This window comes from Microcoleus sp. B3-A4 (assembly GCF_036705385.1).
GTDB lineage: Bacteria > Cyanobacteriota > Cyanobacteriia > Cyanobacteriales > Microcoleaceae > Microcoleus.
In genome coordinates this window covers 1-56,676 of record NZ_JAUBUI010000034.1, presented here as the reverse complement: position 1 = coordinate 56,676, position 56,676 = coordinate 1, and the positions used below count along the sequence as shown (strand labels likewise).

The window sequence follows — 56,676 nt, the reverse complement described above, 5'->3', positions numbered from 1 at the left end:
TGATAGTCAATAAAATTTAACAGCCAGTTAAACTTAGATTAAAATAATATTTTGTGTTATCATAATGCGCCCAAAATGCAGCATTTAGCGGGAAATTTTCGCAAAAATACAACTTGTATGGGCGGGTTTAACCCGAAATCTGTTTAGGTATCAAAGGATATCGATAAACCCGCCCCGCCTGGCTCTTCCCTTTTCCGTCTTCCTTTTCCTTTAAATCCGTTAAATCCGTTACACAATCCGTTGCCGAACTTCCCTCTTCCTTCTTTATGAAATCAACAAAATGTGCGATCGCCCTCGGTAGCAACTTAGGCGACTCCCTCGCCACACTCTCTAGCGCGATCGCAACCCTCAACAACACCCCAGGAATAGCCGTAAAATCTCATTCAAGCTGGTATCAAACTGCCCCCGTTGGCCCGCCGCAACCCGATTACATCAACGCCTGCGCCATCCTAGAAGTTGCACTACAACCAGAACAATTGCTAGCAAAATTATTAGAAATCGAGAGAAAGTTTAATCGAATTCGCCGAGAAAAATGGGGGCCGAGAACCCTCGACCTAGATTTGCTGCTGTACGACAATTTAATCCTAGAAACTCCGACACTGACTTTGCCTCATCCCCGGATGACCGAAAGAGCTTTTGTATTAGTACCTTTAGCAGAAATTGCCCCGGATTGGGTGCATCCGGTGACGAAAAGTGCGATCGTCCAACTCCTGCAAACCGCAGACTGTTCCGGAGTGCAAAAATTGCCCTTGTAAAAATGGAGCAAAATTCACGCATCGTACCAGTAAAAAAAAATGCAACCGTAGGTAAGGTCCAAACTGTGATAGTTATCGGTCATTCCCAACCTAAAATCTCAAATCTCAAATCTAAAATCGTATGAGATCGCCTATGATGTCTTAAATCGGTGCACTCAAACATTATTCGCTTCTCCCTTATGTCGCTCGGTCAAGAACTACCCCAACTCCTCAAACAACGCCTATTTTACCAAGGGCGCAAATTTAACTTTGACGTAGCCACCCTCCGTCTTCCCAACGGTTCCGAAGGCGAGTGGGAATGTATTCGCCACCCGGGCGGAGCACTTGCAGTTCCCGTCACACCCGAAGGTAAACTCGTCTTGGTACGCCAATACCGCTTTGCCACCAAAGGGCGAATTTTAGAATTTCCCGCAGGTACAGTCGAAATCAATGAAAGCCCCGCCGAAACAATCAAACGCGAAATTGAAGAAGAAACCGGATATCGGGCCGGAAAATGGCAGAAATTAGGGCAATTTTTTCTTGCCCCCGGTTATTCCGACGAAATCATTTATGCTTTTTTAGCCCAAGATTTGGAAAAACTGGAAAAGCCACCCGCACAAGACGATGATGAAGACCTTGAAACAGTTTTATTCACCCCTGAAGAATTAGAAAAAGCTATTTTAGCTGGGGAACCAATTGACGCGAAATCAATTTCTAGCTTTTTCTTAGCCCGTCCATTTTTGACTTAAATAGGACTGACTAAAAAAACCCGGTTTCTTATAAAGATCGTGCATCAAAGCGATAAATCTTAACTTAGGAACCGGGTTTTTTACCCCGCGTGTGTCCAGGACTGGAAAATCTAAAATCTAAAATCTAAAATCGAATGTCCGATCTAATTTTATTTTGGCACCGCCGCGACTTGCGTATTTCTGACAATATCGGACTGGCCGCAGCGCGCCAGCAAAGCGCGAAAGTAGTCGGGATTTTTTGTCTCGATCGCAATATCCTCAATCGGGATGACGTAGCCCCAGCAAGAGTCACATACATGATCGGCTGCTTGCAAAAACTCTCCTCGCGTTACAGGGAAGTAGGCAGCCAATTGCTGATAATTCAAGATGACCCGAGTCTAGGAATACCGAAACTAGCAATAGCGATAAATGCCAAAGCAGTATTTTGGAACTGGGATGTAGAACCCTACGCGAAACAGCGCGATCTGTCTGTATCAAACGCCCTCCAACAAGCAGGAATTAAAGTTCAAAATTTTTGGGATCAAGTCCTGCACGCCCCAGATGAAATTCGCAGCGGTACAAAGACTCCCTACACAATTTATACACCATTTTGGAAAAAATGGAACAGTAAACCCAAAGCCCAACCAGTAGAGACACTGCCGATAACTTATCTGGAATTAATGACTGGATTAACGGCAGAAGAACAAGAGCTGGCAAACGAAGCAGGTGCAGTGGAAACAGTGCCAACTGCTTCTAGTTTGGGGTTTATTTGGGAAAATCCATTAGTAATAGAACCCGGAGAAGATGCAGCGCAACAAAAATTAGAAGAATTTTGCGATCGGGCAATTTACCAATATCAAGAACAGCGCAATTCCCCCGCAACTAACGGTACATCCCAACTCAGCGCAGCCCTCAAATTTGGTGCAATTGGCATCCGCACGGTTTGGCAAGCTACCCAGATAGTAATGGACACTTGCCACAGCGAAGAAGCGTACACAAGCATCCGCACTTGGCAACAGGAAATAGCGTGGCGGGAATTTTACCAACACGCCATGTATAACTTCCCAGAATTAGCAGACGGCCCCTACCGTCAAGCATTCAAAGACTTTCCTTGGGAGAACGATGAAAAGCTTTTTCAAGCTTGGTGTCGAGGCAAAACTGGCTATCCTATTATTGATGCGGCAATGCGGCAGTTAAATCAGACAGGTTGGATGCACAATCGCTGCCGCATGATAGTCGCCAGCTTCCTCACCAAAGATTTAATTATTAACTGGCAGTGGGGTGAAAAATACTTCATGCAAAAATTGATAGACGGCGATCTTTGTGCTAATAACGGCGGCTGGCAGTGGAGCGCATCGAGCGGTATGGACCCCAAACCTTTGCGAATATTCAATCCGGCGACTCAAGCTCAAAAATTCGACCCGGAAGGGGAATATATTCGGCACTGGGTTCCAGAATTGCGGCGCGTTGATACTAAATTTTTGCTAACAGGAAATATTTCTTCTTTAGAACGCCGACTTCTTCATTATCCCTCTCCGATCGTAGATCACAACGAGCAGCAGCGCAAATTTAGGGAACTTTACACGCAGCAAAAAATTAAAACATCAGACTCAGAACCCCCCCTTGTTTCAGAACTCGGGGTTATAGCTGACATTATTACACCTACCTAATTAATATGTGATATCATGTTCTGTTAATTCCTATTAAAAATTTGTTTGTAGTAAGGAATTGAGTTTTTATTGACTCTATTCGAGGACTAAAGTCCTCACTACGAACTATTGATGGCTATATGAACGGAGATTTTTCCATGATTCAAACCATAATCAAATCGATAACATTTGAAGAGTTTTTAGAATGGTATTCAGATGGAAAAGGACGTTTTGAGCTACGCAATGGAGTAATAGTTGAGATGAAGCCAAATGGCGACCATGAGGAAGTTACAGATTTTCTGGCGCGTAAAATTAATGTAGAAATTGACAGTTTAAATCTTCCTTATGTAACACCTTCAACTTATTTTGTCAGACCTCCCGAAACGACCACGGGCTACCAGCCTGATATCATAGTCTTAGACAAAACAGCCTTAATTTCAGAGCCAGTCTGGAAAAAATCATCAGTTATTTCTCAAGGTAGCTCTGTCAAGCTTGTTGTCGAAGTAGTTAGCACTAACTGGCAAGATGATTACCTGGTAAAAGTGGCTGAGTATGAAAGATTGGGTATCCCGGAATACTGGGTTGTTGACTATGCTGCTTTGGGTGGCCGGCGGTTCATCGGTAATCCCAAACAGCCTACTGTCTCGATTTACCAGGTGGTTGATGGGGAGTACCAGGTTAGCCAGTTCCGAGAGGGCGATACGATTATTTCGTCTGCCTTCGGAGAACTTAATCTGACTGTGGAGAAGGTTTTTAGCTCTATAACTTAAATAAATCGGAGGTTGAAATGGTAACGCTGCAATTAAGGCAAATCAGTGTACCCCCAGGACATAGAGTGCTGTTCCATGATGTCAACTGGCAGGAATTTGAAGCAATTTTAGAAGAGTTGGGAGAACACCGTGGCTCTAGAATAGCTTACAGTCAAGGAACTTTGGAGATTAGGATGCCACTACCAGAACATGAGAAAGCTAAAATCATTATTGGCTATTTAGTGAAAATTCTGTTTGAGGAACTAGAAATCGACTTTGAACCATTTGGTTCGACGACTTTCAGGCGAAAAAGTATGTTACAAGGAATTGAGCCTGATGAATGTTTTTACATTCAGAATTATGCTCTAATGATTGGGAAAAAGCGGATAGACTTAACTGTCGATCCGCCGCCTGACTTAGCAATTGAAGTCGATATAACTTCCAAAAGTCAACTCGATGCTTACGAAGCTTTGGGAGTCCCTGAAATCTGGCGCTATGAAAATAACAAGCTGATGATTAATTTGCTTGAAGATGGGAAATATGTTGAATCTGCAATTAGTCCAACATTTCCCAATTTGCCAATTATTGAAGCTATTTCCCAATATTGCGAACAAAGTCAAACGGCGGGTACAAGTCAAACTCTCAGATTGTTTCGTAAGTGGGTTAGAGAACAAATCAGGCTTTGAGGACTGAAGTCCTCACTACAAAGTTGACCGCTGTGGCTGAGGAGGTGTGCAGCATTTGAGGTGGTTAATTAAATCAGAAATTGGGCTCTGTTCGGGGTGTGCCTCTACGCTGCTGCCCGAATTAATGAGATTTACTCTCAGGCATCCGGGTAAATAAAATCTCTTTCACAGTCGGTTCTAGGGGAAAGCTAAGGCTAGCAATATTGCCTTTGGTATCAGTTAAGAAAGATATAAGTTCTGGTCGATCGCACAACTCAGATTCAACAAAAATGTCATAGTGGTAATGTTCTAATTTATAAATAATTGAATTATGAGTTGCTGTCAAACGCTCGTCATTAATTTCAATTGATAAGATTCCGTATGCTGGATGCTCAAAATAACCTGTGTAATCTTCTAGAGGATGAGAAGGCTGGGTTCCTGTTTTACGAGAGTCAACGGCTATTTGCTCTTTGGCTTTTGCAGTAGATTCTTTGCTTTGAGCATATTTTTCCTTCATTCGTTGATTCCAAGGAGCTTCGTCTAGACCGAGCCAGCGATCGCATATATAATAAGTCACAGTATCTGGTACTGAGTTTAGAGCCATATTAGTCAGAACTACTATACCAATATTGTCTTGAGGCAGCAAAGTTGTCAGTGCAGAAAATCCATCAATATTACCGCCATGCTGAATTAAATTATGACCTCGGTAAGAGGTAATACCCCATCCCAAACCATAAAAATAATAAAAAAGTTCATTATATTCCAGCGGTTGACCGATCGCGATTTGTGGAGCGTGCATCTCGCTCAGATTACTTGGCGAGATAATTTGTTTCTCGCCATACTTACCCCGATCGAGATGGAGTAAAAGCCACTTAGCCATATCAGCAACGTTGGAATTTATCGAACCGGCTGGGCCGCTAACATCGACATTACAAAAGGGTAATCTCTCAACTTTGTCGGATTTTTCTTGATAAGGAAGTGCAAAATCATCAGCTTGTTGGGATGTCTCTACAGAGAAATTACTATCTCTCATTTCTAAAGGATTAAAAATTTCCTGTTGCACAAATTCTTCCCAGCTACTCTCTGCAATTTCACCAACCAAGTAGCCAGCGGTCATGTACATCAAACTTTGATACTGAAAAACAGTACGCAATTCGTGAGTGGGTTCGAGATATTGTAAGCGATCGAATATTTCTTTACGGGTGAAGGGACTTTTATACCACATAGCATCGTGACGGGGTAAGCCAGACCGATGAGTCACGAGGTCGCGGGGTGTCATACGTTCGGTTGCATAGAAGTCATAAAGTTTAAAAGTGGGCAGATAATTTCTGACAGGTCGATCCCAGTCTAATTTGCCGCGGTCTGCCAAAATACCCATCGCCATTGTGGTAAAAGGTTTCGTACAAGAACCGATCGCAAAGAGAGTTTGCGGTGTAACAATTAAATTTTGTTCTACATCTCGCTTTCCAAAGCCTTCACAAAAAATTATTTGGCTATCTTTAACGATTGCGATCGCCAGCCCGGGTATTTTCCACTCTTGCATCGCCTTGTTGATAAATTCACTCAGACCTTGCATGACTTTTCAGTATTGGTATAACTTTAGTTTCGCTTCTGAGAAATAGACAGAGAGTAAGGGTGTTGAGCTTGAGATCGATCGCCCACAAAAATAACATAAGTCCCCTTGTCCCCATAACCAGAAAATTCTACATTCCCCGCAGCAGCATTCGCCGGCAGCACACAGAAACGCCCCCTCGGCCCCTGAATCATCAAACTCGGAGCTCCAGCGGTTTGTACTGCAATCCGCCAGTAAGGCAAATCCTGCGTTACTTCGATGACGTGGTTCGGCCCTTGGGAGACAAAACCGCAGTCGCCGCTATTGTTCGGGCCGCCGGAAACTCCAGAAACTCCCAGCGGTTCGGGAAATCCCGGAGCAATTTGTAGCGGTTGGCTCCGAAGGGCACCGGCATCCGCTAAAATCATTGCCAAGGCTACGGTCACGATCGGGCTAAACCACAGTTTGCCGCGATCGCCCGGATAATTGATCTTCATGTTTCCTCACACAATGACATTTGGTTCTAGTTCTTTGACGGTAGGGGATAACGGCTGTTCCAAACACATTAATCTAAAATAACTTCGGAATTTTTTTATGAATCCTCAAAATAACTTCAATTGGCAGCAAGCGATCGGAGAACTAAAAGCTAAACTAGAACGATCGCCGCTCATCACACAAAATCCAGGCAGCTATCAGGCCGTCGGAACCTTATACAATCAATTACTGGACAAGTTTCAAAGACTCCCTAAACCGGGACAGGTAGCAGCCTTTGCCGTCGGAGCGATAATTATCCTGACAGTCTTCAATAGCATCGTACAGCTAATTTCGGCGCTGATGACTCTTGCCGTTCTGGGAGTGCTAATCTACATAGCGTATAAATTGGCAATTTCCCCCCAGTCCTCAAATACTAACGACAAATAATAGGAATTTCTAAATATGGCTAACCCCACCGCGCCCAGCGGGCTCAATCAACCCGATCCGTCTTGGCAAACACAATCCAAGCAAATGCCACTGCTGGTTCGCAGGTGCGGCGCTTGGGCAGTGGAAATTTCGTTAATTGCGGCCAGCGCCCTCGTTCCCTTCAGTATCGGGGCATTGGTCAACAGGGAATCTCAAACCGTGCCGCTCAATTCCTCAGTAGCAGCAGCATCCGAAACCGTCGCCCGTACCTTGGGCATACCCGTGCGCGATCGCAGCCCCAGAGTCGCACCCCTAACTAATCTATTCTGGTCAGGGGCGCTGCTGGCACCGGCAGTTTTAGCGGGGTGGCAACTGTTTTTGCTCGCCAGAACCGGTCAAACTATGCCCAAACGCTGGTTCGGGGTCAAAGTTGTCACAGCGTCGGGTACTCCTCCGGGTTTTGGGCCGGTGCTAATTCGCGAAAGTTTGGGGCGCTGGGGAGTGCCTCTGGGCGTCGCTTACGGCATTTGGCGCTTGAGCGGTGCGTTTCCAGATTTGCTGATTTTAGGGGGGCTGGGCGGCTTGGCAGTGCTCGCAGACGGGGCTTTTGCATGGCGCTACAAACGGCAAGCGGGACACGATCGCCTCGCGAATACTTTGGTGGTCAATGCTCGATCGAATCAACTGTCTGCCGATCCTGTCAAGAGTCCAGATTGGACTGAGGAAGACGCGCAGATTGCGGCTTTGGTTGTGACTCCACAAAGCGGCCTGAAAACAAATGCCAGTTTGTGGAATTGGATGCGCCAACACCCAGGCACAACTTTAGTGATAGTTACCGTCGGCAGCGCGGGATTGATTTTAACTTTGTTTGTCGGCACTCTCATCTACACTCAAAGTCAAGCAAATATGCGGGATTCCCGGCAGCGGAACGACGAATTATTTGTAGCTTTAGTTAGCAAATTGTCTCCCACATCGGCTAGCGGGGCATCCGGCAGGCGATCGGCTATTTTGGCTTTGGGGGCGGTGGAAGACTCCCGCGCCGTACCCCTGCTAGCGGATTTGCTAGCTCAAGAAGACAACCGCGCCATGTTGGACGCGATCCAGCAAGCTTTAGTCAGTAGCGGGCCGAAAGCTTTGCCTGAGTTGCAGCGGTTGAATCAAGCCCTCAGCAACGACCTCGATTCCCTGCGCTTTGGCGGCAAGGCCCCGGAACGCGAGTTAGCGGCCGCCCGCCAGCGAACAGTACAAAGGGCGATCGGCAAAATTCTCACAGTGTATAGCAGCCAACTCAACGGCGCGGATCTGAGCCGCACGGATTTAGCTCAAAGTCCTGCCGGCCCATCTCAGTTTACTTTAGTTTTAAACAAAGTTGACTTGTCGGGAATTAAGCTTAAAAATGCCAATTTAACCAATGCCAGCTTGCAGGGCGCTCGCTTTTACGGCACCGGCGAAGACAGGCGTCCGAGTACATTTGACGATTGGATTTCTGACTTGAGCGGCGCTAATTTGGAAGGAGTAAATTTGACCGGGGCGTCTTTGAACAGTGCTGTAATGAACCGCACTACTTTTGTGCGCGCTGTCATGAACAAAGCTAATTTGTCAAACGGCAATTTGAATGGAGCTAATTTCAGCAGTGCTATTTTAATTGGAGCAAATTTACAGGAAGCACTGTTAAAAAATGCAAGTTTTACCGGAGCAGATATAGGAAGCGCGAATTTGTCAGGAGCAGATTTGTCAGGTGCACGTTTGGCCAAAGTGAAGGCTCAAGGCGCTCAGTTGTCCTTGACAAATTTGTCTAAATCGGAATGGCAAGGTGCTGATTTGTCCGGTGCTGATTTGGGCGGCGCGAACTTACAAAATGCCGATTTGAGTTCGACTAAACTCGCCAACGTGAATTTAAAAGATGCTCGGTTGGAAAATGCGAATTTTCGGAATGCGGAGGTGAGTTCGGTTGATTTTAGGGGCGCGAATTTAGCGGGAGCGAATTTTAAAGGCGCTGTGTTTCTGGGGAAAACCGCTTCGGATCAATTTATTCAAAATCCGACTGGTAGTAAATCCGGTCGATTCCTAGGAGTTGATTTTGCGGAGGCTAAGAATTTAGATAAAAGTCAAATTGCTTACATTTGTTTGCAGGGAGGCCTTCATCCGAACTGCCCGAAGAAGAAGTAAGGATGGGTTGTTAGCGAGTAGGCTAATACAGTTGATGACGAAGAGGTAGGGTAATTATGAGCGTTAAGCGAATCATTTATCTCATCCTAGCAATTCTGGGTCTTGTGCTGCCTTGGTACTATAACTTGCAGTTTTTTAGCAATGCTGGCTTGCTCGACTTTATAAACGATAGTTCGGCTAATCTTGCTGCGAAATCGGTAAGTTTAGATTTGTTTATCGCAACTGTAGCAGGAAGCACTTGGATGTACGCTGAGTCAAAACGATTGGATATAAGTTTTGTAGGGCTGTACATACTTCTGGGTGTGCTTGTTTCGTTTTCATGTGCTTTCCCGCTTTTCTTGTTTGTGCGGGAAACCAAGCTGGAAAAATCAAGCGAAGTCTCCAGTTGAAAAATTGTTTCCCCGGTTAGTGCCGCGCAGCACAATAATTCGGTGCAGGCGATCGAGGTATTATATAATTTCCGGTAAAATCACCGTTATAAGTTTGTAGTGACGGCGGAAGTACTCAGAATTTTATGAGGATTAAATTCCTCACTACAAACCAACGTGATTGTTGCCGATCGAAGGGACATAATATTAATAGCAATTTCACTCATTTCTTGCTAAAAATTTTTGGGTTTAGTTTCGTTCCACCTGCCCAACCTACTACTGAATTGTTTATTGAAGTTGCTATTAAATCGTTCCCGGTTGCATCGGTATTTGTTCCAATTTCCAAACAGTCCGTTGTCCCGAAAGCATAATTTTAGTCAAAAGCCAACAGCCAACAGTCAACAGTCAACAGTCAACAGCCAACAGTCAACAATCATGAGGACTGCAACCGGAATTTATATTACGCAATAGCATCCGAACTGGCAAGAGTCTCGAATTGCGCCAATAGCATTGCATCACCAGTATTTGGAGCTCCAAAAATTTTAGGTAACTGGCCTGTTTCAGCGAGAACTTGTCTCACTTCTCGGTTAGATACATCGGCTAGATTTTTGTTATTTAGAAGGGCATTAACCGCAGCGATACCCACACCTTGACCAACTGCCGCGTTGAATTCCACAATTCTGCCAACCGAACAAGCCAACCCTTCAAATCCAGAACAGGGACTGACCACTGCCAGGTTAGGAACGTTTTTAATTAATGCGTGGCGGATGCCAACATTAAAGATAGGGTGTTTAAAACTCAGACTTTTAAACCATCCTAGACTGTTTGCTTTCTCGCCAATACCCGGGATGCCTCCGCGGACATCAAAATGATAGCTAAATGTTGCCAGGGCTTCATTAGCAGGTACGCCACCTAACAGCATTTGTGCGCCGGTTAAAGGTTCTACAACTCCCGTCACATTGCCAGCGTGTCTGATATAAAGTTCTGAGGCATAAGTAACAGAAGTAGCCCCCAAACTCCTCAGCCAAGTTGTAACAAATAACATCTCTCTTTGCATATTAGCCGTGGGTTTGCTCCCGCTTCTAGCTAAGGCTTCCGCTTCGCTGCCGCTGACGGCAAATAAAAGCGCATTCCACGAAAGTCTGTCATTTGGAAGTATGGCTATATTTCCCTCATCTAAAATTACGCCGCTTTCACGAAAAGATAGTTTTATTCCCCTAAAGGAGTGGTAAGCTACAGACAGAGCAGGCGAACGAACATCGATGTAATCGTTACCCGCCCACAGAGTTTTGAGATTGCCTTTAGTGTCTTTCATTTCCCGCCGGAGTTCTTCTGCTAGTTGGGCATCCTTGTCCGCAGCGTACAGCAAAAATTTTTGACTCTCTGCATCGGCCAGGTTTGTGAACCGTTTTAGATACATATAATCGAATTCTTTCAGTGCTCTTGCACTGAGTCCTTGGCTTTCAAAAACTAGGGTAACTGGAAGTTCTGAATTAGGCAGACCAAATGTTTCAAATCCCTTCAGCTTTCTCACACCAGCAGCTTGAGCTAATTCGGCATTGACAGTGGCATCAATAAATTGCTTCCCGGCATAAACTACGCCTTGAGAGGTGGTTATACTGGCAATTTTTTGGCCTGCTTTAGTGACTGATTTAATTTCTACTTTGCTGAGGAGATCTGCCCCAGCTTGTACCAGCATTTCTTTCAGCGCTGCACTGGCTTTGCGGGGGTCAAGTGCAATTGCCTTAACGCCGGATTTTTGTAAGAATTCTTTATAGATTGTCGCCGGTGAACCAAAGGGATCTAACTTTAAAGATTGTTGAAGTTGTTCACTAATCTGACTTCTATCTAAATAAGCAAGACCGCCTCTTACCAAATGCCCGCCAATTCCTTCTTGCAAGCTTGCTTTCGACATCAGTAGAATTCGCGGATAACGCTTTGTTCGGCGAAGATATTCTCTGGAGGCAGAGATAACAGCTAGAACTCCTGGAACTTCATCACCAAAACAGATGACATCGTAAGAACGCACATCCATGACCATTATTTAATAACCTCTCGTGATTTTCATATTTTCGAGCTAAATTCCAATGTTTGGCGTCAAACTCTCTGTTTTTCCCAAATCTAACCCCATTTTTCCTGATTTTTGCGATAAATATTCATATATTCCTGGATGCAGAAACCGGGTTTTTTCCGGAAAATCTTTCGTTGAGGACGATCGATCTCGGTAGAAAAACCCGGTTCCTGAGCGTCCAGAGTCCGTCAGTCTGGTACTCTTGATTGTCATCAGCTCAAATTATCAGGATCTATCCCCAACTCCCGCAATCGCTGAGCTAGTCGATCGGAACGTTCAGCTAATCGATCGGCGCGCTGGGCTTCCTGTTGGGCGCGCTGCGTGGATTCTTTCACCTGTTCTTCAGGAGTCAGATAACGTTTTCCATCGGCATCATACCAATACAACCACTCCCTTGTCACCCCAGAATAACTTCCCCTTTCACAACCAATCCCCAAACCAATTTCTGGCATCCAAACTGGATTTCCTGGCTGTAATTCATACTTTCCATTGACTAACTTGTGTACTTCTAAACGAGGTTTACGACGGCGGCGGGAAGAATAAATGACGTAATAAAGCACGCCTAAAGCTTGATATTCCTCCAATTTGGTGGTGTATTCTTTGCGATAAGTTGGGGAAACTACTTCCAGCACAAAACTCGGCAGAACATTTTCATCCCACAACACGTAACTGGGACGCAATTCTTCATCATAAAACCTTTCTACACCTAAACTCAAGAAAGCATCGGGCACAATGGCAGGTTTATCCGGGTGATAATAGATACCCATATCTATGCCAAAAAACCAGTCCATGCGTTCTGACCAAAGTATGAGCAATATTGCTTTTAACAAGCCTGGTATTAGCTCTTGCAGTTCGTTATCCACAGGCGTTTCATCCGAGTCTGGTAGTTCATCGGCGGAGGGCAAGTTCCTCGGCAAGTTGTACTGTAACATTGCGGGTTTCCTCAAAACTCACTAATATTATACAGTTGATTTCTTGAGCGATAGTATTTATTGAACGAACCGCGAAGAAGCGAAGGAAGAGAAGAGAAGATGATAGGTAATTTTGACTTAGTTAATCAGAAGTAATTTTTGTAAAATATTTGCTGAGACTTACACGATCGACTAAACTATGTCTAACCAGTCGGTTCTAATGGGGAGCAGCCGTTAGAGGAAACGGGGAAAGTTCGGTGCAAGTCCGGCGCTGTCCCGCAACTGTAATGAGAGTCATGCCGCTTTCTGAGTCAGGATGCCCGCCGATGTGTTAATTTACATAGTCTCATCTGCGAGGTTCAGCGTGAAGGCCAGAAATCGAAAATTGGTCAGCTTGGGATTGATGGCTGGCTTGAGTTGTTATATTGTCCTGGGTTCGGCAACGCCCGCCGCAGCTATGCACATTTCGGAAGGTTTTTTGCCGGTGCAATGGGCTGCATTTTGGTGGATGGTGGCGTTGCCTTTTTTTGCAGTAGGTTTGCGATCGATTACTCGCATTACAAAAGAACACCCGGAACTTAAACTATTGCTTGCTTTGGCGGGTGCGTTTACTTTTGTGCTTTCAGCTTTAAAAATTCCTTCGGTAACGGGCAGTTGTTCTCACCCCACGGGTACGGGTTTGGGTGCAATTTTGTTCGGCCCTTCGGTGATGGCTGTACTGGGGGCTTTAGTTTTGTTGTTTCAAACGTTACTGTTAGCGCATGGTGGCTTGACAACGCTGGGAGCGAATATGTTTTCGATGGCGATTGTCGGCCCTGTCGCTGCCTATTTTATCTATCAATTGCTGTTGCGAACTGGTAGCCAGCGGGCGGCAATTTTTTGTGCGGCGGCTTTGGGAGATTTGCTCACTTATGTGACGACTTCGATTCAATTAGCGTTAGCTTTTCCGGCAGCTAGTGGCGGTTTTATGGCTTCGTTTCTCAAGTTTGCTGGCATCTTTGCTATTACTCAAGTACCTCTGGCTATTAGTGAGGGATTGCTGACTCTATTGGTTTGGAATTGGCTGCATTCTTACGGGAAGCCGGAGTTGGAAACTTTGAAATTATTGAGACAGGAGTCATAAGCCGTGAATCAAAAACCTACAAAAAATCACCAATCTACTTCGCGGCAAAATTGGCTTTTGGCTGGCGCTGTGATTGTTCTAGCAGCGTTTCCTCTCGTTTTTGTGCGGGGTAAATACGGCGGTTCCGATGACCAAGCTAAGAAAGCAATTACCGAAATTCAACCGGGTTATAAACCTTGGTTTAATCATTTGTTTGAGCCGGCTAGCGGAGAAATTGCCAGTCTATTGTTTGCGTCTCAAGCGGCGATGGGGGCTGGCGTAGTTGGGTACGTCATTGGGTTGTATAAAGGCCGATCGCAATCTCGGCAGCAGTCTGATAATAAATCGTCGGAATGAACCATCAGATTGATAGTCTGGCTTATACCAATCGCTTGCGCGGGTTGCCGCCATCTCACAAGTTATCATTTGCGATCGCCCTTTTAATTCTGTCTCTAGTTTCTGGGGCGATCGTCCAATTGTCGATCGCCGTTTGGTTGGCTGTCTGGATCGTCATCTATGCGGGTATTCCGGGGAAACTGTATTTGCGGTTGCTGTCGCTACCGTTGATGTTTTTGCTGACAAGTTTGCCTGCTTTGGCGATGGGTGCGGTTGCGGGCGATCGTATCCCAGCAATTCAGTGGGATATTTGGCAAGGTTGGGGCATTAGCATCGGCACTTTTTATCTGTATGTGAGTCGCACTGGAATATATCAAGTGAGCTTGCTATTTGCCCGCGCCTTCGCTTCGACAAGCTGTATGTATTTCATTCTCTTGACGGTTCCATTTACCGAAATATTGCAGATTCTCAGACAATTACGCTGTCCAGAGTTGGTCACAGAACTGCTATTACTAATGTATCGGTTTATTTTTAGCTTATTGGCGATCGCCGATGAACTTTGGATCGCCCAAAACTCGCGCTGTGGCTACCGCACTTGGAAGCGGGGAATGCAGAGTTTAAGCATTTTAATCGGGCAATTGCTTCAGCGAACTTTGGAAAACTACCGTCAAGTTTCGTTGAGTTTAGCGTCGCGTGGCTTTAATGGAGAACTGCGCGTTTGGAATTCTTACCCTTACAAACCTTCGCGAAGATATACATTTGAAGCCGTGTTTGGCTGCACAATTTTAAGCTTGTTAAGTGTCGTATTTCAACGCTAAATTTATTAGGAATATTGATATAACCCACAGTTAGGACACGGCACTGCCGTGTCCATACAATTAATCGGGCGATGGTTACATATTTCGCTGGGATGAGCGATGATTTTGAGGTAGGGAAACGGCACTGCCGTGTCCTTCGACAATTAATCGGGTGATGGTTATATTTGAGGGGAGCGATCGATTATTTTGGGGTAGGCAAATGGCACTGCCCGTCCTCCGTTACTATTTAGGGGTACGGGTTTCAACCCCTGCCCGACTAAAATAATGACTTTTATGAACTAAAGTAATGACTTTTATGAACTAAAGTAATGACTTTTATGAACTAAAGTAATGACTTTTATGAATTGACCTTACAAGAAATCTAGTGAATGATTGTAATCAAGAGATTTCTAGTAGGAATTATATTATGAACAAAGGCAAGTTCAAAAAAATACTTTGTTTTTTAATGACCTCCTTGACCGTCTTTCTGGTCACAGTCACTCAGGCACGGGCCCAAGAACTACCGTTTTACTGGGATAACATCAACGTCACAATCGACGTTCAGACCAACGGAGATATGTTAGTTACGGAAAATCAAAAATATGTGTTCACAGCCGACTACAACACTGAACGATATCGCTATATTCCTTTAGGTAAGGTAGATGAAATAAAAGATGTCACCGTTCAAGAAAACAATCAAATAATTCCGAGTAGCACGGGGATTGAAAACAATGAACTTTGGATTCGTTGGCAACATCAATTAAAAGCGCCAGAATCACATACTTTTGTCATCAAATATCGCGTGGTAGGCGGATTGCAGGTAGATGGTGAGAATACTCTAGTTTATTGGAAAGCCATTGCAGCGGGTCGCAAAGCTCCGATTAAGACGGGAAAAGTTACGGTGCAATTACCAGAAGCTTTGTCAGGGAAAGTTCTCTCGTTTACGAATTTTGGTACAGCCGCAGTTCCGCGTCAAGTAGATCCTAAAACATTTGAGTTTGTGGCAACTCAGCCTATTCAACCCCAACAAGAATTAGAAGTGCACATTGCATTTCCCCAGCAAATTCTGAATATACCTCAACCTGGTTGGCAACAAACTGGAAACCCATCTCAAACTTCTGCTGGAAAAAAAGGCTTTTTCATAGACCCCGCAACCCTTTTTTTTCTAATGTTGTTCGGACTTTTTCCAGCTTTAGGAATTATCACATCCATTGCAAATCGACGCTGCCCTGAGTGTACAAAGTTAAATCTCAAACGAACTTATAAAATTTTGATTCCTGCAACTACTAGCCGTTCAGGAAAGCAGCAAGTTACCCATCACTGCGGAAGCTGCTCTTACCATCGCGAGTACGAAGAAGTAATTCCAGTCATTAGCAATAACAGTGGCGGTGGTGGCGGTGGCGGCGGTGGCGGTGGCGGCGGTGGTGGCGGCGGTGGCGGCGGTGGCGGTGGCGGTGGTTAATATCAACGGGAGTTACGCATCACAACCTTTATAACCGGGTTTTTACCGAATCTGTGGGCTGTAAAGAAGTATTTTCGCAAAAAACCCGGTTTCTGAGCACCCGCGCCTCCAGGAATATTGTTGATAATTCCCGTATTCTCGTTAGTTTAGCGGGCCGGATTTGAATAAGGGCGATCGCACTTCCTGCCACAGCTATTACAAATATGACTTTTATGAACTTAATTAATGAATTATATGAATTGACGTGAACAGTAGTTGAATGAATAATTACAGTATCAAAATACCGAGAAAAAATCATGTATCAAGATACTAACAAAAGAAACAGCCCGCCGCCCATTGTTTTTATTATTGTCATCGGCTTAATTGGGTTGGGCGCATACAAGTTCCTTCCCGGTTTATTGAAAGCCAAAACTTCAAATACACCTACATCTACATCTACATCGACAACGAGCGCACCCGGAGCGATCGGCAATCGCATCAGTTTGGGAAATCAAATATTGGTAGCCTCCCAAACAACAGCAGCAAAACAAGCAGGAGTTCAAGCTTTTGCTGAGGGAAATTACCAAGCGGCCGCCGAATCTTTTGAGAAATCGCTGCAACAAAATCGCAACGACCCGGAAACCATTATCTATTTGAATAATGCCCGAGCCAGCAATGGTTCTTACTTGAAAATTGCTGTCAGCGTACCCATTGGTAGCAACCCCAATGTCGCCCAAGAAATCCTTCGAGGTGTCGCTCAAGCTCAGGATGAAATCAATACTAGCGGTGGCATCAACGGCGCCAAACTGCAAGTAGAAATTGTCAACGATGACAACAGTCCAGAAGTGGTCAGAGAAGTTGCAAAGACATTGACAGAAGATCGGAATATACTAGCAGTAATTGGACACAACGCTAGCAATGCGTCTCTCGAAGCTGCTCCCATATATCAGCAAGAAAAACTGGTAATGGTGACACCGACGAGCTTTGCCAATAATCTCTCAGGATTTGGCAGCTACATATTTCGGACAGTCCCCAATATTAGCGTAATGGCAGCTCCCTTAGCAGAATATGTAGTTAAAACAGAACGCCAAACTAATATTGCGGTTTGTTATGACTCCCAAGCACCGGATAACATATCCTTTAAAGATGAATTTGTTGCTTCTCTTACTGCTGCTGGTGGCAAATTAGTTCCCACTGTTTGCGACTTTTCACTTCCTTCTTTTAATGCGGAAAATGCCCTGGCCGATGCTGTCAGCAAAGGTGCACAAGGATTGATGGTAGCACCCCACATCGATCGCATTGACCGTGCGATTTCTCTGGCTCGCATGAATCGAGGCAAATTGCCACTCTACGGCAGCACTACGCTCTATACCTTTCAAACTTTAAAAGATGGGCAAAAAGACGTTGACGGGCTTGTTTTGCCCGTTCCCTGGCATCCTGAAACTAATCCCGGTAGCCGTTTCCCAGAAAATGCCCGCCAGCGTTGGGGAGGCATTGTAAATTGGCGAACAGCAATGAGTTTTGATGCGACTCAAGCTGTGATCGCTGGCTTGCGGCAAAGCAATACGCGGGAAGGATTGCAACAAGCACTCAGAAATGCGAGTTTTTCGGCAGCAGGATCGAGCGAGGATGTGAAGTTTTTGCCCACGGGCGATCGGGCTGGTAAGCCGATTTTAGTGCAAGTTAAACAAGGAGGAAGCACTGGCTATAACTTTGTTCCGCTGCGGTAAGTTTGTTAAGTGCGATCGCACTCACATCTTGCACATTCTCAATAAGTCTTTCAGGGGTGGGTTCTTCTGCCCACCCCACCAGAAAATTTCCTCTTTGTGGAACAGGCATCTTGCCTGTTTATTAGCATGATTAAAATCTAATTTTCTGTTGAATTAGCCAAATTTTCAATATAAACTAAAATGAGTAGATTAAAGGAGAGCGTTGTATATGATCGCGCCAGTTGAAACCAAAACCTACACGGCTGAGGAATATCTAGAATTGGAAATCAATTCTCAGGAGCGGCATGAATTTATCAATGGGGAGATTGTTCTGATGGCTGGCGGCACACCGGATCACAATGAAATTACCACTAATTTAGTTGTTGCGCTGAAACTGGCGTTAAAAGGGAAATCATATCGGACTTTTAGTTCGGATCAGCGGCTGTGGATTCCCCAGCTTAATAATTATACTTACCCGGATGTGATGGTGGTAGCGAAACCGATCGAGCTGCAATCTGGACGGACGGATACCATTACCAATCCTCTGCTGATTGCTGAGGTGCTGTCTAAAGGTACTAAAGCTTATGACCGCGATGAAAAGTTTGCGGCCTATCGCAGTATTCCTAGTTTTCAGGAGTATTTATTAATCGACCAATATCGGCTACGGGTTGAACAATATTCTAAAACTGAAGCGAATAAGTGGATTTTTTCGGAATATAGCTGTATGGGCGATCGGCTGAGTTTAACATCTGTTGCTGTGGAAATTTCGCTGGCCGATTTGTATGAAAATATTGAGTTTGGTGAATAGGCGGACGCTTTTTTGTCAAATATCCCAAATAGTGGTAATATCCCCGTATATCGATCGGCTCTGATGAAAAACACACATCAGACGTAAGGGGGAAAGTTCGGTGCGAATCCGGCGCTGTCCCGCAACTGTAATGAGATCGTTGGATCTCTGAGTCAGGATGCCCGCCGATTTGTTTACCTGTTGTTTTTCATCTGCGAGGTATGGATGATGGTGAGTTTATTATTTTTTAAATTATTGGATTGGGGTTTTTTAACCGCAGATATCAGCAGATAAACACAGATGAACGCTGATGTAATTCGATCTGGGTTCGGAAGCGTATATTATTTTAATGGAAAAGAAATGCGAATCGAAGATAGTGTTTGGCAGGGTAGTTTTGGCTACTGGCAAAACTTGTTTATTCACCAGAATATTTTGCCGATCGGACATACTGCTTGGAATGGCTTTTTGCATCGAGGACGGGGGTTGGTTGCTTGCAAAATCAATACTCCCATTAACGGCTATGTGAATTGGAGCGTAGATACTATAAAGTACGATCTGCAATTTATTTCCGACTTGGAGGCAACCGTTTATTTGCAACAACTAGAAATAGAGGAAAACACTGTTTCAAATTTGCTCTCTATCATTGCTAGCTACGAACCCAAGGAAGCAATTATATTTTTGTCGATCGCCAACGGTCAGATTGATATCAATTTATTGCAAAACTTGGCAATTTCTCCTGTTGAGTGCTATGAACAAGTATGCAAGCGCTGGGAAGAATTTCAACTCTGCCCGAAATCCTAAAACTTACTAAATTTTCCGAATGTCGCAGCCAAAATCCATCGAAATTTCCAAAGTAACTCGCTACCAAAATGCAGCGCTTAATTACTATTTGGGCCTGACAGATTCGCCCTACCTTCACTACGGCTATTGGGAAACCCTACCTGTGCCCGCTGACGAACTAACGATCGCACGATTGCGCCTCGCTCAGCAAGCTTATACTGTAAAACTGTTGGATGCGATCCCCAAAGGCACTCATACGATACTCGATGTGGGCTGTGGGATTGGCGGAAATGCGGCTTATTTGCTCGATCGAGGTTTTGCAGTGGAAGGGCTCGCACCCGATCCGTTTCAACAGCAGCGCTTTCTTAAGTGTACTGGCGATCGGGCAATCTTCCACCTCACGAGGTTTGAAGACTTCAAAGCAACTCATTTCTACGATCTTATTCTCTTTAGCGAAAGTAGCCAGTATATGTCGGCTGTGGATATTGCTAACGGTGCCGCCAAAATCCTCAATCAGGGTGGTTACGTTTTGCTGGCCGATATGCTGCGATCTGATGCTAATTATAAAGAGGGAATGTTCTCTAATTGTCATGTTGTTGCGGAACTTCATGCAGCATTAAAGCAGGCTGGATTCACTTTAGTAAAAAGTGAGGATATTTCCGCTCATATTTTGCCTACTATCGATTTGTATGTCGATACTTTCCGCAGGTATGGACTGAATACGATGATCTATGTTGCAGATTTAATTGCGATAACAGTTCCGCCCGTCCACAAAATTCTGCGCTGGATATTTCGCCGCTGGTTCAAGAAGTTGGTGGTTGAAGGATTGGAAGCGGGCCAACTTTTTGAGCAACATCTCTGTTATGAAATGCAACTTTGGCAGTTGTCAAAATCAGATCGAGGCTGACACAAATATAGCAATCCTAAATCCTTTTTAAATTTCTTACTCCCTCCCCTCGGGTTCGGGGAGGGTTGGGGTGGGGTAAAAAGTTTACGAATGCTACAAGGATTGCTATACAATGGAAATCGGTAATCGGTAATTGGAGGCATAGCCTCCGGGTATTTATTCCCAGGCTCTGCCTGGGAACAAGGCTATAAAAAATAAAAAATAACGAATATGTCTGAATGGATTCTCGAATTCGCTGGCACTTCCTACTCCTATCCCTGCGGTTCGCGAGTTGCAATTCAGGGTTTAAATCTAAAAGTCCCCGCTGGGAAACGGTGCGGGCTGATCGGTCAAAATGGCTGTGGCAAAACTACATTTTTTCTGTTAGCAAATGGCTTATATCAACCGCAACAGGGAATCATTAGCTGGCAAGGTGAACCCTTTCGCTACGATCGCAAATCTTTGATGCAACTGCGCCAACAAATCGGACTCGTCTTTCAAAATCCCGAACATCAATTAGTAGCTTCGACGGTAGAAGAAGATATTTCCTATGGATTGTACAATTTAGGCTTAAGAGAATCCGAAATTGCTCAACAGGTGCAGCAAGCGATCGAGCAATTCGATCTAAGCGAACTCGCCCGCGAACCAATTCACAATCTCAGTTTGGGCCAGAAAAAGCGGGTTTCCATCGCCGATATCATGGTTCTCAAGCCCAAACTGCTGCTGCTAGATGAACCTACCGCTTATCTCGATCCGCGTCACACCCGACAACTAATCGGTTTACTCCAACAAATTCACAGCGCCGGAACCACTATCCTTTTAGCAAGTCACGACCTCGATTTCATCTACCGCTGGGCAGATTGGGTGTTTGTAATGGATCGAGGAAAATTGATTTTAGAAGGAACACCGGAAAGCGTTTTTGCTCAGCGGGATGTCTTGGAACAATTGCAGCTTGGCGTACCGCTGGCGATCGAGCTTATGGAGCAAATAAGGGCGATGTTTCCAGCAGACGATCGCTCAAAAATCCCCCCTTTCGAGCAATGGCAACAACAAATTTTACAAGCACGTCGCCTGCTTTAACGAGACTTAGACCATTGATAATTGGCGTTACTGATTCACGGTATGAATCACCTTTTCGCTTGAAGTTACAAAACTCACCCTCAAGCGGGCTTATAGCAATTGCGAAATCTTGAATTCATACCTGTATCCAGCAACGCCCCGTGGGGGGAAGTTCAGATTACACATTACCAATTATCAAAAATTGATTTAGGAAAAAGGCGATCGCAGCACTGCCGATCGGCACGGTCAGATTGTCAATTCCCAGCTTGGAAACCGACTCCAAAGTAGCAGCAGCCAAAGCTACAACAGCAGACACAGCCCAAGTTTGCCAAATATTGCCTTGAACCACCAGCAAAATCCAACTGCTAACAGCAAAACTCACCAAATACATAGTTGCAGAACCTTCCCAACTCTTCTGTATTCCCCAAACTCGATAAATATGTTTGCCGTATTTCTGGCCGATGACAGCAGCCAATCCGTCGCCCCAAGTCATGACTAAAATGCCCAAAGCAGCGTATTCCTGATGTTGCAGCGGCCAAAACCAAGCCACGAGAACGCTGATACTAACAGCATAGAAAAAAGTCCCCAAACTCTTGCGGTTGATACTGTTAAGACTCGGCAAAATCGGAACTTGGTAAGAAATTAGGGCGATCGCACCTGCTAAAACCCCCGCCGAAATCCCCACCCAACCGGGTATTTCCAGCCACCACGCCAGCAAAATCACATTTCCAGTACCGATATGCACCACCTTCCGCGATACTTCAGGATCGACAGAAGTAAAGCGATTTAACCCTTCAGCTACCAGTAAAATCAAACCCAACCAGACTCCCACGAGGGAAATTTGCAACCACACAGTCGGAATTTCAGAAAATATAGACACGATATGTAGGAAAAACTTATTTACATCAGGCACTGTTTACTACTTTAGTGGAAAGCGCGATCGAGGTTATAACCCCGCAGGCTTAAAGTGCTGCGGGGAGCAGGGTGTTATGTCTTTTTAGATGGGTCTATTTAAAACCTGTGCTATGCTATAAGCAAGTCTAGGGAAAAAGCTATGACTATTTTAGTAGAAGAACTTTTGAATACCTTTGAGCGATTAACAGACTCAGAGCGGTTAGATTTGGTATTGGAAATTTTGAAACGGACTGTTTATTTAGACTTTCCTCCCCTGTCTGATGAGGATTTAGTTCTGAATGCTGAGGGACTTTTTCTAGAGTTAGATGAGGAAGAATCCCTATATGAATAGCCCCGATCGTGGTGAAATCTGGTTAGTCGTTCTAGGTTATATTGCGAAAGTCAGACCATGTTTGGTCGTGAGCATTCCTGCTCTAAATCAAGACCGGGCATTAGCGACTCTAGTGCCACATACAACAAGTCTACGCGGCTCAAGATTTGAGGTGAAAGTCAAAAATAAGTTCCTCCGAGAAGGAGTATTTGACGTACAAAATATGATTACAATCCCTCATGCAAAGCTTCTACGCAAATTGGGAAGTCTGACATCCGAGAAAATGCTCGAAGTAGAAGAGGTAATACTCTTATGGTTGGGATTTAAAGAGGAAAATGCTGAGGAAAAAGAGGAGTAAACCGAACCCTTGAAGTTTTGAGAGGCTCAGAGAATCTGATTACTATGCAGTATGTCTTAATTATTCATGAAGTAGAAAATTATGAGGCTTGGAAACAGGTATTCGATCGTGCTGAAAGCATCCGAAAAGAAGCTGGCGAGCGCTCCTATCAGGTCTTGAAGTATGACAATGAACCCAACAAAATTGTTCATTTCTCCGCGTGGACATCAATCGCAGATGCTAGGGCGTTTTTTGAGTCGCCTAGACTGGTTAAAATTAGAGAAGAAGCAGGAGTTAAAGCTCCTGAGTTTATTTATCTAGACCAATTAGAGTCAGGAGTATTGTGAAAGACCTATTTGTATAATGTAAGTTGTTCAAACTATGTGATTGTGTTTTGAGTATGTACGACGGTAGCTACTACCAGCTAATGGCTGAGTACAATTGCTGGATGAATCAAAATCTATATTCGGTCTGCTCGGCAATTCCTGATGAACAGCGCAAACAGGATATGGGTGCCTTTTTTAAGTCGATTCATGGCACTTTGAATCACTTACTGTATGGGGACAAAGCATGGATGGGTCGTTTCACTCTTCACCCATTTTCGGGTACCGTTATCGGTCAAGAACTGTATGCTGACTTTGAGGTTTTGAGAGCAGAACGGGAGACAACGGATCGGCAAATTATAGAATGGTCTAGACACCTTAATTCTGACTGGTTGAGTCAACCGTTTGAGTACACCAGCAATGTAGATGGTAAATGCCGCGTGCTACCGACTTGGGTTCTGGTGACACATATGTTCAATCACCAAACTCACCATAGAGGGCAAATTACCACACTACTCAAACAACTTGGCTACGACCCAGGCGTTACAGATATTCCGTGGCTACCCGCTATATCAATCGGATAATTTCTGGTTGTATAGCTACACGCCAGAAAACTCGGCGGTTAAAACCTCGTCTACACTTGCCCCTCGTTTCAGCAGAGGGGGACTCAAGAAAATCAAGAATTTAAACTTGTTGCGGTGGGTTTTGTCTGTATAAACGTGATTTTAACCCCCGACTTTTCAACTCTTGCCTTGTGAGTTTTGTGTGTATAGACGCGGTTTCAACCGCCGCGTATTCTGTAGAAATCCTACGCCTTCACAACTCCCCTTTTACCAACTCCCGCACCGCAGCAAAAGCCCTCCTCCGCCACTCGACGGGCAGCAGCGACAATCCCAAACCCGCCCACATTTTCGCCTCAGAAATAGACTTTCCAGCCCGCACCATCAGGCGCCCTTTTTCAGTTTCGCCCACCTCAATCAGTCGCAAACCTAGCGCTAATTGAGTTTCTGCAATCCTTTTGAGCCTGACTGTTTCCAACTTCTCCGACTCAAATTCGTAGCCGATCAAATAGCGCAATTTATCGCTTAAATACGGAATTGCCCGATCGACTCCTTGCTGTCCTGCATGAACTCGATACTCCATCAACAGCTCCGGCAAGTAATAGCATTTTTTGCCCGCAATCGCAAGTCTCACAAACAAATCGTTATCTTCGCAATTTTGCAAATTCGGCCGCAGAAATCCGACTTCTTCCAGGGCGCGGCGCCGAAACAAAGTCGCCCCTATTTGCAAACTTTGTCTGAGAAAAACTGCGGAGAGCAAATCTTCAATAATTCCAGCCGACAACTCGGTGCGGCCCCACCGCTGCGAATTCAGTTTCGTCTGGTTTTCATCAATATAATTGTTAATGTCGATCACCCAGTGATCTGTACTGACAAAATCGATGCTGGGGTCTTTATCTAAAATAGCAGATGTCCGCTCTAAAAATTGCGCGCTCAGGCGATCGTCATCGTCAAACTTGATAAAATATTCGCCCCTTGCCGCCGCAAAGCCCGATCGCATATTATTACTCTTGCCGATCTTCTGCGGGTGGCGAATGTAGCGAATCCCGCGATCGACAAATTCCGACATTAACAGTGGAGTGTTGTCAGTGGAACCGTCATCACAGATAATTAATTCAAAATCTGTATAAGTTTGATCTAGCACGCTGGCGATCGCACAAGCCAGCAGATGCACTCGATTGTAAGTAGGAATGCAAACGCTAATTTTCGGCACTAACTTAGACAATTTGAGATTTGAGATTGGAGATTACGAAAAAATTCTGAAACCATTGATTTTCTTCCTTCTTCCTTCTTCCGACTTCCATCGGACTGACATCCGTTACATCCGTTACATCCGTTACATAATCCGTTGCCGAACTTCCTTCTTCCTTCTTCCTTCACTCCACAGTTGATTTTAACTCAAACGAGCCGTACATTCGAGAATTAACTTTTGATTCACCAAAGCAAACGGTTGAATTTCCAAAGCGCGACGAAAAGCTTGAATAGCATTTATGTATTCTCCCAAGGCAGCGTAGCACAAACCTAGACCGTGCAACGCCCCAAAATGCACCGGGTTCAGTTTGAGGACGATTTGGCAGTCGTCGATCGACTTTTTATAATTTCCTTGGGTATAGTGAAGTACGGCGCGCCGGTTCCAAGCTTCAGCAAAATCCGGCGCTTCCGCAATCAGTTTCGTCAGCAAATCCAAAGCGTGGTGAACATCGCCTGCATCCAGCGAAACTTGCGATCGCCTGAGAATTTGCATCCCATAGTCACCCTTCTGGTTAAACCAAGTGCGCCAGAGTTCAGTAGTTGCCCGATCGCGCACGCTTTCGTCGGACTTTTTCAAGTCTTCGAGCAGCGCCTTAACAGATAATTCGTCCATAGGTGCGAAGATTGTTAAAAAGATTTAATCAATCAATTTTATCGCGCAAGCGGCAACTTTATTTATTCCACATCCCATGAAGATTTTGATGCTTTCCTCGACTTTTCCCTATCCGCCAAGCCGCGGAGGAACTCAGGTGAGGACGTTTAATTTATTACAATACTTGAGCCAGCGGCATGAGGTAATTCTCGGCACTGTACGATCGCCCGATGTCACCGATGCACAAATCGACACATTGCGCCAGCAAGTCACAGAATTAGCAGTTTTTCCCAACCCGCAAGCACCCCCCCAACCCCCCCTTGCCAAGGGGGGGCTAAGACTCGATCCAGAACCCGATGGCGATTTTTTGCCTCCCCCCCTTAATAAGGGGGGAACTGAGGGGGAGTTCTCTAAAATAATAGGAAAATTCCACAGATTTGGTCGATTTTTGCAGTCGGGTACACCTCCCAACGTACTCTCAAACTACTCCCAAGCAATGCAGAATTGGGCAGACGAATTAGTAACAGCAGGCAAATGCGATGCTGTCACCTGCGAGCACAGCGTTAACGAGATTTACGTGCGTCCCGAATGGCGGCAAAAACTGCTGACAGTGGCAAACATTCACAGTTCCGTTTGGGGAACTTGCAGGGAAATGTTAGCAACCGGCACCTCGGAAAAACCCCTGCGCGATCGACTAAATTTACCGCTACTTGCCCGCTACGAAAAACGCTACTGTTCCAAATTCTCCCGCATTGTTGCGACCACATCCACAGACAGAGAGCAACTCCTAGAATTACTGTTGTCTCCGGTTCAGGTGCGAGGAAAACAAGATTTTTTTGTACCTTCCGTAGATGTAATTCCTAACGGCGTAGATTTAACTCAATTTCCGTATCGGTCGATCGATCCGGGAGGACACACCTTAATTTTTGCAGGCGCAATGAACAATTTGCCCAATATTGACGCGGCGCGGTTTCTCAGTTTGCAAATACTGCCGCATTTGCAGCAGCGCTATCCTGATGTCACCCTCACCCTAGTCGGGGCTTCGCCAGTGCCGGAAGTGCTCGCCTTGGGGAAACTTCCCGGAATTCAAGTAGTAGGCCGGGTGCAAAGGGTGGCAGAATATTTGCATCAAGCTGCTGTTTGTGTGGTGCCGATGCGGATTGGTTTTGGGATTAAAAATAAAACTTTGGAGGCGATGGCTGCGGGAACCCCCGTCGTTGCCAGCGATCGAGGTTTGGAGGGTTTAGCCGTCGATGGCGGCCCACAACTGATAAGGGCCTTGCGGGCGAACAAAGTTCAGGAGTATGTTGAGACGATCGCCAGTTTGTTTGAAAATCAGCAGCTAAGACAGGAGCTCTCTGTCAGGGCTCGATCGCTCGTGGAAAGCCAATACACTTGGGATATCATAGGTCGGCAGTACGATCGGCTATTGCAATTTTAAACTCTAAATTCTAAAATCTAAATTCTAAAATGGCATGATGGAACACAAAATTAACCCCTCAAAAAATCGAGCCAAACCCCCAGAAACTCGCCAAGTTGCTCCTCCTCCGACAAGACGGCGGCGCCAAACCCGACGCCCCAAAAATCTTCAAGAGTCCCAGCTTCCAATACCTACTCCCCGAACTCGCGCCAGATATCCCTGGAAAAGACTGATAGCTAATTTGACAGCCCTCAGCATCTTGGGTGGCTGTACAGCTTTGATGGGAGGCGGCGCTTGGCTGAGTTATCAGCTAATTGTCGATCCCAATGGCAACAGGTTGATCTCTCAGTTTGTGCCGGAATGGTCGCGCCTGCCTACAGGTAGCAGAGATTCGATCCAAACTCTCGATCAAATCAAAGCCAGCGTCCGCAAATTGGGATTCGTAACCGGAGAACCCCTGCCGCTTCCCGTCGATCAATCCCGCGATAATTCTATTTCCGATTTGCTATTGCCGGTGATGGTAGAAAGAACTGTTAAGGCTTCTACTGTTTGCAAAAATCCTTGCCGTCAAATTGTCGAACTTCGGGTGTACAAGCGAGTGCAACTTCCCGATCGCAGTTCCGATAAAGAGCAGTATTTTCAGTTAGCAAGTTCTGTGAATGTAGAAGGCCCTGCGGAATCTTTTGTCATTGCTTCTTTAGCTGACTCTACATCTGACAATCAAGCCTCGAATCAGTCGTTACCCCTAACAGAACTGCGCCGCTTTGACGGAAAGCCCCCCGCATCAGGCATTTGGTTTAATGTTAGCGGTAAACTAATGCGGGGCGACAGGAAAATTCCCTACGGACAAGTCGTTCGCTACAACCCCAGCCAAAATCATTTAATGCCGCTGTTGGAGTGGGCGAGTGCGGCCGGACAACCGCCGAATTGGCAGCAAATTGTTAAGGGCGAAAACCCCCAGTTGGCGATCGACCAAACAGTTGGTTTAGAGCCACAATTTACCCTTTATCAAATTGGCCCGCGCAAATTTTTGCCGAACCCCGTTCAGTTAACGGCGATTTCTTTAGAAGAAATTGCTTTCAATGACGAGACTTACAAAAATGGGCTGCGACTCGCGAAAAGCGGGCTGTGGTCTCCAGCATTAAATGTTATGCGTGTGGCGAAGGGGAAAGCTGGCAAAAATTGGCCAGCAGTCGCGCAAGCTCAGCTAGAAACGATCGAATTTCACGCTAAAATTACTCGGGCTCAGGCGATCGCATCTTGGGCCAGTCCCGGTCAACAAGTTCTCGCAGAATTGATCGACGGCCGCTGGACTGAAGCTTTGCAAGTATTTGAAGCCGATCCGAGTAACAGTCACGAAATAGCCACAACCCTCAAAAATGACGGCGGGCGGATCTGGAACCGCATAGACGCCGCCTTGAGAGTGAATGCCGCTGACGCCGATGTCAAGGCTTGGGGCGCCCTGATTGTAGCTTCTCAAGACGGAACTCGCGAGGCGATGAATTGGCTCGACCAGCAATCAGATACTGACAGCGAAACCAGAAGTCGAATTCGGAATTTGGTCAACAAACTTGAGGAAGCAGTTTCTCAGGCTGAAAATCTAGAAGACCACAAAAGTCAAATTATGGGTTCTGCTACTTTAATTAACAGTGTCAATCCCGCTGAGTGGCTGGAACCAGAACCGAACAATGAGTTAAAATTGGCGGGAGAACAAGTTTGGTATCAGGTGCAGGTAGCGAGTTTTTACGACGGTAGCCGTTGGGTTAATTCGCCTTTTTCTGATGTAGAAGTGCGCTCTTTTCCTGCTACTCAAGTCAAGTGGCTGTGGGGGCGGCTGGGATTGCAGGCTGACCCCAAGATTAAGATTGAGGTAGCGATGGCTAACGGTCAACAAAGAGTTGCTGTGGGAACGGTGAAAGCAGTGCAGGTTCAAGATGGAAGTCTGCGTTTGCTGGCGGCGGTTGACAAGCGATCGTAATCTGGCAGAAAGCATTCGGCAGATAGAACAGTCCCGGAGGCACTCTTGATATCAAATCCGGCTGCGCCGGAATGAGATCAAATCCGCGCTTCATCGTCGGGCGTAAAGTCGAATGAAGCTGCCAACAAATATCAACGCAATTTTCAGTTTTTTGACTCACAGTCAACAGTTAACAGTCAACAGTCAACCATCATGAGGAGTGCAACCGGAATCGATATGACACAAAGAAACCGGGTTTTTTTACCATTTCTGCCGATTGCAACAGAAGTATTTTCGTAAAAAAACCCGGCTTCCTTCCATCTGTACGTCCAAAACTAGGAAAAAGGAAAATTCTTTCTTTTGCGCCTCCGGTAACTCCGAAAGCAGCGCAATCTCAAAACTCTTCCCCTCCCCACTTATCGCTCTCGGACAAGAATGCACACAAAAATTTTGTTAATCTAATTAACACCACTGGCGCACAAAAAACCCAGAGATGTCAAATCGCGCCCTTTTTAGAGAGTGCTGCAATCATCTGCCGTTTCACGGCCTTAGCCCAAAGCTCAAACTCCAAACTGTTGATATTCTGAATTTTCACTTCCTCAACAGAGTGAGTTGGGGCTTCTTTCTGTGCTGTAGTCTCCATTCTTTTTTCCTCGTCCAAGAATTGTTAGTAGTCGATCGCAAACGGTTAGGATCATACATCTATTTTATGAACTAACCGTTGGCAATTAATTACACTAAAGGCAGAGATTTTCCCCATAAGATGCAGTAAATACATTGAGATAATGCGATTTAGGAATTTAATGTAAAAAAAATCCTACAACCCTTGCTATATATAGGCTTTTCCTGACATTAAAATCTTACAATTTACATTGTATGGCACTATCAAACCAATAGTTATGTTAGTAAACTTTTTTTTAAATGAATGTATTGACATATACAGCAGAAAACAATTTTATTGAATTCACATAGTGCCGTAAAGTCGATCGCCCGCATCTCCCAGTCCGGGTACAATATAGCCATGCTCGTCCAAACACTCGTCAACTGCCGCCGTATAAATCTGCACGTCAGGATGTTGTTCGTGAAAGTGCCCCACTCCCTCCGGTGCCGCCAGCAAACACAAAAATTTAATAGACTTCGGATTAACTTCTTTCAGCCTATCCACTGCCGCCACTGCTGAATTACCAGTAGCCAGCATCGGATCGACAATTAAAACATCTCGCTGTTCAATATCCTGGGGAACTTTGAAATAATATTCGATCACCATGCGAGTTGTCGGATCGCGGTACAAACCAATATGTCCTACCCTCGCAGACGGAATCAGCTCTAAAATACTATCTAACAGTCCCTGACCCGCGCGCATAATCGAAATAATAACAATTTTCTTTTCTGCAGCCAGCACCGGTGCATTCATTTTGGCGATCGGCGTTTCTATTAGTTCGTATTTTAGCGGCAAATCTCGCGTCACTTCATAGGCGAGCAGCATTCCAATCTCTTTCAGCAATTGGCGAAATTTCGCCGTGCTCGTTTGAGTTTGCCGCATTAGAGTTAACTTGTGCTGTATCAAAGGATGGTCGATGACAGTAACTTTAGCACTCATTTTTTTGAATAATTAATTGGCTTTATTCTAACTTATCAGCCATCGAGGCATTCTTGACGCAAAAAAAAACCGGTTTCTGCCGCCCCTGCGTCCGGGACTACTTATATCAAACCCCTATTGAAAACACCAATATCCCGCGAATAAAATTCCCTCCGACAATTGCCTTTCATCCGCCCAGCGCGACACTAAGTATGCGAGGTTTGAAAATACACAAATATGTCATTCTCTCGTTTCCTCTTCTTCCCGCACTCTTCCTAATAACGCAGATCCGGGCCCAAAAGCCTCCCCACTGGTTTTGCTGTCTCGCGCTCCATCCAAGCCCAATAACACAGATCCGGAGTTTTGCACCGAAACCTTCCGGAACTTTTACCAACCGATATGAATCTTAAGAAGTATCAACATACAACCTATTTTTTCGATTAATTCACTAATCGAAAAAACCTGAATAGGAACTGCCCATGAGGTTATAAGCTTGGCTTGACTGGCTTTTCATCTTGCAACATGAAGGCGGCAATATCCAAGTTTAAAACACATTACCTAAATTCAGTTCCATTTTTTTAGGGTGCTCCTAACACACAACTGAACTTATTAAGGAGAACATCCATGAAGTTTGTAAAACTATTGCTAGCTACGGCATTAATGACTGCTTCTATCGGCCCCGCCTTGGCTAATCCTGCCGTTCAAATTTTAGGTGCAAGCTACGGCGGTAGCGGTTGCCCCGATCGCTCTGCCAGCGTCAGCGTCAGCCCCGACGGTCAAGAACTGACCATCCTATTTGATAAATTTGCAGCCCAAGGAAATGTCTCAACAGAAAGCCGGAAAAGCTGCAATCTGAGCATTCCCATCAAAGTACCCCAAGGCTACCAAATTTCTATCTACGATGCTGATTATCGCGGCTACGTGGCTCCTAGAACCACAGGCAACCTGCGAGCAGAATACTTTTTCGCTGGAGCGCGCGGCCCAGTTTTTAATCGGAATCTCAGCGGCGAAACTAACTACAATGTTCGAGATAAGTTAGGTACTTTAGCTAATGTTTGGTCTCGCTGCGGCGACAGTGTAAATATGCGAGTAAATGCTGCGATGACAGCCCGCGGTGCCGGCATGGCCACCGTTGACTCCTTCGATTTGGCTCATCGCGGTTTAGTTTATCACGTCAAATATCGCACTTGCCGCTAAGCAGCTTGTTAGGAGTGTAGTGTGAGGTATTGTTTTCAGGTTTGAATTGGGAATTTTAAGTTGGAAGAGGGGATAATTTTCCCTCTTCCTTCTTGCTTCTTCCCTCTTGCTTCTTCCCTCTTCTCTCTTCCTTCTTCCCTCTAAAACACAGTCCCGTCACTTTCAATCTGAATTGGCGGCACTCCACCAGCCCTCAATTCGGCGGCAATCTTCCGCCCCGCCGCCCAAGTTCCTCCTTGCAAAATCTTCACCAGCGGCAATTGTTCCGCACTCAAATGCAGCTTTTCTCGAATAGCTGCGGCAATTTTATCTAAAAGATTCACAGTGAGCGATCGCCATTCTACTATAACTTCCGAATCCGGCAAGTAACTCTGCTCAAAAATAGCCGAATCTTTTGCCCGCAGCAGCCCAATATCCAAACACAAACCGCCGTTGCGGTACTCCGGCAATCCCGTTAACTCATCCAATCCGGCGACTTCTAAACCAAGTTCTTGCAGCGGTTCCAACAGCGAATAAGTCAACCACTGCGAGAGTTTGTGAAACGGCACGAATTCATCTCCCAAATTTTCTCCTTGTAATGCCCGATGCCGCCAAACATCCCCTAAATTAACGCCACCAATTGCATATCTTCCCGGCCAAATTTCCCCAAAACCTGTCAAAACAGCGCTCAACACATCACCAGCCTTCACAGTTTTGGTTTCAGAAACCCGACTGTCGAGCAAGTATTTTGCCAAATTGCCGGGACGCGGGTTTTCGCTACCAAATAATAATGGATGCTGGCAAATCGCATTTCCCAAACCCTGCAATAATTCTAATCTGCCTGTTAAACCAACTAGCGGATTCTCTCGACTTACCTGAAATCCAGCAGCTAAGGTTTCTAGTTTTAATTGAGAAAGTCCCTGAGAATCAGCTTCCCAAGGAAAATCGGGATTGCTGGAAAAAACACCTTGACAAAACATCCGCAAGCTGGCTATTGCTAACCCTTCAGAACGGCGGTAAACCTGTCCGGTTTCTGGTTCACAATACTGCCAATCTGCACCAGCACCGGCATCGAGCAAAACGCTGATAATTGCTAAATCAAATTTGATCTTAGCTTGCTCTATGAGTGCAAATTCTGCTAAAGCTGCATTCAATTCGGCGAGTCGCGACAAGTTGCCAGCTTCAAAATGTCGCCAGCGACTGTGAAAGGGAATGTTAAAATCGGGATATTGTTGGCGCGTTGTGTCAATTACATAATTTGCTGCTTTGTCGAGTTGGGATAAATCGACGCGGAAGTAGCGGAGTTTGTCCTGGCGGGCTAAATCAAAAAGCCGATCGCACTTTTGGCGAATAGCAACCGGTGTTCTCAGATATTCTACAGTCTCAAGTTCAATATTTCTCAACTTCATACCACCAAACAACGGTAAACATCGTTTTCTTGAAAAAAGTCAAACTGACTGTAATCTAAAAGATTATCTAAAATCACATTTTTATCTAGTTTGATCAGCTTATATTCCCACTTCGATCCGCTGACTTCGCGTTTTACTTGATCGGAAACTATCACCGAATTTCTTTCTGTCCCCGGAGATACTATTTTACTTAAATCTTCCAAGCGATCGGCTATGTTAATATCTTTTCCGTAAGTGCAAGACCTAAATATATATAAATTTCCCTTAGCAACTCCCACCGACAAGCCACAAGGTATTTTATTGGCGTGAATAAAAAATTTCCAATTCTCGCACAAACTTTCCATTGCCGCTAAGGCTGAATGAGCTTCTGGGAAAGTCAACAAATGCGAATCCCCAACAATACTGCGAATTGTACCGCCGTATTCTTCGCAAATTGTTTTTTCAAAAGTATCAAAGTTGGTGAGCAAATATTCCACATCTTTGATAGAATTAGATTCTTGATAAGCAATAAAACCTCTCAAGTCGGCTTTAATTATTGCTTGATTCTTGATGATTCGCGTTTTATAACTTTGGTCAACTTTGTAGACTTTTTCAGGTTCGCTCATCCCTTTCAAAGAAAACTCATTGACAAAAGATGTTTGCACTTCTGCTTTGTTGAGCGCCAACCATGCTGCTTGGGACAAATATATTTCATCCGGCGGAGTTACTGATTCTATGCGCGCTGTTAAATTCACAGTATCGCCAAAGATATCTTTATCTTGATGCAAGACATCTCCTAATGTAATCGACACGCGAATAGCCAACCGTTCGTCGTTCGCCTTGCTAGATTGCTGCGCTCTCAATTCTTGCTGCATTTCTATGGCTGCTACCGCCGCTGCTGTGACGCTGGGAAAAATTATCCAAAATGAATCACCTTCCCCTTTAATCACGCTGCCTTCATTTCTGGCGCTAATATCTGAAACAAAATTTTTATGCTCGTTTAACAAACTACTCAAGTCCGACTGAGATAATTTTTTGACTCTGGCGGTATATCCGCAAATATCTGTTTTTACGATCACACTAGAACGCAAATTAGCCATAACCTACCCTGACTGATCAAAAACCAGCAATAAATTTTGTTTAGCAAAGACGCGATTGTTCGCGTCCCATCGGTCGCGTCTTTGCCCTCTTAATCTCCTAAATCGCGTCCGATCGCTTCTGCAAGAATTGTAGCATCTGGCACCGGGTCAGGCGTGTAGTAGCCGGCGGCTTTTTTGGCGACAATTTCGACTTGTGCGTCTGCGGGAATCCAATCTTCAGGAATGGGGATGCGATCGACCACCTGAATGCCAGAATTGATAATCGCATTGTATTTCATATCGCTCATAGAAACTAAACTGTCAATTCGAGAGATACCCAACCAGTGCAGCACGTCTGGCATTAGTTCTTGAAACCGCATATCTTGAACTCCCGCAACACATTCCGTGCGCGTAAAATAGGCATCAGCGCGATCGCCGCCTTCCTGCCGTTTTCTGGCATTGTACACCAAAAACTTAGTCACTTCCCCCAAAGCTCTCCCTTCCTTGCGGAAGTAAACTATTACCCCAGAACCGCCTGATTGTGCCGTTTGGATGCAAATTTCCATCCCGTGTACCAAATAAGGGCGACAAGTGCAGATATCGGAACTGAAGACATCTGAACCGTTGCATTCATCATGTACACGTACCGCCAACTGCTTATCCGGGTCAGAAATATTCGCGACATCGCCAATAATATAAACCGTAGTTCCGCCAATTGGTGGCAAGAAAACGTGTAAGTCCGGCCGCGTCACTAAATCCGAGAACATTCCGCCTGTTTGCTCGAACAGGACACGGCGGAGAACGCTTTCTTGAGCCCCAATCCGCCGAGCAATTCCCGGCAAATACCAAACCGGGTCGATCGCAATTTTAGTTACTGCTAAATTGCCACCTGCTTTGACGATTTTGCCATCAATTTGCACCCGCCCTTTAGCTATAGCATCTTGCAATTCCGGCATATTAATGTGAGCTTTAGTGACCGCAATTGTCGGTCGAATATCGTATCCCTGCTGGAGAAATGAAGTATAAACTTCGCTGACCAAGCCTCCAAAGGGATCGAGAGAAACAATTAAATTGCGATCGCCCCAACTCGGGTGCGGCCCGATGTGTGCGGCCGGAGAGGTGTTGGTAAAATCGGGCCGGTGATCTGCTTGGAGTGCGCCGGAAGCCACTGCTAGCGCGCGATAAACAGAGTAGGAACCCGAATGAGTGCCGATCGCATTCCGGTGAGACGATTTGGTGAGGCTACCAATCACAGGCCCCCGTTTCAGGGGATCGATTTCTCCCCAGTAAATTGGATGAGGTTTGGTGCCGGATCTGTCGGGGTGGGATGTTAAAACTATATGCTTGGGTTTTGACACAGTTTTTTTTCTCTAGCTATAGATGCTGCTGTTGGTTGTAAGCCGAATCGCCATCTGAAACAGTGATTCATCATACCGACAGTACACACCTCCCTGGTTGAAACAATCGCGCTACCCACACACAACCCTTTCTCGGCTTGGGTTTCAGGATAACAGGAGGTTTTACTCGGATTTGATATAAGTCCAAAGTTTAATCTTTTCCAGTATAGCCAACACCAAAGGCAGCACAATGGTCAAACGCCAAGGTTGGAGTTTTAACAGATGCGAAAAAAAAAGATTTGAGATTCTCAGCAGCCGAGGTGCAGTCAATCTCAAATCTCAAATCTCAAATCTCAAACCGAATATTTTTGCTTGCAACGCCTTAATCTAGGCTTTGTGGGTGACAGAATTCCATTAAAATTGCCTCGCCTTCGCCGCGCGAGTCCAATTCCTGCGCTGCCCGCTTGAGATAGTTTTCTGACAGCAAGCGGCTGGAAATTTTGTGCGGTATAAACCAGCGATGGCGCAACCGCAAACGAATCGAAAAACCCAGGGCTTCTGGGAAAGAATAAGTGGACTGTCGCCGAATTTCCAAACCAGCAACTTCTCCAGCTTTACTCAGACTTTTGGGAGTGAATTGTATGATGTTGCGAGGGAAATAAGCGCTGTGCCATCGCCAGCCCAGCAGGCGCGCTGATTCGCAATCAGCATTCGGTACAGCCACCCAAATATAACCGTTTGGTGCCAGCAACTGCCTCATGCAGTCGAGTGTTTGTGCAGGCGAAGGTGTTGCCATCAAAACGTGGGAACAGGTGATAACATCAAACTTTTCGCCCGTACCCTTTTGTGCGATATATTCTTCCAAAGTGCCTGTAAAAACATCGAGCCCGCAATCCCGGGCGGCCGCCGTAGCCGATACCCCAGGATCGACGCCTTTAACTTCAACTCCCAGCTTTTTGAAGACTTGAAGAAAAGAACCGCCACCGCATCCCACGTCCAACAACCGCTTGCCGACAGGGATAGGAATGTGCCGGTACTCGCCCCGTCGCTTTGCTTCTTCAACTACTTGTTCCTCATCCTCAACGCGAGTCTTGTAGCACAGATAATCTGGGGGATAATATGGAATCAATTCCTCCCATGTAGGTTGGGGGTTGAGAAATCCTAGCCCGCAATCGTCACAGCCAAAAAGCGACCATTTCAGTGGTTCTTTAGGGGCATCGGAAGTGCCAGCTTTGTTGCGGAAACGGATATTTTGTGAATTGCAAACAGGGCAATTTGTCAGTTCTTGCATGGTAACTCTTTCTAGTTGTTGGGCACTCTCATGAAGTAGATGCAGACTGACACATACAAGCAGGACTTAGGCTCAGAAACCCGGTCTCTCCGAAAAATTGCGTGAAAAGTCACCAAATTTTCTGCTCAAAAACCTGGTGGTCAAGATTTCCGTCCTGATAAAAATTACGCACTGAGATCGAGAAAACAGGAGTTTTGAAGTTTGATCTCATCTCAAATCGAATATTCTCGAATCGAACATTGTTGCTCAAAACCCCTTAATCCAGGCTTTGAGGGTGACAGAATTCCATTAAAATTGCCTCGCCTTCGCCGCGCGAGTCCAATTCCTTTGCCATGCGCTCAACACGTTCGTCCGAAAGGAACAAGCGGCTAACTTTGTGCGGTACAAACCACCGATAGCGCTGCCACAAACAGATAGACTGACGAAGGGCTTCGGGCAAAGAGTAAGTGTAATTGCGCTGAAGTGCCAAACCTGCCTTTTCGCCGGCTAGAGCTAATGTTTTTGGAGTGTAACCGATCAGATTGTAAGGATAATCGGTGCTGTGCCAGCGCCAGCCTAGTTGCCGCGCGTATGGGCTGTCCGCGTTCGGTACAGCCACCCAAATGTAACCGTTTGGAGCCAGCAATTGCCTCATGCAATCGAGTGTTTCTGCAGGCAAAGGCGTTGCTCCCAAAACGTGGGAACAGAGGATGACATCAAACTTTTCGTCAGTACCTTTTTCTGCAACGTATTCTTCTACAGTGCCGGTGAAAACATCGACACCGCATTCGCGGGCCGCTGCTGCTGCTGAGGAGCTAGGTTCAACTCCCGCTACCTCAACTCCGAGTTTTTTGAAGACTTGGAGAATGGAACCTCCGCCGCATCCCACGTCTAACAGCCGCTTGCCTACAGGGATAGGAATGTGTCGGTATTGATTAAGTTTTTTGGCTTGTTTTACTACATCTTCTTCGTCTGGTACGTATGTGTTGTAGCACTGCCAGCCCTCAGGGTAATAATCGCTCAGTTCATCCCATGTCGGGCGGGGATTTACGAATACTAAGCCACAATCTTCGCATCCGTAAACTGACCATTTAGGAGCCTCTTTTGGCTGGCGGGCTGTCCCCGCTGTGTACAGGAAGCTAATTTTTTGGGAGCTGCAAACTGGGCAATTTGTAAATTTTTGCATGGTTCAGTTTCACGATTTGTACAGTTGCTAATGGCAGTGGAACGACCACAATTCATTACCATTAGCTGGGCTGGTAGAGTGCACCACTGTAAACAGATCGAAAACTAGGTTTATTTGCAAATCACTATTTGTAGATGCTCGATTTGTTGGCGCTCGACCCCCGATCGATCGGCGCTGTACAATTTTATGTCTAAATGGTTAGACTGAGAAGGTAGCATTTGTTACCGACAATACAAACGACGCTCAACCGACAATGATTTTCGGTAGCGTTTTTGCGGTAGCGCTAAATTCTTAGGAAAATACTAACTCACAAAATTAATGTTGCCAAGTACATCTAATTATTTGCTCAAAAATGCTCGCGTGCCCGCGTCTCTTCTAGAGATGAAATCGATCGCCCCGTCAGCTTCTACTGTGGCGACAGCAGGGAGTGAGAACAATTTTTGTTTGGTGGATTTGGAAATTGCAGCAGGGGCGATCGCCCAAATTATCCCAGCAGGTACAAAACCTGTATCCTCCTCTGGAGATATCCCAGTTGTAGATTTGCAGGGCGGCTTAGTTTGGCCTTGTTTTGTGGATATGCACACGCATTTAGACAAAGGCCACATTTGGGAACGATCGCCCAATCCCGATGGAACTTTTGCCAGCGCGATCGAAGCGGTAGGCGCTGATGCCCAAAAAAACTGGAATGCAGAGGATGTTTACCGGCGAATGGAATTTGGCCTCAAGTGCAGCTACGCCCACGGAACCAAGGCCATCCGCACTCACATCGACAGCGCGGGCGAACAGGGAACCGTTAGTTTGGGAGTATTTGAAGCGCTGCAAGCCGAATGGGGCGATCGGCTGATCTTGCAAGCAGTTTCCCTGGTTTCCCTCGACTATTACCTGACACCCGCCGGCGAAAAATTAGCCGATCGCATTGCTGAAATTGGCGGCATTCTCGGGGGCGTTGCCTATATCAACCCCGACTTAGACAAACAACTCGATCGAGTTTTTGCCTTAGCCAAAGAACGAAATTTAAACCTCGACTTCCACACCGACGAAAACGACGATCCAGATTCAGTAACATTGCGGGAAGTCGCAAAAACCGCCATCCGCAATGAATTTGGGAGTCAAATAATCTGCGGACACTGCTGTAGTTTAGCCGTACAACCGTCAGATTTAGTAACAGAAACTCTGGAATTAGTCAAGGAAGCAAATATTGGCATTGTCAGCTTGCCGATGTGCAACCTTTACCTGCAAGACCGAGAATCTCAGCATACACCGCGCTGGCGGGGAGTGACACTGTTCCACGAAATCAAAGCAGCAGGAATTCCCGTTGCAGTTGCTAGCGACAATTGTCGCGATCCGTTTTACGGATTTGGCGACCATGATGTTTTGGAAGTTTTTAATATGGCAGTCCGCATCGCTCATTTAGATAGGCCTTATGGAGACTGGCCCTGTGCAGTTACAAAGACTCCAGCCGATTTAATGGGATTGCCGAATTTAGGACAAATTGCAGTGGGTTTACCTGCTGATTTGATTTTGTTTAAGGCGCGGAATTTCAGCGAATTGTTATCTAGACCGCAGGGCGATCGCACAGTTTTGCGGCAGGGGATTAAAATTGATACAACTTTGCCCGATTACCGCGAACTCGATGATTTATTAGCAATTAAAATCTGACATCCTGGATCAATCTCAAGAACAGGCTCTCCGGTCTGTGCCACAAAAGATAAATTTTATTTCTACTCGTTACTAGGCTCTGCCTGGTAACGTATATCCGGAGGCACTGCTCCAATTTTCTTGACCGTAATGCGAGGCAGAGCCTCTAAATCTAGGTTCCTAGGCTTTGCCTGGGAACCAGTTAAACAGGCAGTATAAATTATCAACAAACGTCCCTTCTCTTTTCTTCCTCCGCGTACTTCGAGTCTTCGCGGTTCGTTAAAAAAAACATCTTTCACCAAGCATTTCGCATTGCTATCTTGTCAATTTGCCACTAATTTGATATAAATATAAAAGTTAATTTGAGTAAGGATGTTTTAAGTGAAAGCAGTTATTTTATTGTCGGGAGGGCTGGATTCCTCAACAGTTTTGTATCAAGCCAAAGCCGACGGCTGCGAGTGTTACGCTATTTCGTTTGACTACAAGCAAAGACATCGGCGGGAGTTGGAATCAGCAAGGGCGATCGCACTTTCGGCAGCGGTTAAGGCACATCAGATAGTAAACTTTGACCTGACGCTTTGGGGCGGTTCGGCATTGACGGATAATGAGATGGAATTACCGATCGATCGCAATCTTGGAGAAATGTCCCAAAACATCCCAATTACCTACGTTCCTGCTAGAAATACGATCTTTCTCAGCTTTGCCCTCGCCTACGCAGAAACTCTAGAAGCCGATCGCATTTACATCGGTGTCAACGCTTTAGATTATTCTGGATATCCCGACTGCCGCCTCGATTACATCCAAGCCATGCAGGAAGTATTTCGGTTAGGAACAAAGCAGGGCAGAGAAGGAAATGCTATTAATATTATCACACCTTTAATCGAACTTAAAAAGACAGAAATTATTCAATTAGGCAACCAATTAGGAGTACCTTGGGAGCAAACTTGGTCTTGCTACGCAGGCGGGGAAAATGCCTGCGGCGTTTGCGATTCTTGTCGGTTGCGGCTGGCGGCTTTTGAGGAATTGGGGCTGAAAGATCCGGTGCCTTATGCTTAAACAGTATTCCGACTCGGCGGTTGAAAACGTTCCTCCATAAACTCTCCTCCCTCTCTAAGAGACTAAAGAATAAACGGGGTTGCTAAATCAGATTTGGTATAAAAAGTTGCGCTATTTCGATCGCCCTTTTCATCAAAATCTTAATGAGACAATTTTGGCACACTACTCAACCCGCCACTCTTTCGCCCTTTCCCCACAATTTCCCCATCGGCTGCTGCAACTTTATCTAAAGCTCGATCGCCCGCAGCGTCTTCCAACAAGTGAATTTGAAGTTGATCCAACCGCGGCCCGGACACAGAAACAACCGTAAGTTCCACATTTTCGCCGCGCCAAACTTCTCCCACAGCCGGCATTCTTTGCAACTGATAGCTCAGAAAACCTCCGATTGTCTGATATTCGTCAGTTACTGGCAAATCCAAATTCAATATTTGATTCACATCATCTAAATTTAACTGCGCTTGCACTAAATAAGTGCGATCGTCCAATACTTGCAAAGCAATTTCTTTACTGTCGGGTGACTCGTAGCTGCGGCCGATAATTTCGGCTATCAAATCCCGCAATGTCACTAACCCGGAAATGCCACCAAATTCATCGACTACGATCGCAATTTCTTCCGACGAACTCTGCATCAAAGGCAGCAGTTCTCCCAGCAGCATCATCTCCGGCACAAACCTCACCGAATCCATCCAAGGTAAAATTGGCGTGTCGGGAGATAGCAAACCTTCAGCTAAGGGTTTCGCAAGTTGTTTGAAGCCAATAATGCCGATAATGTCGTCTAAAGAATCTCCCGTCACGGGATAGCGGGAATGGTGAGAAATCGCCATTTCGTCGAGCAAAGTTTGAAAGGTTGCCGTCTTGGGAAGTGCGACAATGCTAGGCCTCGGCACCATTACTTCTTCTACCCAAACTTCGCCAAATTCAAAGACGTTGTTGAGCAATTCTCGCTTTTCTGCTTCCAAGCCGCTGGATTCGCTGGAAGTAGCTATAATTAATTGCAGTTCTTCGGGAGTAACCGGGCGATGCCTTAGATCGTATTCGATGCCCGCAAACCGCAAGAGCGATCGAGTGGATTGATTGAGAAACGACACAAAAGGATTGAACACACGGGCAATCAATAAACTCGGAGGCCCTAAAGTTCTGGCTAGCTGTTCGGAATACAGCAACGCTACAGATTTGGGAAAGAGTTCGCCGAGTACGATTTGCAGGTAAGCTAGCAACAAAAAAGTTACTATTGGTATGCTAAAAGAATGGGCGATCGCCGACTTGATGTAAATTGGCAGCGGCAAATAGCCGATCGACATTCGGACTAGCACGGCGATCGTACTTTCCCCAATCCAGCCGAGAGCTAAACTAGAAAGAGTGATTCCCAACTGCATTGTTGAGAGCAATCGCTCAATACTTTGCTGCAAAGATTGCACAGTTAAAGCTGCAACGTCGCCAGCTTCCACTAACTGATTGATGCGCGAGCGGCGTACCGTCACCATCGAAAACTCAGCCGCCACAAAAAAAGCATTAATCGCAATCAGCAACAGCACTGACAGCAACCGCGACAGCACCTCTGTCGAACTCATCGCGGGTAAATCAGATATCTCCTGCACTCTCGCCCCTAAAAGTGACACAATGCTCCCTACAAAAACTTTCTCGATCAAACCTGAGAATCTGTCTGCAGGTTTGGTCTTCTTTTATTTTACTTCGCCACTGGAATGCCAGATATTTGCAACTGAAGTTTTTGACCTGGATAATCTGTCAGCGTCAGCGAAACTTCTTTAGCATTTTCCAGCAAAGCTGTGGGAATACTCACCGTACCGTAAAACACCTGTCCGTTGGGGGGCAGTTCCGAGGGCAAATCCTCGGCAGTCGCGCTCAGGGCCCGGCCGCGATCGTCAGTAACGTTCAAGAAACTGTAGAGAAACCTCACAGCTTGCGAGCCTTCATTTTTCATGCTCACGTCTAGCAGCATGGAATTGTTGCGCTGACTGGCCGCGCTCACTTCCAGGGTTATTCCCCCGTCGCGACTGTTCAGGGGAAACTTGGCGCTGGCATTTTGTGCAGCAGGTTTTTTTGCCGCGGCTGGTTTAGAGCTTGCCTTCTCTGTTTTAGTATTTGCTTGAGCCGTTTTTTCTGGATCGCGACCTTCTACCCGTGCTTTGACGGTGGTGAGAATGTCTTTTTCTTTCAAAATGCTCACTTGGTCTTTGCTAGCCGTCTTTCCAGGCTTGCCGCTGCCAGCATTGTTGCTGGGACGAACATCGGGTTGAGTCGTTCCTTGCAAGGCTTCGCGACCTATAGTAAATCCCCAAACAGAACTCGTCACGCCTGCTCCAAACATCAGAGCCAGCAGAATTAGAGTCAGCACTACCGTCGAATTCACTGCCATTGCCTATAAGTTTATGCCGAGTCCTAGACACTGCTTTGTCCGGTCGATCGGCTCCAGCACATTGGCTAACGGGCGATCGGGAATCAGCAGATCTAAAGATTTTGATTTTTGTTCTCTAGTTCTAGCACGGACTGGGAAATTATGTTATACTTCATTTTCAGTTAGGTCGAACAAATCGACTTAACGGCAGTTGGCCGAGCGGTTTAGGCAGCGAACTCATAATTCGCCCCAGGCAGGTTCAACTCCTGCACTGCCGATTTAAAATCAATCACGACGCTCCGCGCTCTGGCTAAAAACCAGGTTTCTTCCCAGATACCAGATTCTGGACGGATGGGTGGCTAGAAACCGGGTTTCTACGAAAATTTTGCGATCGGTAACGAAAAATATACCAAGAAACCTCATTTCTGAGGTCGCAAGTGCGATCGCCAACTAGAAATTTGGTCGCTCAACTCGCTCGTGAGATCGATCGCGATCTCAAGATCTCGCACTGCACTCCAAAAATTATTATTCCGATGCAAAGGTCAACGATATCAACCCTTAATTAACTCCACTCCGTCGCGCCCGTCGAGTTCTTGAACGTAAACCTTAACTTGTTCTTCCTTTGCAGTCGGCAACTTTTTACCCGTAAAATCCGGCTGAATCGGTACTTCTCGGTGGCCGCGATCGACTAATACCGCTAACCAAATTTTCTCCGGCCGCCCGTAATCGTTTACCGCATTCAAAGCCGCCCGACTCGTTCTGCCTTTATAGATAACATCATCTACCAACACCACGGTTTTGCCCGTCAAATCGAAAGGAATTTCTGTTTTAGCCGGTGTCCGCATCGCAACTCGATCCAAGTCATCTCGGTAAAAGGTAATATCTAAAGCGCCCACGGATACTTTGACTTGTTCGAGAACTTCAATTTGATCTGCCAAAATTTGAGCTAAAGGCACTCCTCTACTATGAATGCCCAACAGCACTAACTCCGAGGGGTTCCCTGATTTTTCTACAATCTGGGAAGCGACGCGGGTGAGAGTGCGCCTCACTTCATTAGCAGATAAAATTTCGATAATTTTAGTCATTGGTTGCTGCGAGCTAATTGTTGGCTGTTGGCGGATCGAACAATTTTAGATTTTAGATTTTAGATTTTAGATTGACTTGGCAGATGAATCTGGGGGTTTGAACAAAGGTCAAAACTTTTTTTTGCTTTTGTCGGTGGCCGATCTGTGTCTTCTGCTGGGCTTACCGAGAACGGATGAAAAGCAGATGCTGCGATTGCTTGGCGGAGCGCGAACAATGACAGAAATACGTTATTTATGCCTCCTGGACTGTTCGGGTGAGGTCATCAGTTAGCAGCTCAAACATAATAAGGTATAAAAAAGCAATGATAGTCCCAACCAAATCAGAAAGCAATACCGAGTTAATTGCAATGCTTGACCAATTAGCGGCGCTGCGATCGGGTGAATCGGCTCGCCTAACAGCGGTTTGTGTTTGATAACTCCGCGATAGGAATTGGTACCTCCTAGTTGTACTCCCAAGATGGCGGCGTAAACGCACTCGCTCCAACCGGAATTGGGGCTGGCATCTTTAACAGCATCTCTCTGACAAATTTGCCAAATGTAAATCGGTTTGCCAGATATAAGGGCTAAAGTAATCACTGTTAGCCGGCAAGGAATCCACGTCAGCACGTCTTCTAGTTTGGCGCTAAACCATCCTAAATCAGTGTATGGCGCTTCTTTGTAGCCGATCGTAGAATCTAATGTGCTGGCTGCTTTGTAAGCGATCGCCAAGGGGACGATCGCACTCGCCCACATCGAGTTAGGATCGATCGGCCCAGCGGTAACACTTAATAATAGATGCGGCAGAGCGAACCCAAGTAAGGCATAAAATAGCGGTGCTGTCACACCATCGACTGCATTCTCTGTTACAGTTTCTAACAATGCTCGCAGAATTTCTGGCTCGGATAAGTTTTCGGTATCCCGGCCGACGTAAAGGCTCAACCTTTCTCGCGCCTTGACTAAATCTCCAACATTTAAAGGTGCTAGCACATCCTCTGCTGCCGCCCTCAAACTGCGACCTGCAAAACAGCTTGCCAGCAAAATGGTGTCTAGGGCAATACCTAAAAGAGGATGCACCCAACTACCAGCTTGGACGATCGACCAACTGACAGTATAACTGCCTACAATCAACCCGATGGCTAGTATTGTACCAGCACATCGTAGCAGCAGTTTGTGCTGCTCGCCAGGGGGACGATCCGCTGCTTCAGGCATTTTGCCTGCGGGATTATTCCATATATTAAAGACAAGTCTAGTATAGCGGTCGATCGCCCAACCCATCGCCTGCACGGGATGCGGCCAACCCCAAGGATCGCCGATCGAATAATCTAACACCGCAGCTAAAATCAAAACAGGAAATTCATCCGGCATCATTATATATTGTGTCAAACTTGATAGTCCGTCCGAGCAAGAGCGCTCGCAATGGTAGCGCAGGTTTTAACTACTCCTACCCTTGCGGACTTTGATTCTTGAGCTGCAATTTTAACTGCTGAGATTACTTTCGTCGCGGAGCAAGTGTACGTTCTCCTCCCAATTAACACCGTCAAAGGGTAGGATATGAAAGTGTTTGATGGCATCTGAGTCAAGACAGCGGACGTTGACATCGAAATGATCGGGATGCGATCGGGGGCGATAGAACGAGTGAATGCCGCAAATTCGGCAGAAAGTATGTTGAGCAGTTCCTGTATTAAATGTATAGGTGGTCAAAACATCTTCGCCACTGAGCAAGGTAAAACGTTCCGGCGGCACAATGAGGTGCAAAAATCCCTTCTTTTTACAGATAGAGCAGTTGCAATCAGATGCTTCGTGTTTGTCAACGGCGACACGGAAGCGGACAGCTCCGCAGTGACAGCCGCCAAAGTAGGTAACAAGTGTTGCGTCCATGTGTGATTGCTGGCGATCGAATGAATGAACTTACCATTTAAATGATAAAGCTAGTTTCTTCCCCAAGAGCCGCTTGCCAACTGCGGACATCATAGTATAAGTCTTCGAGGGAAATACTGTACAGCGCTTCGGCAAGTTTTTTGTGCAATCGGTTCCACAAACTGAATGTTACCCAGTCCTCTGCTTGCGTCGCGTCTGGAAAATGTCGAGGTAAAGGTTCAATAGTTTCACCTACAGCCTCTAAGATTTGTCCTAAAGAGATTTGAGCTGGCTGGCGGGCTAATTGATATCCTCCTTGGGCACCCCGAACAGATTGGACTAAACCTGCTCGTCGCATTTCAATCAGCAATTTTTCTAGATACGGAGCAGGTAACTCCTGTCGCTTCGCTATCGATTTCACCGATGTCGGGCCAAAGCGAGGTTGCAAACTTAGATCCAGTAATGCTTTGACACTGTAGTGTCCGCGTGTGGTTAACTTCATGGGATTTTAAGAGCGGGGCAAATATTCAGCTAGCTGATAGCTGATAGCTTATGCTACCGACTTTAGAGATTGCTCGCACCGGCTGCAGCTACTCCTCAAGAAAGACTGCAGGTTGTTAAAAATATTTAGATAATAGTGGTTAACAATTGAGCCGATCGGTGTAATATGGTTTTACGACCAGCTATAAAGCTAAAGTTTCTTGGTCAAACCAAAAACCAACCGAGAAAAAATCCGTACACCAGTTGAATATTTCAGGACTGAGTAAATGGCTAAAAAGAAAAATATCGAACCCCTTGAAGGCGAAGATCTGATCAAAAAGGTCAAAGACCTAGAGAACCTTACCAAGGAAGAAAAAGCTAGAGCCTGTGGCTACTACACCGTTACCAAGAACGGCGTAGAACGGGTCAACATGATGAAATTCCTGAATGCGCTGATTGATGCAGAAGGCATTCAGCTAGACGGGAAGCAAAACGGCAATGGACGCGGCGGACGCTCTGCCAGCTATCGGATTAGCGTTCAATCTAACGGCAACTTACTGATTGGAGCCGCCTACACCAAACAAATGGAACTCCAGCCGGGAGATGAATTTGAAATCTCTCTGGGACGCAAGCACATTCACCTGCGCCAAATTGATCGAGAAGAAGAAGAAGAATCCTAGGCTTTTACGACTTGCTTTGACTTCTTGCTTGAACTGGTTGGTTTGACTTCAAGCATTGACTGCAAGCAGAGAGTTGGCTCTGAAATCTTTCTGTGAGCCTAAAAAAGTATGGCTTCTATAGATGGCAATGGCTCGACAAAAGCCAGTGCCACCACTTTATATTTTCCGAGAATACCTATTCTCGCCCCTCGCTATATCCGTTTGGACAAGCGGGGGATTTTCCGCGTAGCTGTTGAAGAGAACTTCTGCAGCCAATTGTGTACGGGATTTAACGGATGTAATTGATGAACCGAAGAGGTTTGAAGGAAGAATTAGGTTTGGTTGAGCTAGGAAACCCACCAAAGCAAGAAAATGGCAGAGGTATTCTCAGCTAACAGTGCGTCATACCAGTTGAAAAAAAGAATGCAACTGTAGCGAAGCTCGAAAGCACGAGCTTCATGATTCATTCCCCATTATTTAACCTAAAATCTAAAATCTAAAATCTAAAATTGTATAAGTCTCGTGCTTGCTCATGATTTGTGTCTGTGTGGGAGGGGTTTTGAGGGCAAGGAAACACCTCGATCGCCCCTAAGTGAAATTACAGGCAGGAACAGTTAAAGTGTTAGGGAGCAATTAGTCACCAGCCTATGCCGTTGCCCCGATTCGCGAGTAAAACTTCTCAACACCAAACAAAAATCTCCCTGCGTCGCCTTGTAGTGGCCTCTTTGGTGCTGAAAATCGTCGCAGCAGTCGGGATTGTCGGGTATCTGTCCTTTCGCCCTTTCGTAACGGAGACAAAGCAGTCGAAGAGCTCGCCGAGAAATTGATCGCCCAGACGCGGAAGAGAGTTGAAGAAAAGCTGATTTCTTTTCTGGAACCTACCCAGTGAGTAAATAAACTTAACGCAGAAGCGATCGAGCGCGGTGAATTAAACTTACAGTTAGAAAGACCCTAGCCTCGGGGAGAGAAGTTCCTCTGGCAGCAAATGCGATCTTTTAAAAGCATTCAATGGATATCCTTCGGTGCTGAAAAATCAGGAGAATATCTCGGCATTTGGCGCAACCCACGGATAACAGCTTGCAAATTGTCGCAGCTAACAAGTCTACCAACTCTCACAAGATATACTAAGCTACAGACAGCCGAGGCACTTGCACCGCTAAATTAAAGGCAGAACCGGCAACCTACGATGCCCGCCTGCGCCCCTGGTACAAAGAAGCTGTCGCAGCGAACAAACAAAGCGATTTGGACGAGTATTTATCCTGGTTTTACTCCCGGGACTGTTTTTATTGCTGCCAGCCAACCGATTCGCGATCGAAATGGTAAATTACTGGGAGTTAGTGGCGTAGACTTTTTGCTCTCGGGGCTTCAGCAATATCTCCATCGCATCAAGCTTAGCAAAACGCGACAAATTTTCGCGATCAAACGATCGGGCTTGCTGGTTGCCAGTTCCAGTCAAGAATCACCCTTTAGAAAGATGTCGGGAAAGCAGCAACTGCAGCGGGTGAATGTTTTAGACAGCCAAACTCCTGTCATTCGCACCGCAGCTAAATATTTGTACTAACACTTCGGGGGTTTTGGCGACCTTAAGCAGCGGCAGCAACTGAAATTTAGGCGAGACGGGCAGGAAGATTTTGGGGAAGTGCTGCCGTTTTCTGATGTTTACGGTTTGAACTGGCTGATTGCGATCGCAGTTCCCGAATCCGATTTCATGGGGCAAATTAACAAAAATACCCGCACTACAATTTTACTTTGTTCGGCGGCGCTGCTGCTATCGACAATTGGTGGAGTGCTGACAGCTAGGTGGGTAACGCTGCCGCTGCTGCTGCTGCTCAACGAAGCAGCTAAAGATATCGCCGCCAGAAAGTGCGTGCTGTTACTGTCAGTAGGCTTGATGAAGTCGGCGAATTAGCGCAGTCTTGCAACGAGATGGCAGCTCAACTGAAAAAGTTTTTTCCAGCTTTGGCACAAAGTGAATAAAAATTTGTCCAACTGGTAGAAAATTGGCCTGTTGGAGTCTCGACGATAACTCCGGGCGGCGTATTTATTTTCATCAATTCGGCGCGAGTGCAAATATTGGGTAGGGGATAAATGCCCGATGCTAGCGCCGAAGAGCTACCACAAGCTTATCAAACTTATATAAATTAGCGAACACTGTTCCCGGAAAACTTTATCCTATAAACTTGCTGTCGGACACGCAAGGCGCAGCTAATAACTGACGAATAATGGCTGATGACTAATCTTGAGATTTTATGAGTTGTTTATGTTGAGAAAAAATTCTACAGTTATCGATATCAATCAACAACTGCTCTTCTTCATGCTTGTCTGACATATTCACTAAATTATACTGAACATTGTCTCCATAAATAGTTAGAGCAATCTGGCTCAATTCTAAAAAATTAATGAGCCATTGACATTCAGTAGCCGAGTCATCTTGATAGTATTGAATTAATCGGGCACAACAAAGTTCTAAATAGGTTCTGGAATGGGGTGAAATTAAAATAACTTTGAGAATTATAATTGCTAGTGTTAAAGGATTTCGTTGAGTGGCAAACAGTAGAAATAAGGCTGTTGGTTTGCCGGAATTTTCCACAGTCAAACATTTTATTAGATAATTGTAAGTTCTGAGCTGCAGGCCTGCGTTCAAAGTTTCTCCGTCCTTTTCTGGATGAAAAGTTTCTATAATATTAATTATTCTCCATTGATAAATATCAGTACGTAAAAGTTTTGAGTGGTAATTAAATAAATACTTAATTAGAGATTCCTTAAACTGCTTGTAAGTAATATTTTGAGTCTCTCTAAGAAAAACATTGGCTAAGCTGCGATAGTTGAAGGAGCCGCGGTTGACCAAAATTATTTTGATTAAACGCAGGGCTTCATCTCCTAAAAGTGTGGGATTATGATAATTATTTAATTGGGATGTAGCAGACTGAGAGCGAGAGGTATACATTGCTAGGTCAAACTTGTATTTTTCTTTGAGCTGCTGCGACAATAGTCGGGCAGCTTGGCGTTCTTCGGGGGTGTTTTTAGCATCTAGATATTGAGCGGCTAGCAAATAAGGCTGATAGCGAGAAGTCCAGTGATTTTGTAGTGGCTGGTAGTCATTGTACTTTAATACAAATAACTTTAGCTCTTCATAGTCTTTGCTGCTGAGAAAGTTTGTCAGCCACACTCTCAGTATTTTGAGACAATTGTCGGGGTGGGGTTCCCGAAGGGTTCTATCGCTAATAATGTTAATTAAGTCGCGAGCCAGTTGGTATTGTTTCTGAGTGATCCAGTTATTTAATAAGATGTAAATGCAGCGTTTAAATAAGTAGTTAAATTCTAGTTGAGAGTCAAATTTAATTATTGTGTCTAAAGCTTGAATTAATGTGGGGTTAGCTGGAGGAATTAATTGGATAAATATGTTTTGAAATTGTTGAAAAACTACTTCTGAGGCCGAGTTTTTGATGTGAGATATAAAAAATTTGTAAATGATATCTTGAGCTGCGGAAACCGTCAGCGCTGATTTTTGTAATTGAGCTGTGGGGTGAGGGGTGAGAGCCTCTGGTAATATATTGTTTGTCAGAGCAGGCAGAACTTTTGACTCTGTTGTTTCGGATTGAGAGGAAAAGTGCTGAGATGGCATAGTGTCCTCACTCAGATGATCAATACACTATTATAGTTATCATCGTTGATTTGCAGCTAATAATTTAGTGTTTCACTTGGCTTTTGTCCAGCTACAGTTAACCCCCCCGATCGCCCTTTTGTTAAGGGGAAATCGAGGGGGTTAACTGTTATACGATTTTCGATTTTCGATTTTCGATTTTCGATTGAAGAATTGGGTATGGCTGATGACTACCAGAGTTTGAAGCACGGGGCTACAGTTGCATTTTTTGGGGGAAACTGGTGTTATTTGTCAAGTATCTGAGGCTATTACGCAGGGTTCGCTTCGGCTCGTCTTTGTAGCAGGCGGGCAATTTCAGCTTTTTCTACAAGTCCGACGAGGACACCGTTTTCGCGAATGACGGGTAGTTCTTGTACTTTGAGTTGTTCTAGAAGGGTGACGACTTCGAGGAGAGATAATTCGGGTTTGACGGTTGTGGAAAATTCGATCGGCTTCAGGAGTTCTTTAACTAAAACTTGGGGCCAAGTTCCGGTAGGAATGGTTTTGAGGTCGTCTAGGTCGATCGCCCCTACCAATTGTCCGGCATCATCTGTTGCCAGGAACCTGCGCCAGGTTTGAGTGCTACCGATCACGTAGTTGTTGGCAAATTCTCTGAGGGACAAGTCTTGGGAGACGATCGGACTTTCGGGGGTCACAGCATCTGCGGCTGTCAGGCCTGCCAGTTTATTTTGGACTGTGGCATATTGGGCAGATTGACCGGCATTTTGCAGTAAGAACCAACCGATTACTAGATTCCAAATATTGCCGAATACGCCTGTAGCAATGGCAATCCAACCAATTATTTGACCGACGCGGCTAGCAAAAATTACACCTTTGTAAGGGTTGCCAGTAATTTTCCAGACGATCGCTTTGAGGATGTTGCCGCCGTCGAGGGGCAAACCGGGAATTAAGTTAAATAAGGCTAGAACTAAGTTGATGGAAGCTAAAAGTCCGACGATGGCGGCTGCGGGGCCTGTGAGACCAGCACCGATGCCGATCGCTGTTAACAAACCGGATAAAAATAAGCTCACCAACGGGCCTGCAATCGCTACCCAAAATGCTTCGGCTGGGGTTTTAGATTCTCTTTCTAAATTAGCCAGTCCGCCAAACAGAAATAGCGAAATTGATTTCACGCCAATTCCCTGTTTAATGGCTACCCAACTGTGTCCTAATTCGTGGGCTAAGACGGAAGCAAATAACAGTAACGCTGTGAATAATCCCAGCATCCAGGGCGCTACGGGGCCCAATGTGGGAAACAGGGCAGCTAGTGCGCCACCGTACTGCCAGGTTACTAAACCCAGAACTAAAAACCAAGATGCGTTGACAAAGAAGGGAATCCCAAACAGGTTGCCGACGCGAAATGTACCGTTCATAATGGCTACCTCTGATTTTACGAATGAGAGGTTTTTCTCTCTGTCTCCTTATCGTAACGAAACGTAACGGCGATGTTAATGCTTCCATTAGGGTGTTATCCGTCTGTGGAGGTTCGGTTTGCGGAATAATCACCGCCGACTGCGGTTTGGCCCGCTAGGGGTTAAAAATCCTTATCTCAAAACGGAAGTCCTCGCTATCAGGCTTGAGGAGGATATTTGTTTTAGTTTTCTGTTTTAATTTGCAATGGGTTTTAACTCACATCTTGCACCTCTGTCATGAACAGGCAAGATGCCTGTTCCACAACAGATGAATTTTCTTTCTTGTAGGCCGTTGCTCCTAGCCCGCCCATAAAAGCCTTATTGAGAAGGGTGCAACATCTCACTTTTAACCGAATGCAAGCTTTGAGAGGGGGAATTAATCCCCCGGCTGACTATTACAACTGTGGCAAGATATCAATTTCAAGCAACTTTAGCTATAATGACTTACCCTAAGAATAGTTTTGGTGCTAATAATTATGCCAGAATCTTTTTTGCTCGGCCGGCTGCTGCTGCAATTCAACAGCGAAGCCGCCGAGCTTATTACAGACTTATCCGCTGTTGCTTTAACTCCCGATGGCCATTTGTGGCTGGGTTCCGATGAAACGACTTCGATCGAGCGTTTGTCGCCTGTGGCGCCTCATATTTTTGGAGAACATAAAAGATTTGCGATCGCAGATTTTATCGATCTACCTGGAAAATCCGAAATCGATATTGAAGGAATTGATTTCAGCAGCGATTATCTTTGGCTGGTCGGTTCTCACAGCACAAAACGCAAAAAAGCTAAAGGCAAAGACGCAGACAAAGACATTGAAAGATTAGCAGAAATCGAGACCGATGTCAACCGTTATTTGCTGGCGCGCATTCCTATGAAAGACGGGATTTTGTGCGAGTCAATTTCCCATTCAGACAATCAAAGGGAACAGAAAGTGGGATGCCTTCAGCGGACAAAAACGGGCAATTTACTGACAGACGCGCTCAAAGATGACAGCCACCTCGGTCTATATTTATCTGTGCCGATTCCGAGTAAAGAAAATGGCTTTGATATTGAAGGGTTGGCGGTGCGGGGCGATCGGATTTTTATTGGTTTGCGGGGACCTGTACTGCGGGGTTGGGCAATTATTTTAGAAATAGAAGTTGAAGAGGCCGAACCGGGAGTTTTAAAACTTAAGGAAATTGGGAAACGAGGAAAGTTGTACAACAAACATTTTGTTGATTTGAACGGTTTGGGCGTGCGAGAATTGTGCTGGAACGGGAAAGATTTAATTGTTTTAGCCGGGCCGACGATGACTTTATCGGGGGCGATGAGGGTTTTTCGGTTAAAGGGGATTTTAGGGCGCTCGGGTGACAGTATTACTGGGCAAGATGGGGGAGATTTGGAGGTATTGTTTGACTTGCCTTTTAAAGTGGGTACGGACAATGCTGAAGGGTTGAGCCTGTTTCCGTATTTGGGGGAGCAGAATTCGCTGTTAGTGGTTTACGATTCGCCGGATGCGGGGAGAATGGTTGAGCAAAATGGTATTCTGGCGGATATTTTTAGGTTGAATTTGTAGTGAGGAATTTAGTCCGAGCAAGTTTTGGTGAATCAGGAATAAGGACTGAAGTCCTGACTACAAACATATGCCAAATTTGGTCAATTGTCGAGCGCATCCCTCCGCCGCTGGCTGTAGCGTTTCAATTCATCAATTAAATGAGTATCGTTAGAAGCTGTTCTCGCGCCCGCTTCCGCCGCCCAGCGCTTCAAATCTTCAATTTGCGATCGCGCGATCGCAGCTAAAGGTACTGTATCCTCGATCGCCCTCAAAATATCCTCCGTCATCAAATCCCGGCGCTGTCCGTTTACAAAAGTGCCAAAAGCCCGGTACAATCCATCTATTACCACTTGCTCAATTTCTGCACCGCTAAAATTCTCAGCGCGTTTCGCCAAAACTCCCAAATCAAACTCGCGCAATCTAGTCGGCCGCAAACGCTGCAAATGCACTTTAAAGATATCTTGCCGTTCCGATTCTGAGGGCAAATTTAAAAAGAAAATTTCATCAAATCTGCCCTTTCTCAGCAACTCTGCCGGCAAAATCCTGACGTTATTTGCAGTTGCTACGATAAACACCGGACTGGTTTTTTCCTGCATCCAAGTGATCAAACTGCCGAATACCCGGCGCGAAGTTCCCGAGTCGCCGTCGCTACCGCTGATAATGTTGCCGAAGGCTTTATCTATTTCATCGATCCACAAAACGCAAGGTGCGATCGCCTCTGCTAATTGTATCATTTGCCTGACGCGGCTTTCGCTTTCCCCGACCACGCCGCCAAACAATCTCCCAGTATCCAACCGCAACAGCGGCAAACGCCATTCTGAGGCTATTGTTTTCGCAGATAAAGATTTGCCCGTTCCTTGAATTCCTACTAACAAAACTCCTTTCGGATTCGGTATACCGTAGCGACGCGCTTCGTCAGTAAAAGCATCTTGCCGCATTTTTACCCACTGTTTCAAATTCTCCAATCCGCCCACACTTTTTAGGGATTCTCGGGAGTTGAAAAACTCCAAAATGCCCGTTTGGCGAATTGCTTGCTGTTTTTCCTCCAAAACTCCGTCAATATCTGACTCGTTAATTTGCTGTTTGGCGGCCAAAGCTTTAGCCAAAACCCGCCCGATTCTAGCGCGGCTCAAACCCTGACAAGCTTTAACCAACTGTTCCCTTGCTAAACCGCTAACTTGCAACTGTTGCGGCTTTTCCACAACGTGGGAAATTAAACTGTCTATTTCTTGCACGTTGGGCAAAGGAAAATCAATTACTGTGACTTCTTCTTTCAATTCCTCCGGCAATTCCAGCGTGTGAGAAGTAAGAACTATAGTTTTTTTGCTGCGCTTCAATTCTCGCGTTAAATTCCGCAATTCTCGCACTACCGCCGCGCTTTTTTCGCTGTAGGGATATTTCAAAGTTGGGTGCAAATCCCGCAGTACAAATATGGTATATTCTTCAACAGCAGTTTTGCTGACGCGATCGAGCGCCGCCATTACCGAACCTTTCCCTGAACCGTTATCTTCCCAGCCGCGCACGAGATCCCAGAACAACACCCGGCGCGCGGGAGTTACTTGCAGCGCTACTTGGGCAATTACGGCTTCGACCGGTTCCTCCTCCGCGCCGACAATGTACAGCAGCGAATAGCGGGCGCGAATCATCAAATCTATTCGCTTTACCAGGGCGTCGAAGTGGTTATTTTTACTGCCATTGACAACATTTAATTCTTGGGGTTTGGGGTTATTTTCGGTCATTTTATTTGATATTTTAGATGTTAATTCAACTTTATTAAATATTTTGTTAACAGTGAGGAATTTAGTCCTTAAAATGATTTCACCCAACTAAAGGTTTTTAGTAAGGACTTTACTCCTTAACCACCATTTAACGGGACTAAATTCCGTAATGCAAACGTTAAAATTATAACAGAATAGTACGCAATTGACTACTTAGCAACTTTTCGAGCTTGTTTCACCATTTCAATGAGAGTGTGGTGAGCATCTTCGGCGTCTTTTAAAGTGCGATCGAACTTAACTCTGACAGGCACTGTTTCGTCCTTGACTTTAGCGGTTAAATCCATGCCGTTGGCATCAATAGCGAGCATTTGAGCTTCTGTTGCCTCTGGTTGGTCGCCAAATGCTTGAGCGTATAGCACGACAGCACTCGCGTGGTCTTCGTTCATGTGAGTGCAGATGCGATCGCTAATCTCAGTAGAAAACGGTTCTGACATGGGAGATTCCTCAGATGCAATATCGATCGATTGTACTGCGATCGGTACAAAGTTTTCAAGAGCGAGGAATTGCCTCAAGAGTTATGAGGGATAAATAACTAAATTCTATCCGCGTTAATCGGCGTTCATCTGCGGTTAAACAATCCAATCATTCAACTAAAAGGATAAAATATTACTTGCTTAATATAGGATACTCACATGAACAACTCTAGCGCTTATATCGAACTACTCACAACATTTCCTCCCCGACCCATAACTGCTGAGGAGGAATTAATTGCAACTCAAAAAGCGATCGACTCTGTTGGACAAAGGCGAACTGACTTCAGACGAACGCGACTATCTAAACGTACTTGGAACTCTGGTTTATGAATACGAGCAAACTTTAGAACCCATACCTTTATGGGATAGAACTGTTAAAATCTTTAATCGAAGAATTTGATCTGAGACAAAAAGACCTAGTTCCTATTTTTAAAACCGAGTCTATTGTCTCTGACATCCTCCGTGAAAAGCGCCACCTTACAACCGAACACCTAAAAAAACTTGCAGAGTTTTTCTGCGTCTCGCCGGCTGTTTTCTTTCCGCTGCCTCCAGTTAAAACAACTGCTTGAATTAAAAAACATATTGGGAGCATCCCGCTTTTTAACTAAGCAGAAATACTGAGTTTAATGTGGTTATTTAAATATGCACACCTGAGTCT

Annotated in this window: 57 protein-coding genes, 1 tRNA gene and 2 riboswitches; of the genes, 34 read left to right on the top strand and 24 right to left on the bottom strand. The window is 45.5% G+C overall.

Annotation, left to right across the window (positions count from 1 at the left end; all coding sequences use genetic code 11):
• The first annotated feature begins 266 nt into the window (after positions 1-266).
• From folK to QUB33_RS15570, 5 genes are all read left to right on the top strand, one after another.
• Entirely contained in the window at positions 267-755 is a 489-nt protein-coding gene (folK, locus tag QUB33_RS15590) for a 2-amino-4-hydroxy-6-hydroxymethyldihydropteridine diphosphokinase (RefSeq protein ID WP_333351494.1), read from the top strand.
• 179 nt (positions 756-934) lie between these two features.
• On the top strand, positions 935-1,483 hold the full coding sequence (locus QUB33_RS15585; protein ID WP_333351493.1) for an NUDIX hydrolase: 549 nt from the start codon (positions 935-937) through the stop codon (positions 1,481-1,483).
• A gap of 134 nt (positions 1,484-1,617) precedes the next feature.
• Positions 1,618-3,132: an FAD-binding domain-containing protein gene (locus QUB33_RS15580; RefSeq protein ID WP_333351492.1), complete on the top strand. Its 1,515-nt coding sequence runs from the start codon at positions 1,618-1,620 to the stop codon at positions 3,130-3,132.
• Positions 3,133-3,269: 137 nt separating this feature from the next.
• Positions 3,270-3,881: a Uma2 family endonuclease gene (locus QUB33_RS15575; protein ID WP_333351491.1), complete on the top strand. Its 612-nt coding sequence runs from the start codon at positions 3,270-3,272 to the stop codon at positions 3,879-3,881.
• A 17-nt stretch (positions 3,882-3,898) separates the two neighbouring features.
• Positions 3,899-4,546 (top strand): Uma2 family endonuclease, encoded by a 648-nt coding sequence (locus QUB33_RS15570; protein ID WP_333351490.1) that lies wholly within the window; start codon positions 3,899-3,901, stop codon positions 4,544-4,546.
• 121 nt (positions 4,547-4,667) lie between these two features.
• On the opposite strand, the gene QUB33_RS15565 is transcribed toward QUB33_RS15570, so the two are convergent.
• Positions 4,668-6,101 (bottom strand): serine hydrolase, encoded by a 1,434-nt coding sequence (locus QUB33_RS15565; protein ID WP_333144534.1) that lies wholly within the window; start codon positions 6,099-6,101, stop codon positions 4,668-4,670.
• Between the two features lie 23 nt (positions 6,102-6,124).
• Positions 6,125-6,574, bottom strand: a complete 450-nt coding sequence (locus QUB33_RS15560) for a hypothetical protein (protein WP_333351489.1) — start codon at positions 6,572-6,574, stop codon at positions 6,125-6,127.
• Between the two features lie 97 nt (positions 6,575-6,671).
• On the opposite strand from QUB33_RS15560, the gene QUB33_RS15555 reads away from it, so the two are divergent.
• The 3 genes from QUB33_RS15555 to QUB33_RS15545 are packed head-to-tail and all read left to right on the top strand — an operon-like array spanning position 6,672 to position 9,535.
• Positions 6,672-6,998: a hypothetical protein gene (locus QUB33_RS15555; protein ID WP_333351488.1), complete on the top strand. Its 327-nt coding sequence runs from the start codon at positions 6,672-6,674 to the stop codon at positions 6,996-6,998.
• Positions 6,999-7,013: 15 nt separating this feature from the next.
• Positions 7,014-9,146, top strand: coding sequence for a pentapeptide repeat-containing protein (locus QUB33_RS15550; protein ID WP_333351487.1), 2,133 nt, complete (start codon positions 7,014-7,016; stop codon positions 9,144-9,146).
• Positions 9,147-9,202: 56 nt separating this feature from the next.
• On the top strand, positions 9,203-9,535 hold the full coding sequence (locus tag QUB33_RS15545; protein WP_333351486.1) for a DUF2834 domain-containing protein: 333 nt from the start codon (positions 9,203-9,205) through the stop codon (positions 9,533-9,535).
• Between the two features lie 439 nt (positions 9,536-9,974).
• On the opposite strand, the gene QUB33_RS15540 is transcribed toward QUB33_RS15545, so the two are convergent.
• The gene (locus QUB33_RS15540; RefSeq protein ID WP_333351485.1) at positions 9,975-11,549 is read right to left on the bottom strand and encodes an FAD-dependent oxidoreductase; all 1,575 of its coding nucleotides are present in this window, start codon (positions 11,547-11,549) and stop codon (positions 9,975-9,977) included.
• Between the two features lie 248 nt (positions 11,550-11,797).
• Positions 11,798-12,517: a Uma2 family endonuclease gene (locus tag QUB33_RS15535; protein ID WP_333351484.1), complete on the bottom strand. Its 720-nt coding sequence runs from the start codon at positions 12,515-12,517 to the stop codon at positions 11,798-11,800.
• A 174-nt stretch (positions 12,518-12,691) separates the two neighbouring features.
• Positions 12,692-12,838, top strand: a riboswitch (cobalamin riboswitch).
• 61 nt (positions 12,839-12,899) lie between these two features.
• On the opposite strand from QUB33_RS15535, the gene QUB33_RS15530 reads away from it, so the two are divergent.
• From QUB33_RS15530 to QUB33_RS15490, 9 genes are all read left to right on the top strand, one after another.
• On the top strand, positions 12,900-13,619 hold the full coding sequence (locus QUB33_RS15530; RefSeq protein WP_333351502.1) for an energy-coupling factor ABC transporter permease: 720 nt from the start codon (positions 12,900-12,902) through the stop codon (positions 13,617-13,619).
• A 3-nt stretch (positions 13,620-13,622) separates the two neighbouring features.
• Entirely contained in the window at positions 13,623-13,955 is a 333-nt protein-coding gene (locus tag QUB33_RS15525; RefSeq protein ID WP_333047089.1) for an energy-coupling factor ABC transporter substrate-binding protein, read from the top strand.
• Positions 13,952-14,752, top strand: a complete 801-nt coding sequence (gene cbiQ / locus QUB33_RS15520) for a cobalt ECF transporter T component CbiQ (RefSeq protein ID WP_333351483.1) — start codon at positions 13,952-13,954, stop codon at positions 14,750-14,752. The genes QUB33_RS15525 and cbiQ overlap by 4 nt, the downstream gene beginning before the upstream one ends.
• A 406-nt stretch (positions 14,753-15,158) precedes the next feature.
• Positions 15,159-16,193, top strand: a complete 1,035-nt coding sequence (locus QUB33_RS15515) for a DUF2207 domain-containing protein (protein ID WP_333351482.1) — start codon at positions 15,159-15,161, stop codon at positions 16,191-16,193.
• 296 nt (positions 16,194-16,489) lie between these two features.
• Positions 16,490-17,902 carry an ABC transporter substrate-binding protein gene (locus tag QUB33_RS15510; protein WP_333351481.1) on the top strand — a complete coding sequence of 471 codons (1,413 nt, stop codon included), beginning with the start codon at positions 16,490-16,492 and terminating at the stop codon, positions 17,900-17,902.
• Positions 17,903-18,110: 208 nt separating this feature from the next.
• A complete protein-coding gene (locus QUB33_RS15505) occupies positions 18,111-18,689 on the top strand; it encodes a Uma2 family endonuclease (protein WP_333351480.1) in 579 nt (192 codons plus the stop codon).
• Between the two features lie 38 nt (positions 18,690-18,727).
• Positions 18,728-18,872, top strand: a riboswitch (cobalamin riboswitch).
• A gap of 156 nt (positions 18,873-19,028) precedes the next feature.
• Entirely contained in the window at positions 19,029-19,469 is a 441-nt protein-coding gene (locus QUB33_RS15500; protein ID WP_333351479.1) for a hypothetical protein, read from the top strand.
• Between the two features lie 19 nt (positions 19,470-19,488).
• Positions 19,489-20,355 (top strand): methyltransferase domain-containing protein, encoded by an 867-nt coding sequence (locus QUB33_RS15495; RefSeq protein WP_333351478.1) that lies wholly within the window; start codon positions 19,489-19,491, stop codon positions 20,353-20,355.
• Positions 20,356-20,565: 210 nt separating this feature from the next.
• Positions 20,566-21,414: an ABC transporter ATP-binding protein gene (locus tag QUB33_RS15490; RefSeq protein WP_333351477.1), complete on the top strand. Its 849-nt coding sequence runs from the start codon at positions 20,566-20,568 to the stop codon at positions 21,412-21,414.
• A gap of 157 nt (positions 21,415-21,571) precedes the next feature.
• Here QUB33_RS15490 and QUB33_RS15485 read toward each other — a convergent pair whose 3' ends face one another.
• The gene (locus QUB33_RS15485; RefSeq protein WP_445299526.1) at positions 21,572-22,273 is read right to left on the bottom strand and encodes a diacylglycerol/polyprenol kinase family protein; all 702 of its coding nucleotides are present in this window, start codon (positions 22,271-22,273) and stop codon (positions 21,572-21,574) included.
• A gap of 174 nt (positions 22,274-22,447) precedes the next feature.
• Here QUB33_RS15485 and QUB33_RS15480 point away from each other — a divergent pair, with 174 nt between their 5' ends.
• Genes QUB33_RS15480 through QUB33_RS15465 form a run of 4 tightly spaced genes read left to right on the top strand, consistent with a single transcriptional unit; the run spans position 22,448 to position 23,862 of the window.
• On the top strand, positions 22,448-22,639 hold the full coding sequence (locus QUB33_RS15480; protein ID WP_333041173.1) for a hypothetical protein: 192 nt from the start codon (positions 22,448-22,450) through the stop codon (positions 22,637-22,639).
• On the top strand, positions 22,632-22,976 hold the full coding sequence (locus QUB33_RS15475; RefSeq protein WP_333351476.1) for a type II toxin-antitoxin system PemK/MazF family toxin: 345 nt from the start codon (positions 22,632-22,634) through the stop codon (positions 22,974-22,976). Before QUB33_RS15480 ends, QUB33_RS15475 begins: the two co-directional genes overlap by 8 nt.
• 44 nt (positions 22,977-23,020) lie before the next feature.
• A complete protein-coding gene (locus QUB33_RS15470) occupies positions 23,021-23,302 on the top strand; it encodes an antibiotic biosynthesis monooxygenase (RefSeq protein ID WP_190733824.1) in 282 nt (93 codons plus the stop codon).
• Between the two features lie 53 nt (positions 23,303-23,355).
• Positions 23,356-23,862 carry a DinB family protein gene (locus QUB33_RS15465; protein WP_190656062.1) on the top strand — a complete coding sequence of 169 codons (507 nt, stop codon included), beginning with the start codon at positions 23,356-23,358 and terminating at the stop codon, positions 23,860-23,862.
• 232 nt (positions 23,863-24,094) lie between these two features.
• On the opposite strand, the gene QUB33_RS15460 is transcribed toward QUB33_RS15465, so the two are convergent.
• Together QUB33_RS15460 and QUB33_RS15455 are read right to left on the bottom strand one after the other, a co-directional pair.
• On the bottom strand, positions 24,095-25,051 hold the full coding sequence (locus QUB33_RS15460) for a glycosyltransferase (RefSeq protein ID WP_333351500.1): 957 nt from the start codon (positions 25,049-25,051) through the stop codon (positions 24,095-24,097).
• Positions 25,052-25,231: 180 nt separating this feature from the next.
• Complete coding sequence (locus QUB33_RS15455; RefSeq protein WP_333351475.1) at positions 25,232-25,702, bottom strand: tetratricopeptide repeat protein; 471 nt, start codon at positions 25,700-25,702, stop codon at positions 25,232-25,234.
• Positions 25,703-25,778: 76 nt separating this feature from the next.
• Here QUB33_RS15455 and QUB33_RS15450 point away from each other — a divergent pair, with 76 nt between their 5' ends.
• Together QUB33_RS15450 and QUB33_RS15445 are read left to right on the top strand one after the other, a co-directional pair.
• Positions 25,779-27,122 carry a glycosyltransferase family 4 protein gene (locus QUB33_RS15450; RefSeq protein WP_333351474.1) on the top strand — a complete coding sequence of 448 codons (1,344 nt, stop codon included), beginning with the start codon at positions 25,779-25,781 and terminating at the stop codon, positions 27,120-27,122.
• A 34-nt stretch (positions 27,123-27,156) separates the two neighbouring features.
• Complete coding sequence (locus tag QUB33_RS15445; protein WP_333147075.1) at positions 27,157-29,079, top strand: hypothetical protein; 1,923 nt, start codon at positions 27,157-27,159, stop codon at positions 29,077-29,079.
• Between the two features lie 475 nt (positions 29,080-29,554).
• Here QUB33_RS15445 and QUB33_RS15440 read toward each other — a convergent pair whose 3' ends face one another.
• Complete coding sequence (locus QUB33_RS15440) at positions 29,555-29,701, bottom strand: hypothetical protein (protein ID WP_333147073.1); 147 nt, start codon at positions 29,699-29,701, stop codon at positions 29,555-29,557.
• 321 nt (positions 29,702-30,022) lie between these two features.
• Positions 30,023-30,658, bottom strand: a complete 636-nt coding sequence (gene upp / locus QUB33_RS15435) for a uracil phosphoribosyltransferase (RefSeq protein WP_333214988.1) — start codon at positions 30,656-30,658, stop codon at positions 30,023-30,025.
• 603 nt (positions 30,659-31,261) lie between these two features.
• Here upp and QUB33_RS15430 point away from each other — a divergent pair.
• Entirely contained in the window at positions 31,262-31,834 is a 573-nt protein-coding gene (locus QUB33_RS15430; protein ID WP_333351473.1) for a DUF4360 domain-containing protein, read from the top strand.
• A gap of 140 nt (positions 31,835-31,974) precedes the next feature.
• Here QUB33_RS15430 and QUB33_RS15425 read toward each other — a convergent pair whose 3' ends face one another.
• The 3 genes from QUB33_RS15425 to QUB33_RS15415 form a co-directional block, all read right to left on the bottom strand.
• On the bottom strand, positions 31,975-33,222 hold the full coding sequence (locus QUB33_RS15425) for a URC4/urg3 family protein (RefSeq protein ID WP_333351472.1): 1,248 nt from the start codon (positions 33,220-33,222) through the stop codon (positions 31,975-31,977).
• Positions 33,219-34,301: an adenylate/guanylate cyclase domain-containing protein gene (locus QUB33_RS15420; protein ID WP_333351471.1), complete on the bottom strand. Its 1,083-nt coding sequence runs from the start codon at positions 34,299-34,301 to the stop codon at positions 33,219-33,221. The genes QUB33_RS15425 and QUB33_RS15420 overlap by 4 nt, the downstream gene beginning before the upstream one ends.
• 89 nt (positions 34,302-34,390) lie before the next feature.
• Positions 34,391-35,638, bottom strand: a complete 1,248-nt coding sequence (locus QUB33_RS15415; protein WP_333218217.1) for a GTP cyclohydrolase II — start codon at positions 35,636-35,638, stop codon at positions 34,391-34,393.
• A 229-nt stretch (positions 35,639-35,867) separates the two neighbouring features.
• On the opposite strand from QUB33_RS15415, the gene QUB33_RS15410 reads away from it, so the two are divergent.
• Positions 35,868-36,008, top strand: a complete 141-nt coding sequence (locus QUB33_RS15410) for a hypothetical protein (protein ID WP_333351470.1) — start codon at positions 35,868-35,870, stop codon at positions 36,006-36,008.
• Here the strand turns inward: QUB33_RS15410 and QUB33_RS15405 are convergent.
• Positions 36,000-36,908, bottom strand: coding sequence for a class I SAM-dependent methyltransferase (locus QUB33_RS15405; protein WP_333351469.1), 909 nt, complete (start codon positions 36,906-36,908; stop codon positions 36,000-36,002). The two genes, QUB33_RS15410 and QUB33_RS15405, sit on opposite strands and share 9 nt — an antisense overlap.
• A gap of 256 nt (positions 36,909-37,164) precedes the next feature.
• Positions 37,165-38,073 (bottom strand): class I SAM-dependent methyltransferase, encoded by a 909-nt coding sequence (locus QUB33_RS15400; protein WP_333351468.1) that lies wholly within the window; start codon positions 38,071-38,073, stop codon positions 37,165-37,167.
• 318 nt (positions 38,074-38,391) lie between these two features.
• Here QUB33_RS15400 and QUB33_RS15395 point away from each other — a divergent pair, with 318 nt between their 5' ends.
• Complete coding sequence (locus tag QUB33_RS15395) at positions 38,392-39,732, top strand: cytosine deaminase (RefSeq protein WP_333351467.1); 1,341 nt, start codon at positions 38,392-38,394, stop codon at positions 39,730-39,732.
• Positions 39,733-40,092: 360 nt separating this feature from the next.
• Complete coding sequence (queC, locus tag QUB33_RS15390; protein ID WP_333351466.1) at positions 40,093-40,767, top strand: 7-cyano-7-deazaguanine synthase QueC; 675 nt, start codon at positions 40,093-40,095, stop codon at positions 40,765-40,767.
• A 140-nt stretch (positions 40,768-40,907) separates the two neighbouring features.
• On the opposite strand, the gene QUB33_RS15385 is transcribed toward queC, so the two are convergent.
• Together QUB33_RS15385 and QUB33_RS15380 are read right to left on the bottom strand one after the other, a co-directional pair.
• On the bottom strand, positions 40,908-42,386 hold the full coding sequence (locus QUB33_RS15385; protein WP_333351465.1) for a hemolysin family protein: 1,479 nt from the start codon (positions 42,384-42,386) through the stop codon (positions 40,908-40,910).
• Between the two features lie 68 nt (positions 42,387-42,454).
• Positions 42,455-43,144 (bottom strand): hypothetical protein, encoded by a 690-nt coding sequence (locus QUB33_RS15380; RefSeq protein ID WP_333351464.1) that lies wholly within the window; start codon positions 43,142-43,144, stop codon positions 42,455-42,457.
• Positions 43,145-43,328: 184 nt separating this feature from the next.
• Between QUB33_RS15380 and QUB33_RS15375 the strand changes: the two genes are divergently transcribed.
• A tRNA-Ile gene (locus tag QUB33_RS15375) sits at positions 43,329-43,401 on the top strand.
• A gap of 273 nt (positions 43,402-43,674) precedes the next feature.
• Here QUB33_RS15375 and pyrR read toward each other — a convergent pair.
• The 4 genes from pyrR to QUB33_RS15355 form a co-directional block, all read right to left on the bottom strand.
• The gene (pyrR, locus tag QUB33_RS15370; RefSeq protein WP_333351463.1) at positions 43,675-44,208 is read right to left on the bottom strand and encodes a bifunctional pyr operon transcriptional regulator/uracil phosphoribosyltransferase PyrR; all 534 of its coding nucleotides are present in this window, start codon (positions 44,206-44,208) and stop codon (positions 43,675-43,677) included.
• A 267-nt stretch (positions 44,209-44,475) separates the two neighbouring features.
• On the bottom strand, positions 44,476-45,555 hold the full coding sequence (gene cbiB / locus QUB33_RS15365) for an adenosylcobinamide-phosphate synthase CbiB (RefSeq protein ID WP_333351499.1): 1,080 nt from the start codon (positions 45,553-45,555) through the stop codon (positions 44,476-44,478).
• A gap of 108 nt (positions 45,556-45,663) precedes the next feature.
• The gene (locus tag QUB33_RS15360) at positions 45,664-46,065 is read right to left on the bottom strand and encodes a GFA family protein (RefSeq protein WP_333351462.1); all 402 of its coding nucleotides are present in this window, start codon (positions 46,063-46,065) and stop codon (positions 45,664-45,666) included.
• Between the two features lie 37 nt (positions 46,066-46,102).
• The gene (locus QUB33_RS15355) at positions 46,103-46,546 is read right to left on the bottom strand and encodes an Rrf2 family transcriptional regulator (RefSeq protein ID WP_190656033.1); all 444 of its coding nucleotides are present in this window, start codon (positions 46,544-46,546) and stop codon (positions 46,103-46,105) included.
• 265 nt (positions 46,547-46,811) lie between these two features.
• Between QUB33_RS15355 and QUB33_RS15350 the strand changes: the two genes are divergently transcribed.
• From QUB33_RS15350 to QUB33_RS15335, 4 genes are all read left to right on the top strand, one after another.
• Complete coding sequence (locus tag QUB33_RS15350; protein WP_006635344.1) at positions 46,812-47,204, top strand: AbrB family transcriptional regulator; 393 nt, start codon at positions 46,812-46,814, stop codon at positions 47,202-47,204.
• A 108-nt stretch (positions 47,205-47,312) separates the two neighbouring features.
• The gene (locus tag QUB33_RS15345; RefSeq protein ID WP_333351461.1) at positions 47,313-47,489 is read left to right on the top strand and encodes a hypothetical protein; all 177 of its coding nucleotides are present in this window, start codon (positions 47,313-47,315) and stop codon (positions 47,487-47,489) included.
• 880 nt (positions 47,490-48,369) lie between these two features.
• Entirely contained in the window at positions 48,370-48,744 is a 375-nt protein-coding gene (locus QUB33_RS15340; protein WP_333351460.1) for a cache domain-containing protein, read from the top strand.
• Between the two features lie 78 nt (positions 48,745-48,822).
• On the top strand, positions 48,823-49,092 hold the full coding sequence (locus QUB33_RS15335; RefSeq protein WP_333351459.1) for a hypothetical protein: 270 nt from the start codon (positions 48,823-48,825) through the stop codon (positions 49,090-49,092).
• Between the two features lie 324 nt (positions 49,093-49,416).
• On the opposite strand, the gene QUB33_RS15330 is transcribed toward QUB33_RS15335, so the two are convergent.
• Positions 49,417-50,808, bottom strand: coding sequence for a hypothetical protein (locus QUB33_RS15330; RefSeq protein WP_333351458.1), 1,392 nt, complete (start codon positions 50,806-50,808; stop codon positions 49,417-49,419).
• Between the two features lie 287 nt (positions 50,809-51,095).
• Positions 51,096-52,199 carry a site-2 protease family protein gene (locus QUB33_RS15325; RefSeq protein WP_333218200.1) on the bottom strand — a complete coding sequence of 368 codons (1,104 nt, stop codon included), beginning with the start codon at positions 52,197-52,199 and terminating at the stop codon, positions 51,096-51,098.
• Positions 52,200-52,714: 515 nt separating this feature from the next.
• On the opposite strand from QUB33_RS15325, the gene QUB33_RS15320 reads away from it, so the two are divergent.
• Positions 52,715-53,788, top strand: a complete 1,074-nt coding sequence (locus QUB33_RS15320; protein ID WP_333351457.1) for a DUF3616 domain-containing protein — start codon at positions 52,715-52,717, stop codon at positions 53,786-53,788.
• Positions 53,789-53,868: 80 nt separating this feature from the next.
• On the opposite strand, the gene QUB33_RS15315 is transcribed toward QUB33_RS15320, so the two are convergent.
• Together QUB33_RS15315 and QUB33_RS15310 are read right to left on the bottom strand one after the other, a co-directional pair.
• The gene (locus tag QUB33_RS15315; protein WP_333351456.1) at positions 53,869-55,506 is read right to left on the bottom strand and encodes an AAA family ATPase; all 1,638 of its coding nucleotides are present in this window, start codon (positions 55,504-55,506) and stop codon (positions 53,869-53,871) included.
• Positions 55,507-55,694: 188 nt separating this feature from the next.
• Positions 55,695-55,979, bottom strand: coding sequence for a DUF2470 domain-containing protein (locus tag QUB33_RS15310; RefSeq protein ID WP_190659003.1), 285 nt, complete (start codon positions 55,977-55,979; stop codon positions 55,695-55,697).
• Positions 55,980-56,253: 274 nt separating this feature from the next.
• On the opposite strand from QUB33_RS15310, the gene QUB33_RS15305 reads away from it, so the two are divergent.
• The gene (locus QUB33_RS15305) at positions 56,254-56,418 is read left to right on the top strand and encodes a hypothetical protein (RefSeq protein ID WP_333351455.1); all 165 of its coding nucleotides are present in this window, start codon (positions 56,254-56,256) and stop codon (positions 56,416-56,418) included.
• Positions 56,419-56,676: the final 258 nt, after the last annotated feature.

What these genes read in the sequence shown, in the direction of transcription:
- QUB33_RS15560 (WP_333351489.1), bottom strand. Translation starts at nt 6,574, where the DNA reads ATGAAGATCAATTATCCGGGCGATCGCGGCAAACTGTGGTTTAGCCCG.
- cbiQ (WP_333351483.1), top strand. Translation starts at nt 13,952, where the DNA reads ATGAACCATCAGATTGATAGTCTGGCTTATACCAATCGCTTGCGCGGG.
- QUB33_RS15500 (WP_333351479.1), top strand. Translation starts at nt 19,029, where the DNA reads ATGCGAATCGAAGATAGTGTTTGGCAGGGTAGTTTTGGCTACTGGCAA.
- upp (WP_333214988.1), bottom strand. Translation starts at nt 30,658, where the DNA reads ATGAGTGCTAAAGTTACTGTCATCGACCATCCTTTGATACAGCACAAG.
- QUB33_RS15440 (WP_333147073.1), bottom strand. Translation starts at nt 29,701, where the DNA reads ATGGAGACTACAGCACAGAAAGAAGCCCCAACTCACTCTGTTGAGGAA.
- QUB33_RS15475 (WP_333351476.1), top strand. Translation starts at nt 22,632, where the DNA reads ATGAATAGCCCCGATCGTGGTGAAATCTGGTTAGTCGTTCTAGGTTAT.
- cbiB (WP_333351499.1), bottom strand. Translation starts at nt 45,555, where the DNA reads ATGATGCCGGATGAATTTCCTGTTTTGATTTTAGCTGCGGTGTTAGAT.
- QUB33_RS15510 (WP_333351481.1), top strand. Translation starts at nt 16,490, where the DNA reads ATGTATCAAGATACTAACAAAAGAAACAGCCCGCCGCCCATTGTTTTT.
- QUB33_RS15545 (WP_333351486.1), top strand. Translation starts at nt 9,203, where the DNA reads ATGAGCGTTAAGCGAATCATTTATCTCATCCTAGCAATTCTGGGTCTT.
- QUB33_RS15310 (WP_190659003.1), bottom strand. Translation starts at nt 55,979, where the DNA reads ATGTCAGAACCGTTTTCTACTGAGATTAGCGATCGCATCTGCACTCAC.
- QUB33_RS15425 (WP_333351472.1), bottom strand. Translation starts at nt 33,222, where the DNA reads ATGAAGTTGAGAAATATTGAACTTGAGACTGTAGAATATCTGAGAACA.
- QUB33_RS15350 (WP_006635344.1), top strand. Translation starts at nt 46,812, where the DNA reads ATGGCTAAAAAGAAAAATATCGAACCCCTTGAAGGCGAAGATCTGATC.
- QUB33_RS15445 (WP_333147075.1), top strand. Translation starts at nt 27,157, where the DNA reads ATGATGGAACACAAAATTAACCCCTCAAAAAATCGAGCCAAACCCCCA.
- QUB33_RS15565 (WP_333144534.1), bottom strand. Translation starts at nt 6,101, where the DNA reads ATGCAAGGTCTGAGTGAATTTATCAACAAGGCGATGCAAGAGTGGAAA.
- QUB33_RS15515 (WP_333351482.1), top strand. Translation starts at nt 15,159, where the DNA reads ATGAACAAAGGCAAGTTCAAAAAAATACTTTGTTTTTTAATGACCTCC.
- QUB33_RS15455 (WP_333351475.1), bottom strand. Translation starts at nt 25,702, where the DNA reads ATGGACGAATTATCTGTTAAGGCGCTGCTCGAAGACTTGAAAAAGTCC.
- QUB33_RS15355 (WP_190656033.1), bottom strand. Translation starts at nt 46,546, where the DNA reads ATGAAGTTAACCACACGCGGACACTACAGTGTCAAAGCATTACTGGAT.
- pyrR (WP_333351463.1), bottom strand. Translation starts at nt 44,208, where the DNA reads ATGACTAAAATTATCGAAATTTTATCTGCTAATGAAGTGAGGCGCACT.
- QUB33_RS15580 (WP_333351492.1), top strand. Translation starts at nt 1,618, where the DNA reads ATGTCCGATCTAATTTTATTTTGGCACCGCCGCGACTTGCGTATTTCT.
- QUB33_RS15490 (WP_333351477.1), top strand. Translation starts at nt 20,566, where the DNA reads ATGTCTGAATGGATTCTCGAATTCGCTGGCACTTCCTACTCCTATCCC.
- QUB33_RS15555 (WP_333351488.1), top strand. Translation starts at nt 6,672, where the DNA reads ATGAATCCTCAAAATAACTTCAATTGGCAGCAAGCGATCGGAGAACTA.
- QUB33_RS15400 (WP_333351468.1), bottom strand. Translation starts at nt 38,073, where the DNA reads ATGCAAAAATTTACAAATTGCCCAGTTTGCAGCTCCCAAAAAATTAGC.
- QUB33_RS15420 (WP_333351471.1), bottom strand. Translation starts at nt 34,301, where the DNA reads ATGGCTAATTTGCGTTCTAGTGTGATCGTAAAAACAGATATTTGCGGA.
- QUB33_RS15325 (WP_333218200.1), bottom strand. Translation starts at nt 52,199, where the DNA reads ATGAACGGTACATTTCGCGTCGGCAACCTGTTTGGGATTCCCTTCTTT.
- QUB33_RS15465 (WP_190656062.1), top strand. Translation starts at nt 23,356, where the DNA reads ATGTACGACGGTAGCTACTACCAGCTAATGGCTGAGTACAATTGCTGG.
- QUB33_RS15470 (WP_190733824.1), top strand. Translation starts at nt 23,021, where the DNA reads ATGCAGTATGTCTTAATTATTCATGAAGTAGAAAATTATGAGGCTTGG.
- QUB33_RS15330 (WP_333351458.1), bottom strand. Translation starts at nt 50,808, where the DNA reads ATGCCATCTCAGCACTTTTCCTCTCAATCCGAAACAACAGAGTCAAAA.
- QUB33_RS15340 (WP_333351460.1), top strand. Translation starts at nt 48,370, where the DNA reads ATGCCCGCCTGCGCCCCTGGTACAAAGAAGCTGTCGCAGCGAACAAAC.
- QUB33_RS15480 (WP_333041173.1), top strand. Translation starts at nt 22,448, where the DNA reads ATGACTATTTTAGTAGAAGAACTTTTGAATACCTTTGAGCGATTAACA.
- QUB33_RS15505 (WP_333351480.1), top strand. Translation starts at nt 18,111, where the DNA reads ATGATCGCGCCAGTTGAAACCAAAACCTACACGGCTGAGGAATATCTA.
- QUB33_RS15530 (WP_333351502.1), top strand. Translation starts at nt 12,900, where the DNA reads ATGGCTGGCTTGAGTTGTTATATTGTCCTGGGTTCGGCAACGCCCGCC.
- QUB33_RS15495 (WP_333351478.1), top strand. Translation starts at nt 19,489, where the DNA reads ATGTCGCAGCCAAAATCCATCGAAATTTCCAAAGTAACTCGCTACCAA.
- QUB33_RS15570 (WP_333351490.1), top strand. Translation starts at nt 3,899, where the DNA reads ATGGTAACGCTGCAATTAAGGCAAATCAGTGTACCCCCAGGACATAGA.
- QUB33_RS15535 (WP_333351484.1), bottom strand. Translation starts at nt 12,517, where the DNA reads ATGTTACAGTACAACTTGCCGAGGAACTTGCCCTCCGCCGATGAACTA.
- QUB33_RS15405 (WP_333351469.1), bottom strand. Translation starts at nt 36,908, where the DNA reads ATGCAAGAACTGACAAATTGCCCTGTTTGCAATTCACAAAATATCCGT.
- QUB33_RS15550 (WP_333351487.1), top strand. Translation starts at nt 7,014, where the DNA reads ATGGCTAACCCCACCGCGCCCAGCGGGCTCAATCAACCCGATCCGTCT.
- QUB33_RS15320 (WP_333351457.1), top strand. Translation starts at nt 52,715, where the DNA reads ATGCCAGAATCTTTTTTGCTCGGCCGGCTGCTGCTGCAATTCAACAGC.
- QUB33_RS15585 (WP_333351493.1), top strand. Translation starts at nt 935, where the DNA reads ATGTCGCTCGGTCAAGAACTACCCCAACTCCTCAAACAACGCCTATTT.
- QUB33_RS15360 (WP_333351462.1), bottom strand. Translation starts at nt 46,065, where the DNA reads ATGGACGCAACACTTGTTACCTACTTTGGCGGCTGTCACTGCGGAGCT.
- QUB33_RS15540 (WP_333351485.1), bottom strand. Translation starts at nt 11,549, where the DNA reads ATGGATGTGCGTTCTTACGATGTCATCTGTTTTGGTGATGAAGTTCCA.
- QUB33_RS15450 (WP_333351474.1), top strand. Translation starts at nt 25,779, where the DNA reads ATGAAGATTTTGATGCTTTCCTCGACTTTTCCCTATCCGCCAAGCCGC.
- folK (WP_333351494.1), top strand. Translation starts at nt 267, where the DNA reads ATGAAATCAACAAAATGTGCGATCGCCCTCGGTAGCAACTTAGGCGAC.
- QUB33_RS15575 (WP_333351491.1), top strand. Translation starts at nt 3,270, where the DNA reads ATGATTCAAACCATAATCAAATCGATAACATTTGAAGAGTTTTTAGAA.
- QUB33_RS15395 (WP_333351467.1), top strand. Translation starts at nt 38,392, where the DNA reads ATGTTGCCAAGTACATCTAATTATTTGCTCAAAAATGCTCGCGTGCCC.
- QUB33_RS15410 (WP_333351470.1), top strand. Translation starts at nt 35,868, where the DNA reads ATGGTCAAACGCCAAGGTTGGAGTTTTAACAGATGCGAAAAAAAAAGA.
- QUB33_RS15380 (WP_333351464.1), bottom strand. Translation starts at nt 43,144, where the DNA reads ATGGCAGTGAATTCGACGGTAGTGCTGACTCTAATTCTGCTGGCTCTG.
- QUB33_RS15430 (WP_333351473.1), top strand. Translation starts at nt 31,262, where the DNA reads ATGAAGTTTGTAAAACTATTGCTAGCTACGGCATTAATGACTGCTTCT.
- QUB33_RS15345 (WP_333351461.1), top strand. Translation starts at nt 47,313, where the DNA reads ATGGCTTCTATAGATGGCAATGGCTCGACAAAAGCCAGTGCCACCACT.
- QUB33_RS15315 (WP_333351456.1), bottom strand. Translation starts at nt 55,506, where the DNA reads ATGACCGAAAATAACCCCAAACCCCAAGAATTAAATGTTGTCAATGGC.